The organism is Stutzerimonas stutzeri, from assembly GCF_024448935.1.
In the GTDB taxonomy this organism is placed as follows: Bacteria; Pseudomonadota; Gammaproteobacteria; order Pseudomonadales; family Pseudomonadaceae; genus Stutzerimonas; species Stutzerimonas stutzeri_AO.
This window is the reverse complement of the sequence record NZ_JAMOIE010000003.1, coordinates 1-56,315: the sequence shown is the minus strand read 5'-3', so window position 1 is coordinate 56,315 and position 56,315 is coordinate 1. Positions and strand designations below refer to the sequence as shown.

General features: G+C 61.7%; 54 protein-coding genes, 5 pseudogenes and 2 riboswitches (1 of these 61 running past the window's edge). Of the genes and pseudogenes, 34 read left to right on the top strand and 25 right to left on the bottom strand.

Annotated features, from left to right (window positions below):
• The 3 genes from NA637_RS01475 to hppD form a co-directional block, all read right to left on the bottom strand.
• Positions 1–793: the 5' portion of a TolC family protein gene (locus NA637_RS01475; RefSeq protein ID WP_256070657.1), read on the bottom strand. The gene continues 461 nt to the left of window position 1, outside the view; the window shows 793 of its 1,254 coding nt (coding positions 1–793); its start codon is at positions 791–793; its stop codon lies beyond the left edge, outside the window.
• 93 nt (positions 794–886) lie between these two features.
• Positions 887–1,243 (bottom strand): hypothetical protein, encoded by a 357-nt coding sequence (locus tag NA637_RS01470; protein ID WP_256070656.1) that lies wholly within the window; start codon positions 1,241–1,243, stop codon positions 887–889.
• A 341-nt stretch (positions 1,244–1,584) separates the two neighbouring features.
• Complete coding sequence (gene hppD, locus NA637_RS01465) at positions 1,585–2,664, bottom strand: 4-hydroxyphenylpyruvate dioxygenase (RefSeq protein WP_256070654.1); 1,080 nt, start codon at positions 2,662–2,664, stop codon at positions 1,585–1,587.
• A 221-nt stretch (positions 2,665–2,885) separates the two neighbouring features.
• Here hppD and NA637_RS01460 point away from each other — a divergent pair, with 221 nt between their 5' ends.
• From NA637_RS01460 to NA637_RS01450, 3 genes are all read left to right on the top strand, one after another.
• Positions 2,886–3,014: a hypothetical protein gene (locus NA637_RS01460; RefSeq protein WP_256070653.1), complete on the top strand. Its 129-nt coding sequence runs from the start codon at positions 2,886–2,888 to the stop codon at positions 3,012–3,014.
• A gap of 282 nt (positions 3,015–3,296) precedes the next feature.
• Entirely contained in the window at positions 3,297–3,662 is a 366-nt protein-coding gene (locus NA637_RS01455; protein ID WP_256070652.1) for a YgaP-like transmembrane domain, read from the top strand.
• A 209-nt stretch (positions 3,663–3,871) separates the two neighbouring features.
• Positions 3,872–4,087 carry a hypothetical protein gene (locus NA637_RS01450; RefSeq protein WP_256070651.1) on the top strand — a complete coding sequence of 72 codons (216 nt, stop codon included), beginning with the start codon at positions 3,872–3,874 and terminating at the stop codon, positions 4,085–4,087.
• 13 nt (positions 4,088–4,100) lie between these two features.
• Here NA637_RS01450 and NA637_RS01445 read toward each other — a convergent pair whose 3' ends face one another.
• The 3 genes from NA637_RS01445 to rfbD form a co-directional block, all read right to left on the bottom strand.
• On the bottom strand, positions 4,101–4,295 hold the full coding sequence (locus NA637_RS01445; protein WP_256070650.1) for a hypothetical protein: 195 nt from the start codon (positions 4,293–4,295) through the stop codon (positions 4,101–4,103).
• Complete coding sequence (locus tag NA637_RS01440) at positions 4,292–5,455, bottom strand: NAD(P)-dependent oxidoreductase (protein ID WP_256070709.1); 1,164 nt, start codon at positions 5,453–5,455, stop codon at positions 4,292–4,294. The genes NA637_RS01445 and NA637_RS01440 overlap by 4 nt, the downstream gene beginning before the upstream one ends.
• A 120-nt stretch (positions 5,456–5,575) precedes the next feature.
• The gene (rfbD, locus tag NA637_RS01435; RefSeq protein ID WP_256070649.1) at positions 5,576–7,639 is read right to left on the bottom strand and encodes a dTDP-4-dehydrorhamnose reductase; all 2,064 of its coding nucleotides are present in this window, start codon (positions 7,637–7,639) and stop codon (positions 5,576–5,578) included.
• A gap of 374 nt (positions 7,640–8,013) precedes the next feature.
• Here rfbD and NA637_RS01430 point away from each other — a divergent pair, with 374 nt between their 5' ends.
• Positions 8,014–9,048: an NADP-dependent oxidoreductase gene (locus NA637_RS01430; RefSeq protein ID WP_256070648.1), complete on the top strand. Its 1,035-nt coding sequence runs from the start codon at positions 8,014–8,016 to the stop codon at positions 9,046–9,048.
• A gap of 270 nt (positions 9,049–9,318) precedes the next feature.
• On the opposite strand, the gene NA637_RS01425 is transcribed toward NA637_RS01430, so the two are convergent.
• Positions 9,319–10,143, bottom strand: a complete 825-nt coding sequence (locus tag NA637_RS01425; RefSeq protein ID WP_256070708.1) for an aldo/keto reductase — start codon at positions 10,141–10,143, stop codon at positions 9,319–9,321.
• A gap of 560 nt (positions 10,144–10,703) precedes the next feature.
• Between NA637_RS01425 and nirB the strand changes: the two genes are divergently transcribed.
• The 4 genes from nirB to NA637_RS01405 all read left to right on the top strand — a co-directional run bounded on the left by nirB (position 10,704) and on the right by NA637_RS01405 (position 16,609).
• Entirely contained in the window at positions 10,704–13,262 is a 2,559-nt protein-coding gene (gene nirB, locus NA637_RS01420) for a nitrite reductase large subunit NirB (RefSeq protein WP_256070647.1), read from the top strand.
• On the top strand, positions 13,262–13,648 hold the full coding sequence (nirD, locus tag NA637_RS01415; RefSeq protein ID WP_256070645.1) for a nitrite reductase small subunit NirD: 387 nt from the start codon (positions 13,262–13,264) through the stop codon (positions 13,646–13,648). The genes nirB and nirD overlap by 1 nt, the downstream gene beginning before the upstream one ends.
• 126 nt (positions 13,649–13,774) lie before the next feature.
• Complete coding sequence (locus NA637_RS01410) at positions 13,775–14,590, top strand: formate/nitrite transporter family protein (RefSeq protein ID WP_256070643.1); 816 nt, start codon at positions 13,775–13,777, stop codon at positions 14,588–14,590.
• A 297-nt stretch (positions 14,591–14,887) separates the two neighbouring features.
• Positions 14,888–16,609, top strand: coding sequence for a bifunctional protein-serine/threonine kinase/phosphatase (locus tag NA637_RS01405; protein WP_256070642.1), 1,722 nt, complete (start codon positions 14,888–14,890; stop codon positions 16,607–16,609).
• 9 nt (positions 16,610–16,618) lie between these two features.
• Here NA637_RS01405 and NA637_RS01400 read toward each other — a convergent pair whose 3' ends face one another.
• Entirely contained in the window at positions 16,619–16,945 is a 327-nt protein-coding gene (locus NA637_RS01400) for a hypothetical protein (RefSeq protein WP_256070641.1), read from the bottom strand.
• Positions 16,946–17,443: 498 nt separating this feature from the next.
• Between NA637_RS01400 and NA637_RS01395 the strand changes: the two genes are divergently transcribed.
• The 7 genes from NA637_RS01395 to NA637_RS01365 all read left to right on the top strand — a co-directional run bounded on the left by NA637_RS01395 (position 17,444) and on the right by NA637_RS01365 (position 23,893).
• A complete protein-coding gene (locus NA637_RS01395; protein ID WP_256070640.1) occupies positions 17,444–18,121 on the top strand; it encodes a TIGR04211 family SH3 domain-containing protein in 678 nt (225 codons plus the stop codon).
• Between the two features lie 349 nt (positions 18,122–18,470).
• Positions 18,471–19,322: an STAS domain-containing protein gene (locus NA637_RS01390; protein ID WP_256070639.1), complete on the top strand. Its 852-nt coding sequence runs from the start codon at positions 18,471–18,473 to the stop codon at positions 19,320–19,322.
• Positions 19,322–19,684, top strand: coding sequence for an STAS domain-containing protein (locus NA637_RS01385; protein ID WP_046163671.1), 363 nt, complete (start codon positions 19,322–19,324; stop codon positions 19,682–19,684). The genes NA637_RS01390 and NA637_RS01385 overlap by 1 nt, the downstream gene beginning before the upstream one ends.
• Complete coding sequence (locus NA637_RS01380) at positions 19,681–20,085, top strand: anti-sigma regulatory factor (RefSeq protein WP_256070638.1); 405 nt, start codon at positions 19,681–19,683, stop codon at positions 20,083–20,085. The genes NA637_RS01385 and NA637_RS01380 overlap by 4 nt, the downstream gene beginning before the upstream one ends.
• Positions 20,082–21,086: an ATP-binding protein gene (locus NA637_RS01375; RefSeq protein WP_256070707.1), complete on the top strand. Its 1,005-nt coding sequence runs from the start codon at positions 20,082–20,084 to the stop codon at positions 21,084–21,086. Before NA637_RS01380 ends, NA637_RS01375 begins: the two co-directional genes overlap by 4 nt.
• On the top strand, positions 21,079–21,936 hold the full coding sequence (locus tag NA637_RS01370; protein ID WP_256070637.1) for a sensor histidine kinase: 858 nt from the start codon (positions 21,079–21,081) through the stop codon (positions 21,934–21,936). Before NA637_RS01375 ends, NA637_RS01370 begins: the two co-directional genes overlap by 8 nt.
• Entirely contained in the window at positions 21,926–23,893 is a 1,968-nt protein-coding gene (locus NA637_RS01365; protein WP_256070636.1) for a response regulator, read from the top strand. The genes NA637_RS01370 and NA637_RS01365 overlap by 11 nt, the downstream gene beginning before the upstream one ends.
• A 13-nt stretch (positions 23,894–23,906) precedes the next feature.
• On the opposite strand, the gene NA637_RS01360 is transcribed toward NA637_RS01365, so the two are convergent.
• The gene (locus NA637_RS01360; protein WP_045426672.1) at positions 23,907–24,113 is read right to left on the bottom strand and encodes a DUF3079 domain-containing protein; all 207 of its coding nucleotides are present in this window, start codon (positions 24,111–24,113) and stop codon (positions 23,907–23,909) included.
• A 261-nt stretch (positions 24,114–24,374) separates the two neighbouring features.
• Here NA637_RS01360 and NA637_RS01355 point away from each other — a divergent pair, with 261 nt between their 5' ends.
• On the top strand, positions 24,375–24,515 hold the full coding sequence (locus NA637_RS01355) for a hypothetical protein (protein WP_256070635.1): 141 nt from the start codon (positions 24,375–24,377) through the stop codon (positions 24,513–24,515).
• 6 nt (positions 24,516–24,521) lie between these two features.
• Here NA637_RS01355 and NA637_RS01350 read toward each other — a convergent pair whose 3' ends face one another.
• From NA637_RS01350 to NA637_RS01330, 5 genes and pseudogenes are all read right to left on the bottom strand, one after another.
• The gene (locus NA637_RS01350) at positions 24,522–26,885 is read right to left on the bottom strand and encodes a DNA polymerase II (RefSeq protein ID WP_256070634.1); all 2,364 of its coding nucleotides are present in this window, start codon (positions 26,883–26,885) and stop codon (positions 24,522–24,524) included.
• A 306-nt stretch (positions 26,886–27,191) separates the two neighbouring features.
• Positions 27,192–28,100, bottom strand: coding sequence for a chemotaxis protein CheV (locus NA637_RS01345; RefSeq protein ID WP_256070633.1), 909 nt, complete (start codon positions 28,098–28,100; stop codon positions 27,192–27,194).
• 125 nt (positions 28,101–28,225) lie between these two features.
• Positions 28,226–28,450: pseudogene (locus NA637_RS01340) on the bottom strand (acetyl-CoA C-acyltransferase); the annotation flags it as partial.
• A gap of 64 nt (positions 28,451–28,514) precedes the next feature.
• Positions 28,515–28,679: pseudogene (locus tag NA637_RS01335) on the bottom strand (acetyl-CoA C-acyltransferase); the annotation flags it as partial.
• 195 nt (positions 28,680–28,874) lie between these two features.
• Positions 28,875–31,004 (bottom strand): NosR/NirI family protein, encoded by a 2,130-nt coding sequence (locus NA637_RS01330; RefSeq protein ID WP_256070631.1) that lies wholly within the window; start codon positions 31,002–31,004, stop codon positions 28,875–28,877.
• Between the two features lie 226 nt (positions 31,005–31,230).
• Here NA637_RS01330 and NA637_RS01325 point away from each other — a divergent pair, with 226 nt between their 5' ends.
• The 4 genes from NA637_RS01325 (at position 31,231) to NA637_RS01310 (ending at position 32,711) form a co-directional block, all read left to right on the top strand.
• Positions 31,231–31,542: a hypothetical protein gene (locus NA637_RS01325; protein WP_256070630.1), complete on the top strand. Its 312-nt coding sequence runs from the start codon at positions 31,231–31,233 to the stop codon at positions 31,540–31,542.
• A 76-nt stretch (positions 31,543–31,618) separates the two neighbouring features.
• Positions 31,619–31,912 carry a GNAT family N-acetyltransferase gene (locus NA637_RS01320; protein WP_256070628.1) on the top strand — a complete coding sequence of 98 codons (294 nt, stop codon included), beginning with the start codon at positions 31,619–31,621 and terminating at the stop codon, positions 31,910–31,912.
• Positions 31,913–31,982: 70 nt separating this feature from the next.
• On the top strand, positions 31,983–32,336 hold the full coding sequence (locus NA637_RS01315) for a YkgJ family cysteine cluster protein (RefSeq protein ID WP_256070626.1): 354 nt from the start codon (positions 31,983–31,985) through the stop codon (positions 32,334–32,336).
• Between the two features lie 33 nt (positions 32,337–32,369).
• Positions 32,370–32,711 (top strand): FKBP-type peptidyl-prolyl cis-trans isomerase, encoded by a 342-nt coding sequence (locus NA637_RS01310; protein ID WP_256070624.1) that lies wholly within the window; start codon positions 32,370–32,372, stop codon positions 32,709–32,711.
• Between the two features lie 151 nt (positions 32,712–32,862).
• Here the strand turns inward: NA637_RS01310 and NA637_RS01305 are convergent, their stop codons facing one another.
• Positions 32,863–34,131 (bottom strand): D-amino acid dehydrogenase, encoded by a 1,269-nt coding sequence (locus tag NA637_RS01305; protein WP_256070622.1) that lies wholly within the window; start codon positions 34,129–34,131, stop codon positions 32,863–32,865.
• A gap of 61 nt (positions 34,132–34,192) precedes the next feature.
• A riboswitch (glycine riboswitch) is annotated at positions 34,193–34,280 on the bottom strand.
• Between the two features lie 4 nt (positions 34,281–34,284).
• A riboswitch (glycine riboswitch) is annotated at positions 34,285–34,382 on the bottom strand.
• 230 nt (positions 34,383–34,612) lie between these two features.
• Positions 34,613–34,780, bottom strand: a complete 168-nt coding sequence (locus NA637_RS01300; protein WP_256070620.1) for a hypothetical protein — start codon at positions 34,778–34,780, stop codon at positions 34,613–34,615.
• 213 nt (positions 34,781–34,993) lie between these two features.
• Between NA637_RS01300 and NA637_RS01295 the strand changes: the two genes are divergently transcribed.
• Positions 34,994–35,242: a DUF1272 domain-containing protein gene (locus NA637_RS01295; RefSeq protein ID WP_256070618.1), complete on the top strand. Its 249-nt coding sequence runs from the start codon at positions 34,994–34,996 to the stop codon at positions 35,240–35,242.
• Between the two features lie 76 nt (positions 35,243–35,318).
• On the opposite strand, the gene NA637_RS01290 is transcribed toward NA637_RS01295, so the two are convergent.
• Complete coding sequence (locus NA637_RS01290) at positions 35,319–36,728, bottom strand: DegQ family serine endoprotease (RefSeq protein ID WP_256070616.1); 1,410 nt, start codon at positions 36,726–36,728, stop codon at positions 35,319–35,321.
• A gap of 454 nt (positions 36,729–37,182) precedes the next feature.
• A complete protein-coding gene (locus NA637_RS01285; protein ID WP_256070615.1) occupies positions 37,183–37,851 on the bottom strand; it encodes an HAD family hydrolase in 669 nt (222 codons plus the stop codon).
• Between the two features lie 197 nt (positions 37,852–38,048).
• Between NA637_RS01285 and NA637_RS01280 the strand changes: the two genes are divergently transcribed.
• Positions 38,049–38,636, top strand: a complete 588-nt coding sequence (locus NA637_RS01280; RefSeq protein WP_256070614.1) for a LysE family translocator — start codon at positions 38,049–38,051, stop codon at positions 38,634–38,636.
• Here NA637_RS01280 and NA637_RS01275 read toward each other — a convergent pair.
• From NA637_RS01275 to NA637_RS01265, 3 genes are all read right to left on the bottom strand, one after another.
• A complete protein-coding gene (locus NA637_RS01275) occupies positions 38,618–39,496 on the bottom strand; it encodes an AraC family transcriptional regulator (RefSeq protein WP_256070613.1) in 879 nt (292 codons plus the stop codon). The genes NA637_RS01280 and NA637_RS01275 overlap by 19 nt on opposite strands.
• A 118-nt stretch (positions 39,497–39,614) precedes the next feature.
• Positions 39,615–40,289 carry a hypothetical protein gene (locus NA637_RS01270; protein WP_336605490.1) on the bottom strand — a complete coding sequence of 225 codons (675 nt, stop codon included), beginning with the start codon at positions 40,287–40,289 and terminating at the stop codon, positions 39,615–39,617.
• 35 nt (positions 40,290–40,324) lie between these two features.
• Positions 40,325–40,576, bottom strand: coding sequence for a hypothetical protein (locus tag NA637_RS01265; RefSeq protein WP_256070609.1), 252 nt, complete (start codon positions 40,574–40,576; stop codon positions 40,325–40,327).
• Positions 40,577–40,747: 171 nt separating this feature from the next.
• On the opposite strand from NA637_RS01265, the gene NA637_RS01260 reads away from it, so the two are divergent.
• A complete protein-coding gene (locus tag NA637_RS01260) occupies positions 40,748–41,917 on the top strand; it encodes a DUF1615 domain-containing protein (protein WP_256070607.1) in 1,170 nt (389 codons plus the stop codon).
• 58 nt (positions 41,918–41,975) lie between these two features.
• The gene (locus NA637_RS01255; RefSeq protein WP_256070605.1) at positions 41,976–42,806 is read left to right on the top strand and encodes a cation:proton antiporter; all 831 of its coding nucleotides are present in this window, start codon (positions 41,976–41,978) and stop codon (positions 42,804–42,806) included.
• 52 nt (positions 42,807–42,858) lie between these two features.
• Here NA637_RS01255 and NA637_RS01250 read toward each other — a convergent pair whose 3' ends face one another.
• Positions 42,859–43,464 (bottom strand): exopolysaccharide biosynthesis protein, encoded by a 606-nt coding sequence (locus NA637_RS01250; RefSeq protein WP_256070603.1) that lies wholly within the window; start codon positions 43,462–43,464, stop codon positions 42,859–42,861.
• A gap of 413 nt (positions 43,465–43,877) precedes the next feature.
• On the opposite strand from NA637_RS01250, the gene NA637_RS01245 reads away from it, so the two are divergent.
• Positions 43,878–44,048, top strand: coding sequence for a hypothetical protein (locus NA637_RS01245; RefSeq protein WP_256070601.1), 171 nt, complete (start codon positions 43,878–43,880; stop codon positions 44,046–44,048).
• 237 nt (positions 44,049–44,285) lie between these two features.
• On the opposite strand, the gene NA637_RS01240 is transcribed toward NA637_RS01245, so the two are convergent.
• From NA637_RS01240 to NA637_RS01230, 3 genes and pseudogenes are all read right to left on the bottom strand, one after another.
• Positions 44,286–45,470, bottom strand: a complete 1,185-nt coding sequence (locus NA637_RS01240; protein WP_256070599.1) for an MFS transporter — start codon at positions 45,468–45,470, stop codon at positions 44,286–44,288.
• Positions 45,471–45,651: 181 nt separating this feature from the next.
• Positions 45,652–46,020: pseudogene (locus tag NA637_RS01235) on the bottom strand (hypothetical protein); the annotation flags it as partial.
• A gap of 9 nt (positions 46,021–46,029) precedes the next feature.
• Positions 46,030–46,327, bottom strand: a pseudogene (locus tag NA637_RS01230) (aminopeptidase P family N-terminal domain-containing protein); the annotation flags it as partial.
• 162 nt (positions 46,328–46,489) lie between these two features.
• Here NA637_RS01230 and NA637_RS01225 point away from each other — a divergent pair.
• From NA637_RS01225 to codA, 9 genes and pseudogenes are all read left to right on the top strand, one after another.
• A complete protein-coding gene (locus tag NA637_RS01225) occupies positions 46,490–47,053 on the top strand; it encodes a helix-turn-helix domain-containing protein (RefSeq protein WP_256070597.1) in 564 nt (187 codons plus the stop codon).
• A gap of 151 nt (positions 47,054–47,204) precedes the next feature.
• The gene (locus tag NA637_RS01220; protein WP_256070595.1) at positions 47,205–48,806 is read left to right on the top strand and encodes an ABC transporter substrate-binding protein; all 1,602 of its coding nucleotides are present in this window, start codon (positions 47,205–47,207) and stop codon (positions 48,804–48,806) included.
• Positions 48,807–48,965: 159 nt separating this feature from the next.
• The gene (locus NA637_RS01215) at positions 48,966–49,976 is read left to right on the top strand and encodes an ABC transporter permease subunit (RefSeq protein WP_256070593.1); all 1,011 of its coding nucleotides are present in this window, start codon (positions 48,966–48,968) and stop codon (positions 49,974–49,976) included.
• A gap of 12 nt (positions 49,977–49,988) precedes the next feature.
• Entirely contained in the window at positions 49,989–50,900 is a 912-nt protein-coding gene (locus NA637_RS01210) for an ABC transporter permease subunit (RefSeq protein ID WP_256070591.1), read from the top strand.
• Positions 50,901–50,952: 52 nt separating this feature from the next.
• A complete protein-coding gene (locus tag NA637_RS01205; RefSeq protein ID WP_256070589.1) occupies positions 50,953–51,981 on the top strand; it encodes an ABC transporter ATP-binding protein in 1,029 nt (342 codons plus the stop codon).
• Complete coding sequence (locus tag NA637_RS01200; protein ID WP_256070587.1) at positions 51,971–52,996, top strand: peptide ABC transporter ATP-binding protein; 1,026 nt, start codon at positions 51,971–51,973, stop codon at positions 52,994–52,996. Before NA637_RS01205 ends, NA637_RS01200 begins: the two co-directional genes overlap by 11 nt.
• Before the next feature lie 299 nt (positions 52,997–53,295).
• Positions 53,296–54,576: a cytosine permease gene (codB, locus tag NA637_RS01195; RefSeq protein WP_256070585.1), complete on the top strand. Its 1,281-nt coding sequence runs from the start codon at positions 53,296–53,298 to the stop codon at positions 54,574–54,576.
• Positions 54,573–54,788: pseudogene (locus NA637_RS01190) on the top strand (PucR family transcriptional regulator ligand-binding domain-containing protein); the annotation flags it as partial. The gene codB and the pseudogene NA637_RS01190, both read left to right, overlap by 4 nt.
• A 77-nt stretch (positions 54,789–54,865) precedes the next feature.
• The gene (gene codA / locus NA637_RS01185; RefSeq protein ID WP_256070584.1) at positions 54,866–56,101 is read left to right on the top strand and encodes a cytosine deaminase; all 1,236 of its coding nucleotides are present in this window, start codon (positions 54,866–54,868) and stop codon (positions 56,099–56,101) included.
• The last annotated feature ends 214 nt before the right edge of the window (positions 56,102–56,315 follow it).

The window sequence follows — 56,315 nt, the reverse complement described above, 5'->3', positions numbered from 1 at the left end:
TGGCCTGGCTGACGTTTGCCTCGGCCTCGCGCGTCATCGGACCGAATGCCAGCAGTGCCGGGTGGCGGTCGAGGTTGTGCTGATAGTGAACAGCGTCGGCAGGCCACTGCGGCCAGACGCCTGTCAGCGGCTGGTCAGCCGGCTCGCCTATCCAGCGGCGTAATTCGGCCCGTGCAACCGCCTGGTTGCGCACCAGCTCATCTTCCTGGTCTGCCAGCAAGGCGGCCTCCTGCCTGGGAAGCACGCTGTCGGCGGTCTGGCCGCGCCCGCCGGCAATGCGCGCCTGAACAGCCTGGAAAAACAGCTTGTTCTCGCCGTAGAACTGTTTGAAAAGACTCAGCTTCTGCTCGACCGCAAAGCTGGCGATCCAGGCCTCGGCGGTCGCTTGACGAAGGCTGAGACGTTCCATGGACTGTTGCACGCCTGCAAGCGCGACACCTGCCTGCGCAGCCTCGATCCGGGCGCGCCGTTTCGCCCGATTCGGTACCTCTTGCATGACGCCGACCATTTGCATGGTCATGGCCTCTTCATCGAGCCGCCAGCGTGTGTCGCCTTCGATGGGCACGCTTTGCAGCCCAAGCCTGAGCTTCGGATCGGGGAGCTCGCCTGCCGGAATCGCAGCACTACGAGCAGCGTGGAGGTTGGCAGTTTGCGCGGCCAACGAAGGTGCCTGCTGCTCGGCCAGGCTCAAGGCCTGTTCCAACGTCAGCGCTGACACGAGCCCGGGAAACGAGAGCGCGCCCATGATCAAGGCGGCCACGTGATGGGGCACCCAGCGAATAAGGGGTTTCATTTAAAAGGATTCCTGATCTTCCATGCGGGCCAAAGGGCGCGCGGTAACCGACCCGAATGCTCACATTCGGGCGGTTCTAGAATTCGATCGGAATCAGACGCGGGGTGGGCGCCAGACGGCATCCAGAAGACGGGAAGGGATCTGGTCGTTATAGAGCGTAGTCACGGGATTGGCTGCAGGAATCACGTCCGCCTTCGCCGCCGCAATCTGAACGAGGCTGGAGGTTTTGCACTCCTGCCCGCTCTTGCAGACGGTCGTTGGGCCTTGATCCTGTCCTTCACGACAATCTTGATCAGCGTCGTCCATGCCGTTGATGCCGCTCATGCCTTCCATATCAGCCATCGGGTGATGCACCGACGACGTTGCCGGCATGAGCAGTTGCGCCATCCCATTGATCGGGAGCGTAAGTACCAGCAGCAGGATAAGGAAGGAACGCATGTTGACGGTCATGGGCCAAGCCTAAGCGGCAACACAGAAGCAATCAATAAGACAATTGGTCGCGCCGCAAGCTGCGTTGTCACTTGCGCCCTGTTCTTGTAGACGCAGGCATTGACCGCGACGGCTATTCATCACAGCCCCGTTCGGCGATCAGGTGGCGGCCTTGGCGTCTTCGCTCGCTTCGGCCGGACCGCGGACAGGCTCATCTGGCCTGATCGTTTCGCTAATCGAGCCCACATGGCGAAGCCGCACCGGCAGCGGCCTTGTGCCGCCGCACTGGTGCGCTTGAAAGCGCGGTGAAACAACTGGATCGATTGGAACGGCAACCGCAGTCGCTTGCCGTCTCGGTGGCGTTACTCAGCGGTGCTTAACACGCCACGCTGAATCTGATCGCGCTCGATGGATTCGAACAGCGCTTTGAAGTTGCCTTCGCCGAAGCCACTGTCACCCTTGCGCTGGATGAACTCAAAGAACACCGGGCCCAGCAGCGTGCCGGAGAAGATCTGCAACAGCAGGCGCTGCTCGCCATCTTCAACCGCACCGTCCAGCAGAATGCCCCGGGATTTCAGTTCTTCTACCGGCTCGCCATGGTTGGGCAGTCGCCCCTCGAGCATTTCGTAGTAGGTTTCCGGCGGCGCGGTCATGAAGACGGTGCCGCTGGCCTTCAGCTTGTCCCAGGTCTCGATCAGGTTGTCGGTGAGGAAGGCGACGTGCTGGATACCCTCGCCGTTGAACTGCATGAGGAATTCCTCGATCTGTCCGGCGCCCTTCGACGACTCTTCGTTGAGCGGGATGCGGATCATGCCGTCCGGCGCGGTCATGGCCTTGGAGGTCAGGCCGGTGTACTCACCCTTGATGTCGAAGTAACGGATCTCACGGAAGTTGAACAGCTTCTCGTAGAAGTCCGCCCAATAAGCCATGCGGCCGCGGTACACGTTGTGGGTCAGATGGTCGATGAGCTTCAGGCCAGCGCCGACCGGATGGCGCTCGACGCCCTCCAGGAAGACGAAATCGATGTCATAAATCGAGTTGCCCTCACCGAAACGGTCGATCAGATACAACGGCGCTCCGCCGATACCCTTGATTGCCGGCAGGCGCAGCTCCATCGGACCGGTAGGCAGCTCGACAGCCTGAGCACCCAGCTCCAGCGCGCGGGTATAGGCCCTCTGCGCGTCCTTTACACGGAACGCCATGCCACAGACTGAAGGCCCATGCTCAGCCGCGAAATAAGCTGGCAGGCCTTTCGCCTCGCGATTGACGATGGCGTTGATCTCACCCTGGCGGTACAGCGCCACATCTTTGGATCGGTGGTTGGCGACATGGGTAAAGCCCATGCTTTCCAGTACCGGCTCGATGACGTTCGCGGTGGGCGAGGCAAATTCGATGAACTCGAAGCCCATAAGGCCCATGGGATTTTCAAACAGGTCGGCCATGATTGGCTCCTTGGAATAACGGTACGTTAGCGAAATTGACGTTATGCAGGTCAACTCGGCGGCGCACAGGAAATCCCACGGACGCTGCGGCCCAGATGGTCGCCCAGGGTCAATCGAAAGCCCAGGATCTTCATTTCAGCAACTCATCGGCACGTTCAGGCCCGGCCATTGACCTGCCTTCCAGGCTGCGCTTCAGCCTGCGGCACAGACTGGCCGCGCCAGTGCGCAACGGTTTCACCGGACCGGTCAAGCTCAACGACCTGGCGGCCACCTGGACGTTCCGAAGTCGAGCGGACGCGATGGACTGGAAAAAAGCGGATGAAGCCATATTCGCTGCCTGGCTGCACTGAAGGCGCGCCGCGTCTGCGCGGCGCTCTGTTATTCTTTTGCGTAATCCAGTTACGTTTAGCGCAATCTGCGGGACGCATGTCCACCTGTCAAGCATGTCGTGTGCCGCTTATCTCCCGCCTCGAACGAATACCGCTGCGACGCTGCCGAATATAGGGCTGAACAAAACGAGCCAAACAGCATCTGCTGTGGCCAGACCCCTGCGTTTGTTCAACGAGCATCACCTGTCCTGCCCGCTACGCCCTTGAGCGGGCTTATTCAACGGCTGAACAAAAGGAACGACCATGAACCGACTTTTCGACAAGAGCGCCCCGCAAAACGTGCATGGCTGGGAACGCAGCGCCTCCGTTGCCGGCGGGCTGGTTTTGCTGGGCAGAGGTTTGCGTCGCGGCGGGCTGAGCGGCCTGTTGCAGTTGGCCATGGGTGGCATGGCGCTAGCTCGAGGCATCAGCGGGCGGTGCGAGGCCAAGCGCATCCTGACCGCTACCGAGCCGCAGCCACGCCACGTGCGCGCCGACAAACAGCGCTACAGTCACATGCCATTGGACTCTGAAGTACACAGCCCCGACTTCGCCGAGCCAGACGTGAACCTGCCTGACGCCACGCCAATGGGACATGAAACGCACCCGGGGGAGCGCCGTGGTACCTAGGGGAATGCCGCGACGGCCGAACGCCCCCGATCAGTTGTGCTGTTCCGATGCACCTGGGCGATGGGGCTGTAACGCATAGAAAACAGCACGGCCGGCCCTTTAGGCGAGAGTGAATGGAGTCCCGCCGAACGGCAATTGTCGACTTTATGACGACGTGGTATCTATGCGCCGTATTTTTGTCACACCCCGTGACATTTCGGGAGGCGTTCGTGGATATCATCAAGGCAGATAACGGAAATCCGGATCGCTGGGGCGTCGTTTATTCCTACGGTAGCGTGCTGGCGGTTTTTGACAACGAGTTGGATGCTCAAACAGAAGCCAGCGGCTTCGGTGGCGCCGTGGTGCGCCTTGCTTGCAGCCTCTGGAACACTCTTGATATGGCCGCTGAAGGCAGCATGACCGGGGACCAGTCTCAGCTCGCGTGAACCGGCAAGTCGATCATGCCAGCAGGGTGAAGGCAGTGCCGTCACCCGCTGAACCTTCTTCGGTCGAAAGCATGGGCGCTGCGATTGGCAGCGTCTCTTGCACAGTATGAGATTCCTGGTGATATGGGACGAGGCCGATCCCGGTCCGCTGAAATTCCACGAAACCGTATCCGTCGGCCCAGACCTCCACCTCGTCCTGGGCTTTCATTGCAGAGCCTGGCGCAACAGCGTCGGCTGCGCGTCTGTTTCGATCCGCTGCAGCATTTTTTGTTGTTGCTGAAAGACGATATCCAGCACGCGGCTGGGCTGAACCTCGATGTCGTCGAACGTGATCAGCTGCCCTGGCTCGACAGCCCTCTTGAGAATCGTGTTGCGCAGCAGCCCGATGGGTACGTGATCGAGCTGGTCGGCAAGTTTGACCGCTTCACCGCGAACGTCGAACCCACCTATGCCACGGCCGATCATCTCTCCAGCCTGCATTTCACGTTTGGCGATCGCTGCGACACCCAAGGTGGGCGAAACAGAATTGTTCAGCAGCACGCCGCCACCGGCAAGTACCCGCCGTACGGTCTTGCCGACTTCGAGCGAGCAGAGGTGAAAGGGTCGTGTCAGCACGTAATATGGACCAGGCCCGAGCTTGAAGTATTCGATTGCCCGCGCCTGCATTTCATCGTGTCGGCACACCAGAAACACGCCGCCTGCCGAATAACCGTTGGGCAACACGTAGTCGACGATTGGCTGTCCGACGCCGTCTGCGATCAGCCCGAGAACGTTGCCGCTGACGTTGAGATCGGTCGACGCCAGTCCTTCCAGACCGCGCCTGGTGATAGTCGCGCCAAACCCGTTGCCTACCACGACCTGCTCGATCTGCACCTTGGTGCCATCGGTGAAGGATGTGGTCTGCTCGATGCTGATGCCCTGGCGCTTGGACCAGTAAGCCATGTCTTCTCTGCTGGGGTTGTGGTTCAGATAGCCCTTCATGTTGCCGTAGACCAGCGGCCGAAAGCCCATCTGCACGGCTTCTTCGCGCAGTGCGGCGAGCGATCCGGGCTGATCCCCTTCGGCTTCGGTCAGGAACCCCTTGCCGGAAAGGTAGGATCCAGTGGTGACCTGAAGTTCGGCATTGATGGTGACCACCGGCACCCCGGCTTCGAAGGCGCGCTCGATCACTTCGGTACCGAAAAAGACATCACCTGTGCACTCGACGATCACATCCGAGTTGGCAATGAGATCGTCAATGGAATTGGTCAGCGTGTCGGCCAGCGGGAAGCTGCTCAGCGTTGCGATGCTTCTACGGGTCAAGACCCGGCTGATTCTCAGATCCTGATAGTGCTGCATGATCAGACGAACGAAACAGTGCGAGATCATCCCTGTACCCGAAACACCTACTCTCTTGATCGTTGCATCTGTCATGGTGAAATCCCTGCGGGAAGGTCCTGAGCCTCGGACCGTAATATTCAGAAAAAGTTTTTGATTTGGCCGAGTGGTTTATTCGCCTGTAGCGGACCGGCCGGACGCCGACAGCTGCGCGGGCGGCTCTTGGACACAAAACGGATACGCCTTGAACGGGACGCGGCTGGGCGAAGGCCCGAACGGCACGACCGGCATGTCGCTGATTCGCCGAATCACATGCCGCAATTCATCTCGCCAATGCTTGGGACGGATACCGAATGTCTCCTCGATGAGCGAACAATCGAGCACGGACCAGGCTGGCCGCAACGCAGCCCGAGGCAGGCTCGAGCTAGGCACCGGCAGCACACGGGGGGCTGTATCGATCAACCCTGCCGATTCGGCTTCCTCAAACACCTGGGTGGCAAACTCGGCCCAGCTGCATGGTGACGCGCCGCTGTAGTGATACAGCCCCCACTGCAGATCGCCGTCACGGCAATAGCGCAGGGCCAGTTCGATCAGTACGCGTGCAACGCTGCGGGCTCGGGTCGGACAACCGATCTGATCGCTGACGACGGAGATTTCTTCCGTCTTGTTGCCCAGGTTGAGCATCGTTTTGACGAAGTTGTTTCCGCGCTCACCGTAGATCCAGCCGGTCCGCAGAATGAGGTAGCGGTCAAGCGTCTGGCTGATGACCTGCTCGCCCGCGAGACGAGTGGAGCCGTACACGCTGTTGGGCATCGCCTGGTCGGTTTCACGGTAGGGTTCGTCAGCGTCACCGGCAAATACGTATTCGCTCGACAGGTGGAACAAGGGAATACCGAACTGTCGGGCGGCTGCAGCCAGGTTGGCAGCGCCGTCGCGGTTGACCGCCTGAGCCTGCGCCACTTCCGCTTCGGCGTGATCCAGGTTGGTGTACGCCGCAGCATTGATGATAAGGGCAGGCTTATGAAGCTCGAGGGCCTCGCGAATGTGCTCCGCGCGGGTAATGTCCAATGCCTGGCGAGACAAGCCGATGGCATCCAACCCGAAGCTGGCAGCCTGATTGGTCAGGCAATAGCCGACCTGCCCTTCGGCGCCACAGACGAGAACCCGCCTGTTGGTGTGCCCCGTACGGATAGGCGTATCGGCCAACGCATCGGTGCGGGTAACCGTTACCGGGGCGGTATCCGGCTGCTGTTGGGTGGGCTGCTCAGCTGTCTCGCCTGACCGCTTTGGGACTAGCTCACGCACGCTCACACCCAGCGCCTCAACTGGCGCGTCGGCGGCCTCCGGTACCGGTGCGAAGCTGAAGCTCTCCATCAGACCGGTGAGGATGATGCGTGCCTTGGCAAACTGACCTCGCATCAGCATCGCAGCAACCAGGCCCAGCCGTGATGTGAACAGGCCTAACACCCGTCGCTTGCGGAAATACCGGCGCGCCACGAAAAGTTCGTTGCGTACCAGGTGCCGATGCAGCGCGATCCGACTGGGGTCAGGCTCGCGCAGAATGTCGATGACTCCGCTGACACGCCGCAGGTGCAGGACCTTGCTAGCAACCACGAGGTAACCCGGCGTGTCCTGGCTGATACGCAACGTGAACTCGGTGTCGTCTCCCCACATGAACATCGGGGCCAACGGCACGCCGTACCGGGTCAATGTTTCTCGTGGTACCAGGATCGATACGTAGGTGGCCGGTCGCACCGGCACTATACCGAGGTGCAGCAACGCGGGCCAGTTTTCGTAGTCGATGGCGTTGGTGCGCTCATCGATTCGCGGCACGTTGGTGAGCAAACCCGTCTCGGTAAAGGCCCTCGACAGCAAGAATGAGCGTGGCTGGTTGTTCTCGGCGAGCCGCTGATCCGCTTCGAGCAGTTTTTCCAGGGCATCCGGTTCCGGGATGACATCGTCGTCCATCATCCAGACAAAGTCAGCGCCCTGCTGATAGCCCATACGAAACCCGGCACTGAAACCACCCGAGGCGCCGGTATTTCGGGACAGCACGTACACCTTGAGATTGGCGACTTCCGAGTCGAGCAACACCTCCTCGGTCCCATCGTTGCTGGCATTGTCGACCACGATGATGGCGTCACAGGGGCGGCTCTGGGCACTGATCCCTTCCAGACAACGTTTAAGCAAATCCTTGCGTTTATAAGACAGTACGACAGCGTATATCTGATCCATTGGCGCGCTCGGCATCTGAAGAAGGTGGTGAATTCCAACCCGACGGTCGACCTGACTTACCTGGCGGCAGGATGCGCTGCGGTGCGTCATAGGCGTGAGCCATGACGCTCAGCTCAGACCGAGGAAGATCAACGGGGTTCAGTGAATTGCAACCAAATGTGGCGGACCAGGTCGCACCGACGCCGAGCCTGGTGAAAAAGCCGAATGGCCGCTGGTGCACGATTTCCTATCACCTGGAATATCCATGAAGGCCGGCTCGGCGTTTAACGTCGCGGTGCAAGTGCTTTGGGCAGTGAGGCCGCCATGTGACGGAACGCTCGGCGCTCTCCGTGCTCTCACCTTGATCTGTCCTGATCGAGCCATGGGAGACCGCAATGACACAACAATCGCAACACAACCGCAGCATCCATCTCGCCTCGCGCCCGCACGGTGCACCCACCGCAGATAACTTTCGGTTGGAAACCGGTCCGGTGCCGAGCCCCAACGACGGACAGTTGTTGCTGCGTACCGTTTATCTCTCGCTGGACCCCTACATGCGCGGCCGCATGAGTGCCGGGCCGTCCTATGCGCCACCCTTGGAAGTGGGCGATGTGATGGTGGGCGGTACGGTTTGCCGGGTCGTAGAGTCCCGTCATGCCGACTACAAGGAAGGCGACTGGGTGCTCAGTGGCAACGGTTGGCAGGATTATGCTGTTTCCGATGGAACCGGCCTGCTCAAGCTTAGCCAGGATATGCAGCACCCTTCCCATGCCCTCGGTGTGCTGGGCATGCCCGGTTTCACCGCCTACATGGGTTTGCTCGATATCGGCCAGCCCAAGGCCGGCGAAACGCTGGTGGTGGCCGCAGCCACCGGCCCCGTTGGCGCGACTGTCGGGCAGATCGGTAAGCTGAAAGGCTGCCGGGTTGTCGGCGTCGCCGGTGGTGCTGATAAATGCCGGCATGCCGTCGAAACGCTTGGGTTCGACGCCTGTATCGATCATCGCGCCGAAGATTTTGCGCAGCAATTGGCGGACAACTGCCCAGACGGGATCGATGTGTATTTCGAGAACGTCGGCGGCAAGGTATTCGATGCCGTGCTGCCACTCCTCAATACCAGCGCACGGGTGCCGGTCTGTGGCGTCGTCGCGCAGTACAACAGCACCGACCTGCCAGACGGCCCGGACCGTTTGCCATTGCTGCTCGATACCATTCTCAAGAAGCGCATGCGCATGCAGGGCTTCATCATCTTCAACGACTACGGGCACCGCTACGACGAATTCGCCCGTGACATGAGCGCGTGGTACGCCGAGGGCAAGATCAAGTATCGCGAGCAGATCGTCGAGGGTCTGGAAAATACGCCCGAGGCCTTTATCGGCCTGTTCGAAGGCAAGAATTTTGGCAAGTTGGTCGTTCAGGTTGGCGAGGCCTGAACCGCTCTAGCCGTTCGGCACGGGTCAGCACGGCTCGTTTGGTGGATTGAAGCGGAACGTCGCCCGCCCCGCTCAACGGCCGAAACAGGGGTCGGCGGCGCCCAACTATCCGTGGACAGCCGCCGCCTCATTTTCGCGAGCAGGGACTCGGCGTTCCCCTCGCGCCGACAGCTGCATCAGCGAAACCGTATGTATTTCGGAGCGAGCGTGCTCGCGATTACGCCGGTACCATTCGGCAAAAAGCACCGTACGGCTAGGCCGAAAAGCGTGTCAGGCGACCTCCTGCCCTCGCGCCGCCTGGGCGAGATAGAACCAGGTCTGGGTATCAAGCTGCAGCTCGACGCCCAGCAGCGCTTCCTCGATTCGCTCCCAGCGCAGGCTACCGAGGATCGGGACCGGCTTGCCGGGCAGCTTGCGCAGCCAGGCCAGGGCGACCTGATTGGCTGTGGCATTCAACGCCGTGCCAACTTCATCGAGCGCACGCTGCAATTCAGGGCCGAAACGTCCACCGCCCATCGGCGACCACGCCAGCACATGCAGTCCTTCGCTCTCCATGGCGTGCAACCGACCATCCCACGCGGCGTCCTGCGCCTGCAGTGATAGCTCGATCTGGTTGCAACGCAGCGGCAGCTCCCGCGCCAGCGTCTGGCAGTGCAGCAACTCCGCATTGGAAACCCCGAGCCAGCCGATCTTGCCGCTGCCGACCAGATCATCCAGCGCCCGCGCGACTTCATCGACCCGCAGCAAGGGATCGGGGCGGTGCAGCAGAAAGCCGTCGAGGCGCTCCACGCCCAACCGCCTCAACGAGCCCTCCACCGCCTGGGTGAGGTAGTCCGCCCGGGTGTCGTAGTGCTTGACCTGCCAGCGCGAGCCGTCCTGCGCGGCGGGCACGATGTCGGCCTTGCCGATCAGCTGGACCTGCTGGCGCAACGCCGGGCGCAGTCGCAGTGCTGCGCCAAAATGCGCCTCGCACTCACCAGCACCATAGATATCGGCGTGATCGAAACCGCTCAGGCCGCGCTCCACACAGCGTTCGAGGAAGCCCAGCAGCGCCTGCGGCTGCGCCAGTTCGGGATAGTGCATCAGGCGCATCATGCCCAACAAAAGAGGTTGTTCGACGACCTTGTTCAAGTGATCTCCAGATTCGTCAGCGGGTGAGGCCAGCCGCAAGAATAACGATGCCGCGACCGGAAGGTCGTGTACTGACCGGTCCCAGGACGCAAGGTTCGGCTCCCTGATCGCAACGTTTGGCGAATCGCCCCAAAAAAGGGAGCCGGCGGCGAATATCGCACCCTTGTGGTTCAGCTTTGACTGTGGGCTGAAGCCCACCCTACAAAAGCCTTGTCCCGTAGGGTGGGCTTCAGCCCACCAACCCCGTGCAGCTCCGCCCTCACGCCCTGCTTTAAGGTCGCTGGCACGCAACCTGCTATGGCCTATGCAAAGCCTGCCGTCCGATTCGGCAGCGTCTCCCGCGGTCAACGAAGACCATCAGCCACGCATGGCACGGGACGGATGCATCGGGCAACGTCGCTCGCACAGCACCCCCACAGATCCTGATACCAGGCAAAGGCGCCTGGAGCTGCCCGCCAGCTCCAGGCGCCTTTTTTGTTTTTTTGTACGACGACGCCGCAAACGGCTTCGACGGAGGACCAGGCATGAACGCAATCGTTACCCCGCTCAAGAGCGAAACGCTGATCGTCGTTGGCAATGGGATGGTGGGGCATCACTGCGTCGAGCAGCTGATCGAGCGCGGCGCACTGGGCCATTACCAGTTGCACGTGTACGGCGAAGAGCCTCAGCGCGCCTATGACCGCGTACACCTGTCCGAATACTTCGGCGGCCGTGATGCCGACTCACTGGCCATCTGCGATGCCGACTATTACGCCGCCCACGGCGTGCACATGCACCTTGGCGTGCAGGTGTTGCAAATCGACCGTGAACGCAAGGAAGTGGTTACCCGCGAGGGCCGTCAGGCGTACGACAAGCTGATCCTGGCCACCGGTTCCTACCCCTTCGTACCGCCGATTCCCGGCGCCGAAGGCAACTCACGCCTGGTCTACCGCACCCTGGATGATCTCGATGCCATCCGCGCCGCCGCCAGTAACGCCAAGCGCGGCGTGGTGGTCGGTGGCGGACTGCTCGGCCTGGAAGCGGCCAATGCACTCAAATCGCTCGGCCTCGAAGCCCATGTGGTCGAGTTCGCCCCACGCCTGATGCCGGTGCAGTTGGACGAGGAAGGCGGCAAGGCGCTCAAGGCCCGCATCGAAGCGCTGGGCGTCGGCGTGCATCTGTCCCGCGCCACGCAGGAAATCGTCATCGGTGAGGAATACGCCTACCGGATGAACTTCAACGATGGCGACCATCTGGAAACCGATCTGATCGTATTTTCTGCCGGTATCCGCCCGCAGGATGCGCTGGCCCGCAGCGCCGAACTGAACATCGCACCGCGCGGGGGCATCGTGATCGATGCCGACTACCGCACCAGCGACCCGGCAATCTTCGCCATCGGCGAGTGCGCCTCCTGGAACGGCATGGTTTTCGGCCTGGTCGCGCCCGGCTACAGCATGGCGCGCAACCTGGCCGCCCTGCTCTGCGGCGAGCCGCACCAGCCCTTCAGCGGCGCTGACATGTCGACCAAGCTCAAGCTGCTCGGCGTCGACGTCGGCTCCATCGGCGATGCCCACGCCGCCACACCCGGCGCCAAGAGTTATCGCTTCATCGACGAAGCCAACGCCAGTTACCGCCGCCTGGTGCTGTCCGAAGATGGCAAGCGCGTCATCGGCGCGGTGCTGATCGGCGATAACAGCTATTACGACACCCTGCTGCAATACGCGCAGAACGGCATCAAGCTGCCGGCCGACCCGTCCTCTCTGATCCTGCCGCTGGCCGATGGCACACCGACGCTGGGCGCCGATGCACTGCCTGACACCGCGACCATTTGCTCCTGCCACAACGTCACCAAGGGCGCAGTGTGCTGCCAGATCGATGCCGGCATCACCGACCTCGGTGAACTCAAGGCCGCAACCAAGGCCGGGACCGGCTGCGGCGGGTGCAGCGCGCTGCTCAAGCAGGTGTTCGAGCACGAGCTGACCGCCCGTGGCGTGGCAGTCGACAAGAGCCTGTGCGAACACTTCGCTCACACCCGCCAGGAGCTCTACGGCATCGTCCGCGTCGAGGGCATCATCAGTTTCAACGAGCTGCTGGCCAAGCACGGCCGCGGGCACACCGGTTGCGACATCTGCAAGCCGGCGGTGGGCTCGATCCTCGCCTCCTGCTGGAACCAGGCGATCACTGATCCGGGGCTGATCCCGCTGCAGGACACCAACGACACCTTCATGGCGAACATGCAGAAGAACGGCACCTATTCGGTGGTGCCGCGCATCGCCGGCGGTGAGATCACCCCGGACAAGCTGATCGCCCTGGGTGCCGTCGCGAAGAAATATGACCTCTACACCAAGATCACCGGCGGCCAGCGCATCGACCTGTTCGGTGCCCAGCTGCACGAGCTGCCAGACATCTGGGGCGAGCTGATCGAGGCCGGTTTCGAAACCGGACATGCTTACGGCAAATCCCTGCGCACGGTGAAATCCTGTGTCGGCAGCACCTGGTGCCGCTACGGCGTGCAGGACAGTGTCGGCATGGCGCTGCGCCTGGAGGATCGCTACAAGGGCCTGCGCTCGCCACACAAGATCAAGTTCGGCGTCTCCGGCTGTACCCGCGAATGCGCTGAGGCGCAAAGCAAGGACATCGGCGTGATCGCCACCGAGAACGGCTGGAACCTCTATGTCGCCGGCAACGGCGGCATGCGCCCACGTCACGCCGAGCTGTTCGCCACCGACCTCGATGACGAAACGCTGATCCGCACCATCGACCGCTTCCTGATGTTCTACATCCGCACCGCGGACAAGCTGCAACGCACCTCGGTGTGGCGCGAATCCCTCGAAGGCGGCCTCGACTACCTCAAGGAAGTGATCATCGACGACAGCCTGAACCTCGCCGCCGAGCTGGAAGCGCAGATGCAGCTGGTGGTCGATCGCTACCAATGCGAGTGGGCCAACGCCATCAAGGACCCGGAAAAACTCAAGCGCTTCCGCACCTTCGTCAACGACCAGCGCGGCGACCCGGACATTCACTTCGTCAGGGAACGCGGCCAGCGCCGTCCAGCACATGCACACGAACTTCACCTGATTCCCGTCACCGAGGAGGTGCTCTGATGAGCCAGCCCAACGCCGTACGCGTGCAACCCAGTGAGACCGTCAGCTGGCGGGCGCTGTGCAGCCGTCGCGATCTGGTGGCCAACTCAGGCGTGGTCGCCTGGTTCGAGGGTGAGCAGGTCGCACTGTTTCACCTGCAGGAAACCGAGACCGGCGAGCAGGTCTTCGCCATCGCCAACAAGGACCCTAAATCCGGCGCCAACGTCATCGGCCGCGGCATCCTGGGGCAGTTCAAGGGCGACCTGGTGATCGCCTCACCGCTGTACAAGCAGCACTTCCGCCTGGCTGACGGCAGCTGCCTGGAATACCCGGAACAGCAATTGCAGGTCTGGCCCGTGCGCCTCAAGGGCGACGCGGTGGAAATCGCGCCAACCGGCGGGGCATGAATTTGTAGGGCCGAATTCATTCGACCAACAGCGCGGCAGACGGCCGAACAAGACCGGCCCTGCGCAAGCGCTCATTCGGATCTGTAAGGCCGAAATCATCGGCCAACACACACTGAGAATCGAAAAATGTCCTATCTCGTTCCTTCGGAATTCGTCACCAAGATGGTCGACTCGGGTGAGTCCAAGGTTTTCATGTCCACTCGCGACACATTGATCCGCGCCTTCATGGCCGGTGCGATCCTGGCCCTGGCCGCCGTCTTTGCCGTCACCGTCACCGTGCAGACGGGCTCGCCGCTGGTGGGCGCCATGCTGTTTCCGGTCGGCTTTATCATGCTCTATTTGATGGGGTTCGACCTGCTTACCGGCGTCTTTGTCCTGACCCCGTTGGCGCTGCTGGACAAGCGGCCGGGCGTGACCACGGGCGGCGTGTTGCGCAACTGGGGGCTGGTATTTCTAGGTAATTTCGGCGGCGCGCTGCTGGTCGCCTTCATGATGGCCTTCGTTTTCACCATGGGCTTCTCCACCGATCCGGGCCCGGTCGGTGTCAAGATCTCCAGCATTGGTGAAGCACGCACCCTGGGTTATGCCGAGTTCGGTGCGGCCGGCTGGGCCACCATCTTCCTGCGCGGCATGCTGTGCAACTGGATGGTCTCGATGGGCGTGGTCGGCGCGATGATCTCCACAACGGTCAGCGGCAAGGCCATCGCCATGTGGATGCCGATCATGCTGTTCTTCTTCATGGGCTTCGAGCACTCGGTGGTGAACATGTTTCTGTTCCCCTCGGCGATGATCATGGGCGGCGACTTTTCGATCCTGGATTACATGATCTGGAACGAAATCCCCACGGCGCTGGGCAACCTGGTCGGTGGCCTGGCCTTCACCGGCCTGACGCTCTACACCACCCACGTCCGGACCGCACCGAAGCGCGCGTTGGTACGCTGAGACGACAATCGAGCGACATCCAACAGCATCGCCAGCAAGCTGGCTCCTACGCTCCTGCGAGAGCTAGCCAGCGGTAACGCAACCCGGAACAGAGACGAGGGCCGGAGCGAGTGCGCTGGATACCCGCTGCTTGGTGCAGTCGGGAGCGCGAGGCGTTGCTGTGACAAATTGTAGGAGCCAGCTTGCTGGCGATCAGGGGCTATGCGGAACGGGTTAAGCAACGCCAGCAAAAACACAACGACCCTTCGCGCCTCGCCGCAAACGGAACTCTTCAGGCGCTACCGATCTCATGAGCAAATGACCAGCCATCTGAAGGTCTCGGTGGGCCAACACACCGACAAGGGCGTAAAGAAAACCAACCAGGATTTCCACGGCGTCTACATTCCCAAGGAGCCGCAACTGAGCAGCAAGGGCATCGCCATTGCCCTGGCGGATGGCATCAGCAGCAGCGCCGTCAGCCATATCGCCAGCGAATCCGCGGTTACCGGTTTCTTCGCCGACTACTATTGCACCTCCGATGCCTGGTCGGTGAAGACCTCGGCGCAGCGGGTGCTGATGGCAACCAATTCCTGGCTGCATGCGCAAGGCCAGCAGAGCCCCTATCGCTTCGACCCGGATCGTGGCTACGTCTGCACCTTCAGCGCGATGGTCATCAAATCGACCACGGCGCACCTCTTTCATGCGGGCGATTCGCGCATCTACCGCGTCCAGGGCACTGCGCTTGAGCAACTGACCAAGGACCACCGCCTATGGATCTCGGAAGACAAGAGCTACCTGAGCCGGGCGCTGGGCATCCACCCGCAGCTGGATATGGACTACCGCGCCGAGCCTGTCGATGTCGGCGATATCTTCATTCTCGCCACCGATGGCGTCTACGAGTACATCAGCGCGGCGTCGATGCTCGGCGCCATCGCGCACCATCCTGACGACCTGGACTCCGCCGCACGAGCCATCATCGAACAGGCCCTGGAACAGGGCAGCGACGACAACCTCACGGTACAGATCCTGCGCATCGACGCGCTTCCATTGCAGGAGGCCGACGAGCTTTACCAGCAGCTGACCGAGCTGCCCTTGCCGCCCATGCTCGAGGCACGCGCGGCATTCGACGGCTACACCATCGTGCGCGAGGTACACGCCAGCAGCCGCAGCCATGTGTATCTCGCCACTGATGATGAAACCCAAGCGCCGGTGATCATCAAGACGCCGTCGATGGACCTGCAACGAGACGTGCAGTACCTGGAGCGGTTTCTCACGGAAGACTGGGTGGCGCGACGCATCAACAGCGCGCATGTGGCCAAGCCCTGCTTGCAGACCCGCAAGCGCAACTACCTGTACAGCGTCAGCGAATACATCGAAGGCCAGACGCTGGCGCAATGGATGATCGACAATCCCCGCCCGGATCTGGAAACCGTGCGGGGCATCGTCGAGCAAATCGCCAAGGGCGTTCGCGCCTTTCACCGGCTGGAAATGCTGCATCAGGATCTGCGCCCGGCCAACATCATGATCGACGCCACCGGCACGGTGAAAATCATCGACTTCGGCTCCACTCGCGTTGCCGGCATCATGGAAGTGGCTTCGCCGATCGAGCGCAACGAGCTGTTGGGCACTGCCCAGTACACGGCGCCGGAATACTTTTTGGGCGAAGGTGGCAGCACCCGATCCGACCTGTTTTCGCTGGCGGTGATCACTTACCAGATGCTGACCGGTGCCCTGCCCTACGGTACTCAAGTTGCCAGTTGCCGCACCCGTGCGGCGCAGAACAAGCTCAGCTATCAACCGATCCGCGAACGCGATCGCGGCGTGCCGGCGTGGATTGATGACGTACTGCGCAAGGCGCTGCATCCGGACCCTTACAAACGCTATGAAGACCTGTCGGAGTTCGTCTTCGAGCTGCGCCAGCCGAACCAGGCTTTTCTGAACAAGGCGCGCCCGCCCCTTCTGGAGCGCAACCCGGTGCTGTTCTGGAAAGGCGTGTCTTTGGCGCTGGCCATTACCCTGATCGTGCTGCTGGTTCGTTAAGCAACCGCCTCACTCGGAGCGATGTGGCGCGTACACGTTAAGCGCGGGATCGGTGACGCCGTCCTTCGACGGATCGAGAATCCAGCGCAGTTGGGTCACCAGCTCCTCGCAATTCTCGCCACGCTGTTGCCAGTCCTGAAAGGCGATACGCGCCGCCGCCAGCGAGGCTTGCGCAATCTGCTCGATCTCGGTCGTGGCATCAGCGGGCTGCCAGTGATCGAAGACCGATTTGAGCGCATGCTGCGCTTCGTCGGCGCCCAGCTCGCCGTCGGCCCAGCGCGACGTGATGTCCTGCGCTTGCTGCAGCGCGGTCACCGAGGGGTTGGACGATTCCATTGTCGGGTCACCTCCAGCTAATGCTTGTATTGCTTGGAGTCCGGGCGCGTTCGCAAATTCGCCCCGCCGATCAGCCGACGCGCGATCGCTGCAGCGTTGCCCACGGAAAAAACCTCGCCAACAGCAGTGATTGTACTGCTGTAGAGCGGCGCTCCTTTCTTTTATGATCCGCTCAGTGAGAAGCACGGCGGCCCGTCCGCAGCTACCTTCGCAGCGGGAGCTCGGATTCGATCCTCGTTCCACACCACCCAGCCCTGCCACAGAATCATGAAAATTTAATGAACCCTGATGGCTGCGCGCAGTCAGTGCAGTCTGCAGGACTACGGGGTCACTGGCCCAACCCAGGGAGAAAGCATCCTCCCGCTTACGATCGGCACATCCGGCGCCTACTGTTCGACTTGTCGAAACGCGCTGCTGGCGCACCTCGCCAGCCCGGAACTCCGCTTATGTTCGGCCCGTTCATCAGGGCCTCCATTTTTGCCAGCGCGAACATTACTCATGCCCCTATCACGTCATCTCGTTGCACTTTTATCCCGTATTTGCTGGTCCGCTACTCAACGCCGCGCCTTTAGCGCCGGCCTGGTGGGTACGCTGCTGGCGGTCATCACGCCAGCCCACGCTCAAGAGGCGGGCAACGACCGCTGGGTCAGCGACACCTTGAGCACCTATGTCCGCAGCGGGCCCACCGACGGCTATCGCATCGTTGGCAGCCTCACCTCCGGTCAGAAGGTCGAGCTGCTGGATACCAGCGGAGACTACAGCCAGGTTCGCGGTGAGAACGGCGATCGTGTCTGGATCCGCAGCAGCGACCTGCAGGAAGTCCCTGGCCAGGCCGAGCGCCTGCCGCAACTCGAGCAACGGGTTACCGAGCTCAGCGAAGAACTGAAAACCATCGATGACTCCTGGAAGACGCGCGTGCAGGGCATGCAAGAGACCCTGGATTCACGCAAGGCGCTGATCGATGAACTGGAAGCACGCCGCCTGGCCCTGGATGAAGCCCTCACCGCTACCGAATCGGAATTGCGTGACGCCCAGGCGCGGTTAGGCGACGAAAACAATCAGGTGTTGATGCGCTACATGGTCTACGGCGGCAGTATCGCCGGCGCAGGGCTGCTGGTCGGGCTGATCCTTCCAGCCATGACCCGTGGCCGCAAGCGCAACGATCGCTGGTTCTGATGCTATGATCCGGGCTCAGCTCGGTTCCGTAACCCGCTCAGACTCAGACCGGCCCAGTGACTGAAGCCTGCTGGGCCATACGCGCGCTACCGGCACGCTTCGTTCGGCACCCACTTGCCCGTCGGAATGACCAGCACTGCGGGGCGGCCACGCGCAATGCGGCAGGTCCCCGCCGCGCTTCACTGCCAAGTTGGGTGTGGTTGGTTACTCGACTCGTTCCGTTCTGCAGCTTGCTAAAGAATTCGTGCTGTCTGGCTGCGTATCGGATAGAAGTAGTTCCCTACCGGAACGCCCGTCAGCAATTCGGATCCAACTCGACAATCGCTGCACCTCCCTCAAGGACCCGCCCATGGCCTCATTGCTACAACGCACATTCAACGTAATCGCCAGGAAAGAGCACGAGCTGCTCGACAGCTGGACCCGCGAACTCGAAGGCAGCGGCCTGTACCGCAACGTCAAGATCGAAGAGTTTCGCCAGCAGACTGCCGACTTCATCCGTTTGCTGATCGAAGGCGCTGGCCAGGCTGAATCCACTGATCTGCGGGCGGGAAACTGGCAAGAGATGCGCCTGTTCCTCGAGCAGCTGTCCCACAGCCGCGTCCTGCTGGGGTTCGATTCGCAGCAAACCGCTGGCTTCATCTTCTCCTTCAAGCGTCCGTTGCTGCCGCTGTTGCAGACCGAATACGCCGATGAGCCAGGGATGCTGGCCGAGCAACTTTGGGCGCTGTCCGAGCTGATCGACCAACTCGGCCTGCACACGGTGCGCACCTTCCAGAAATCCCGGGAAGCGGTCATCAAGCGCCAGCAGGAAGAGCTGCTCGAGCTGTCCACGCCTGTGGTCAAGCTGTGGGATGGCGTCCTTGCGCTGCCAATGATCGGCACCCTCGACTCGCAACGCACCCAGGTGGTGATGGAGTCGCTGCTGCAGCGCATCGTCGATACCGGTTCCGAAATTGCCATCATCGACATCACCGGCGTGCCAACCGTGGACACACTGGTGGCGCAGCACCTCCTGAAAACCGTTACTGCGATCCGCCTGATGGGCGCTGACTGCATCATCAGCGGAGTACGTCCGCAGATCGCGCAGACTATCGTGCACCTGGGCCTCGACCTTCAGGGCATCGTCACCAAGGCTTCTCTTGCCGACGCGCTGGCGCTGGCGCTGCGTCGCTCCGGGCTGACCGTAACCAAGGCGGTGTAATGGAGCGCATCCCGATACTCCGCATGGGCGAGTTCCTGCTCGTCACCATTCAGGTCGACATGCACGATCAACTGGCAATGACCTTGCAGGACGACCTGGCCGAACGCATCAGCGCAACATCCGCCAAAGCGGTGCTGATCGACATCTCCGCGCTGGACATGGTCGACTCGTTCATTGGCCGCATGATCAGTTCGATCTCCGGTCTGTCGAGCATCATGGACGCGGAGACAGTCGTCGTCGGCATGCAACCCGCCGTTGCGATTACCCTGGTCGAACTGGGCCTGACATTGCAGGGCGTCAGCACGGCGCTCAATGTCGAGAGAGGCATGCAGTTGCTGCATAAGCGGATGGCCGATAAATGACCGTGCGCCGCAGCGGCAGCACTCCGGTACGGATCGAACAGGACGTGGTACTGGCACGGCAGGCGGTCCGCAAGCTGGCTCAGGATTGCGGCATGCGCCTGATCGATCAGACCAAGCTGGTCACCGCGGTCAGCGAGTTGGCCCGTAACACCGTCGTTTACGGCGGCGGCGGCGATATGGACTGGGAAGTCCTGGACGAAGGCCCACGAACCGGCATCCGGCTGACCTTTCGTGACCAGGGTCCAGGCATAGCTGACATCAAACTGGCCTTGACCGATGGCTGGACCTCTGGCGGCGGCCTGGGGCTTGGGCTGACCGGTGCCAAGCGCCTGGTGGACGACTTCGAGCTCGACAGCACGCCCGGCGTCGGCACCCGCATCAGCATCACTAAATGGTCATGAACATTCAGGGGTCAATGACCACCGTCCTGCCGATCGAAGACGAAAGCCAGGTCGGCCATGCGCGACGCGTCGCGCAATCGCTGGCCGTTGGGTGTGCATTCGATGAGACCGATGCCGGACGCGTCGCTCTGGTGGCTACGGAGCTGGCAACCAACTTGCTCAAACATGCACAGCATGGAGCTTTGCACCTGCGCAGAATCCCGGCGCAGAGCGGACAGGGCATTGAGCTGATCGCGGTCGACCGTGGGCCCGGCTTCAACCCCAACCAATGCCTGGCCGATGGTTTTTCCACCGGCGGCACTCAGGGGACCGGGCTCGGTGCGTTGATGCGTCAGGCACAGCTGTTCGATATCCATTCCGACAGCAGAGGCTCGGTGGTACTGGCGCAGTTGTACCGCCGCCACGTTTCGGCCCTGCCCCTTCGATTCGGGGTCAGTCAGCATTCCCTGAAGAACGATCCGGCCTGCGGCGACGTCTGGCACCTGGCTGTGGATGGCCCACGCCTCAGTGCGCTGGTCATCGACGGCATCGGGCATGGCGAAGACGCTGAGGAAGCCGGTCTGGCCGGGGCCGCCGCGTTCGCCGAGGACCCGTTTGCCGACCCCACGATCAGCATGCTCGACATGCACCGGGCGATGACCGGCTCGCGGGGCGGCGCAGCGGCTATCGCCCTGTATGACCTGGGCAAGGTGTGTTTCGCCGGAATCGGGAACATCGGGGCGTGTCTGCTGACCCCTGAAAAAAGCCGCGGCCTGGCCTCGCACCCCGGTATCGTCGGCTCGCAGTTCCGCAAGGCTGTAGCGTTCGATTATCCGGTCGACGCTCAACAATTATTGATCATCTACAGCGACGGCTTGCAGTCGCGTTGGGACCTGCGCGACTACCCCGGCCTGGTGCACCGCCACCCGGCGATTATTGCAGCGCTGTTGCACCGCGACTTCTGCCGTGGTCGAGATGACGTGACGGTCATGGTGATTGCGCTGGAGGAGCTCGGTGACTGACTCGAACAGGAACGACCTCATCGAACAGCTGCGCAGCGAGAACGATCTGCTACGCGCCGAACTGGAGGAAACCAACCAGGGCGTCCTCGCGCTCTATGCCGAACTCGACACCCAGGCCGAGCAGCTCAGACAGGCGTCGGACCTGAAAAGCCGCTTTCTGTCCTACATGAGCCACGAGTTCCGTACACCCTTGGGTTCCATTCGCAGCATTACCCGTCTGCTCAGCGATGAGCTGGACGGCCCGCTCAGCCCGGAACAGCACACGCAGGTGTCGTTCATCAATGGCGCTGCTGGCGAGCTCAGCGACATGGTCGACGACCTGCTCGATCTCGCCAAGATCGAAGCCGGCCGCATCACCATATCGCCCGCCTGGTTCGACATGCTGGATCTGTTCGCCGCCTTGCGCGGGATGTTTCGCCCGATCGTCGATGCCAGCGCGGTGGACCTGATTTTCGAGGAGCCACACGACATGCCGCGGCTCTACACGGATGACAAGAAGCTCGCCCAGATTCTTCGCAACTTCATCTCCAATGCGCTCAAGTTCACCCAGAATGGCGAGGTGCGCATTTCTGCCTGTGCCGAGGGTGAAGGCGAGGTTCGCTTCGCCGTGACGGACACCGGCATCGGCATCCCGGAAGACTTGCACGGCAATCTGTTCGAAGACTTCGTGCAGATCGACACGCCGTTGCAGAAGCGTCTGCGCGGCACCGGCCTGGGACTGTCGCTGTGCAAACGCTTCGCCGAACTGCTGGGTGGCCGCGTTGGCGTCGACAGCCAGCCGGGGGTGGGATCGACGTTCTACATAATCATTCCCGTGGCGATCTCCACGGAGCGCGCTGATGGAGCATAAGAGCCGGCTGCTGATCGTCGACGACAACGCGGCCACACGCTACGCAATACGCCGGGTGCTCGAGCGCCACGGTTATGCCGTGCTCGAAGCCGGAACGGGCACCGAAGGACTGGGCCTGATCGCCACCGAAGCGATCGACGCGCTGATCCTCGATGTGAATCTGCCGGACATGAGCGGCTTCGACATCGTACGGCAGCTGCGAACCGATGACCGCACGCGGCTGCTGCCGGTCATTCACGTTTCCGCAGCCTCGATCCAGACCGGCGATATCATCACCGGCCTGGATGCGGGGGCCGACGCCTACCTCATTCACCCCGTCGATCCCGACGTGCTCCTGGCTACGCTGCGCACACTGTTGCGGGTGCGGGACACCGAGCATGCGCTGCGTGAAAGCGAGGCACGCTTTCGTGAAATCTTTTCCCAGGTCGCGGCGCCCATCGCGGTGATCGACCCGCAACTGCAAATCCACGAAAGCAACCGTGCGCTGGCCCTGCTGCTGGGCAATCAGCCGGAACCCTCTGCGCTTACGGCAAGCCTTGCCGAGGGGCAGCAAACCAAGCTGCTGACACTGCGGGCGAGCCTCGCGAGGGGGGCTCGCTGGCATGACACCTTGTTCATTCAGGTGGCTGGGGAGCGTCGCGAGACCGAATGGCAGGTTTCGCCATACCGGGCCTCTGAACTCGGGTTGGTCGTTATCGAAGACATTACCGAGCAGCGTCAACGCGAGCGTTCGCAACGGCAGCAACTCGACAACGCCACCAACGAGCTTGCCCGGGAAGTTGCCGAGCGCGTCCGCACCGAAGGGCAGCTGATGCAGGCGCAGAAAATGGAAGCGCTGGGCAAGCTGACCGGCGGCATCGCGCATGATTTCAATAATCTGCTGACCGGGATCATCACCGGCATCGAGCTGCTGAAGAAACGCTTGCACGAAGGCCGCACCGATGCGGTCCTGCGCTTTGCCGACACCGCGCTGAATTCGGCACGCAGCGCCGCCTCGATGACCAATCGTCTGTTGGCCTTTGCCCGCCAGCAACCCCTGGATGCGCGGCCAGCCGACCTCAACGACCAGATCCGCTCGCTCGAAGAGCTGTTGCAGCGAACCATCGGCGAGCATATATCGCTGAATCTGGAGCTGTCCGAGCAAGGCGCGGTGGCACAGGTTGATGCCAACCAGCTCGAAAGCGCCATCCTCAATCTGGTTATCAACGCACGCGATGCCTTGCCCCGTGGCGGCAACATCAGCATCCGCACCGCGAGCGTGCGGTCAGAGGGCGATGCGGACCTGGCTGATGGAAACTATGTCGTGCTGACAGTGGAGGATGACGGCACCGGTATCGCACCGGAAGTGCTTGGCAAGGTGTTTGACCCCTTCTTCACCACCAAGCCGCTTGGCCAGGGCACAGGCCTGGGATTGTCTTCGATCTACGGGTTCGCCCGACAGTCCGGTGGCGAAGCCAGGCTTAGCAGTGTTGTCGGCGAAGGCACGGAAGTCTCGCTGGTGCTACCCGCCGCCACTGCCACCCAACCGACCGCCGCCTCGGTCAGCGAGACGCCGCTGGGCAACGGCGAGCACGTACTGATCGTCGAGGACATGCCGGCAGTCCGCATGTTGGTAGCCGAGATGCTGAGCGAGGCTGGCTATCGGTGCAGCCAAGCCGCCGATGCCGCCACTGCGTTGTCGGTGCTGCAGGACGACACCAGCGTCGATCTGCTTTTGACGGACGTGGGCCTTCCACAGCTTTCCGGACGGGACCTGGCTGATGCAGCGCGAACTCATCGCCCGGCTCTACCGGTACTGTTCATGACGGGTTACGCCGAGAACGCGGTGCGCCGAGATCGCTTTCTCGCTGCCGGAATGGACATGGTGGTCAAGCCATTCCAGATCGGCGAGCTGCTCGGCAAAGTGCGACAGCTGCTCGATCAGTCAGCAACGCTCGCTGCTGGCTCATCGGGCTGAAGCACCAGCGCCGCTATTTCTGGTTCTTGCCAGCCTTGTCAGCCGCGATCAGGTCTCCCCAGTCGCCGAACTCATACCAGTCGTCGCCCATCATTTCAGCCGGATGCTGAGTCCTACCGGCACCATTGCCGCAGGCCAGCGAGTCGGCGGGGCAATAGCGATCGCAACCCCAGCAGATGCGCTCGGGATGCGGCGGGTTGAGTGGGAATTTCTTGGCCATGCAGGCCTCGGGATTCGCTTGAAGGAAGCCCTCAGGCTAAACAGGCCTCCGCTGGCTGAACTTGACCAGGCTCAAGATCGGCCATTCCCGACCAGTTCGTAGCGGCTTGGCTGCGCGCCCAAGCGCATCCCTTGGCCATCCGAGTTGCCCTTCTTCGCACGTCGCGAGCTGAACCCAGGCCAATCGAGCCGCTCTGCTTAGTCATTGCCGCAATCAAGCGGCCGCACCAAAGGGCCCGTTTTTGCCACGACTTCAGGCTCGTTGCTGCCTCGAATATCGCCTATCGCGACGGTTCGCCGAGAGAAGCACGGGCTGGGCAAGATCGGCTTCGAAAGCGTCACCTTGATCGGCTTGTGTTTCGCCGGCGTGGCCATGGTGCTCGGCAAAAGCCAGCTCGGCTGAGCGCGGTCAAAACAACCCGAGTTGTTCGTCGACCAACGCGCTGAAACTGTCGTTGACGAACGGCAGGATGGCATCGGCGATGGGGTGCAGCTGGCGGCTGACGTAATGGTCATAGTCGATCGGTGCGCGCCGCACTTCCAGTGGTTCGGGGCCGGCCACGGTGATCACGTAGCTGATCCAGCCGCCATTCTGGTACTGCCGCTGGCGACCCTGCCGCAGGTTGTATTCATCGGCGATACGGGCGGCGCGCACATGCGGCGGGATGTTGCGCTCATAGTCGTCCAGGCGCCGACGCAGGCGCTTGCGGAAGATCAGCAGCTCGTCCAGCTCGCCGGCCAGCGTGCGCTGGACGTAGCTGCGCACGTAGTCCTGGTAGGGCTGGCGATTGAAGATCAGTCGATACAGTTCCTGCTGAAACTGCTGGGCCAATGGCGACCAGTCGGTGCGCACCGTTTCCAGCCCTTTGAAGACCAGGCCATCACTGCCATCGGCGCGGGTGACCAGCCCGGCATAGCGCTTCTTGCTGCCCTCCTCCGCGCCGCGAATGGTCGGCATCAGAAAGCGCTTGAAGTGGCTCTCCAACTGCAACTCCAGGGCGCTATGCAGACCGAACTCGCGCTGCAGCTGCTCGCGCCACCACCGGTTGATCTGCTGCACCAACCCCTTGCCGATGCGCGCCGCGTCCTCGTCGCTGTGGGCGCGCTTTAGCCAGACGAAGGTGGAATCGGTATCGCCGTAGATTACGCTGTAGCCCTCGGCTTCGATCAGCTCGCGGGTGCGCCGCATGATCTCGTGGCCGCGCAGGGTAATCGACGAGGCCAGCCGCGGATCGAAGAATCGGCAGCCGCTGGAACCGAGCACGCCGTAGAAGGCGTTCATGATGATTTTCAGCGCCTGGGACAGCGGCTTGTTGCCTTCGCGCTTGGCCGACTCGCGGCCTTCCCAGACGCGCTCGACGATGGCCGGCAGGCAATGCCGCGTACGCGAGAAGCGCGCACCACGGAAGCCCGGCACCGAGTCGCCGTCTTGCGGTTGGCGCATGCCTTCGACCAGCCCCACCGGATCGATGAGAAAGGTACGGATGATCGAGGGGTAGAGGCTCTTGTAGTCCAACACCAGCACCGATTCGTACAGACCCGGTTGAGAATTCATGACGAAGCCGCCAGGGCTGGCCTCGGGCGGCCGCTCGCCGAGGTTCGGCGCGACGAAGCCCTGGCGGTGCATCAGCGGGATGTAGAGGTGCTCGAAAGCAGCCACCGACCCGCCGCTACGGTCGGCTGGCAACCCGGTGACGGTGGCTCGTTCGAGCAAAAACGTCAGCAGTTCGGTCTTGGCGAAGATGCGCGTGACCAGTTCGCAGTCCTTGAGGTTGTAGCGCGCCAAGGCCGGCTTGTCCTCGGCGAACATGCGATTGATTTCGTCCATGCGCTGATACGGCGTGTCGATCGCCTTGCCCTCACCGAGCAAGGTCTGGGCGACATTTTCCAGGCTGAACGAGGGGAAGCTCCAGGTGGCCGAACGCAGGGCCTCGATGCCATCGATGATCAGCCGGCCCGCCGCCGCGGCGAAGAAATGGTTGCCTCGGCTACCGTGCTCACGCCAGGCCATTTCTTCCCCGCCACGGCCCAGGCGTAGCGGCACCTGATAGCGCTGAGCCTGATCACGCAGCACCCGCAGATCGAACTGCACCAGGTTCCAGCCGATGATGCCGTCTGGGTCATGCCGTGCCATCCAGCCGTTCAATCGTTCGATCAGCTGTTTGCGGCTGTCGCAATATTCCAGTTCGAAATCCACGCCGGAGCCATCGCCGTTGGCCGGGCCGAGCATGTAGACCTGCCGCTGGCCGCAGCCCTCCAACGCAATGGAATACAGCTCGCCGCGCATGGTGGTTTCGATATCCAGCGAGACGAGCCGGAGCTGCGGACGATAGCCCGGTGCCGGTTTGATCTGCGCCTCCAGCAGCACACCGTCGGCATCCGGCTGGCCGGTAAAGCTCACCGGTGCGGTGATGAAGCGCTCCATCAGGTAGCGCTCCGGCGGGCGGATGTCGCCCTCGTACACATCCAGTCCTGCATCGCGCAGGCGCTTCTCGAGATTCATCAACTGACGGTGCTGCTTGCAATACAGGCCGACCACCGGGCGATGGCGGAAATCGATCAGGTTCAGCGGCCGCAGTTCGACGTCGCGCTCGCCTTTGAGCAGCAATTCGACCTTGCGCTGCTGCGTCGCCGGAATGAAGGCAACCGAAGGCTGGTATGGCACGCGCAAGCGGCGTGGGCCGGTATCAGTCGCCAGCCAGAACTCCACTTCGGTGCCGGCCGCCGTATCTCGCCAATGCCGGGTCAGCACGAAACCCTGCTGCAGATCCACCGTTCGCGTACCTCACCCATTCGAAGCCGCCCATTCTACGTGGCATCAGCGCCTCGAGGGCGGCAGCGCGACGGGACAACTCATAGGATGTCTTTTCTGGTAAATCCGCTGGGATGAGAACACGGGCTCGTTTGCTCTCTGGCTGCTGGCGTGCGAACGCTCAACCACCAGGGACATCGGTCGCCGTGTGCTGCGCTCTACGTCAATACGCGCGACCGAGCTTCGGCAAGTGAGGTAGCTGAGCGCCGTTCCTTTCTACCGAGCTCGCTCTTACCGGCTGGCGTGCGGCCCGTACGTTCTACTCGCTCAGGCGCCCGACGCATCCTCGCCCAAATGGATCACTCGCGCCGCGCGCAGCATGCACTTGGTCATTTCGGGCGGTGAAAACTTGGTCAGAATGTCATTGGCACCGGCGGCCTTGGCCTTGTCGGTGCTGATGGTGCTGTCCAGCGAGGTGTGCAGCAGCACGTAAATCGAGGCATAGTCGGGATGCTTGCGCAGTGCCTGGGTGAAGGAATAGCCGTCCATTTCTGGCATCTCGATATCCGAAACCACGCAGTTGATCGCCTCGTAGCCATCCTTGAGGCTGTCGAGTTTCTCGAAGGCTTCGCGGGCGCTGCGCACCGCATGGCAAGTGATGCCCATCGTGGTCAGCGCCGATACCGACATGTGAATGGCCACCTGGCTGTCATCGACGATCAGCGCGCGGGTTTCGGTGAGCAACTGCGCGTCCTGGTCATCCAGCTGAGAAATGTCGGCCTCGCCCGGGACCGGGGCGATGTTGTGAATGACCTTTTCCACGTCGAGGATCTGGATCAGTTCGCCATCCACTTCCGCCGTCCCGGTAATGAACGAGCTGGCGCGCGCGCCGTAAGGCGGCGGCAGGACCTTCGACGTCTGGACATGCACGATCTTGACCACTGCCTGGACGTGCAAGCCCTGTTTGGAACGGCTGATCTCGGTGACGATCAGGCAGCCGCCTTTGGGGTCCTGCAACGGCGCCATGCCGATAGCCAGGCTGAGGTCGATCACCGACAACGGCTGGCCCCGCAGCGTGGCGACGCCCCGTACATGGGGATGCGATTCGGGCAGCCGGGTCAGCGACGGCGTCGGAATGATTTCGCTGACCTTCAACAGGTTGATCGCCATTTGCTTGCCGCTGCGCAGCGTGAACAGCAAAAGCGATAAGGCGTCGCTAGCGGATGCGTTGTTCATGAAGGGTCCTGTGGAAAGCCGGTCTCGTGCCGAGATGTAACCTCGCTACAGCCTTGTCGGCTGCCGCGCGCAAATCTTCAGTGGAATCGCCGCAGGCCCGACGAATTGCCACCGCTCCCCTTGATTCAACAGCGCTCGAACACCGCCGCGATACCCTGCCCGCCGCCGATGCACATGGTCACCAACGCGTAGCGGCCCTGAATGCGCTGCAGTTCATGGATCGCCTTGACCGCAATGATTGCGCCGGTCGCGCCCACCGGATGACCGAGGGAGATACCCGAACCGTTGGGATTGACCCGCGCCGGGTCCATGCCCAGCTCCTGCATCACCGCGCAGGCCTGGGCGGCGAAGGGCATCCACCGTTGCCACGCGCGCCAGGTAACCATCGCGCGGTTCGGTGGGGATCACGTTGCCCATCACCACGTGGCCCACAGCGTCAGCGGGCGTACCGGAGCGTTCCAGCACGCCGCGGCAGGCGGTAGTGGCGAGGGCGATCAGGTCGACATCTTTCAGCGCACCGCCAAAGGAGCCGACCGGGGTGCGCACGGCACCGACAACGACGATTTCACGTTCAGCCATGGGGACCTCTTCGAAGCAGGGAATCAGGCGCGCCGCCAGGAACCGGCGCAGGGAATCGCCCGACCCTAGCGAAGTCCGGCTACGCAACAATAGCCATCGGCGCAGAACCGCTGTGCAGCATTGCAGAACCGGGCGGTCAGCCCGCGTCGCCAACCTGAAAAGTCAGGCGACCATGGCGTGGCTGGGTGACCCGCCTTATGGCGCCGGATGCGGTTGCGGGGCCATGGCGTCGGAGGCGATCAGCTCGCCATGGGCGTGGCGCCCGGCCTTATCTGCCCGTTTGCGCGCACTGATGGTGGCCACGCACTGGTCATCATTGTTGAGAATGACGATGCACTCCAGACACTGAATACACTCGTCATAATCGATGCGCCCGTCACGCTTGATCGCGCCGATCTCGCAGTGATTCTTGCAGTGCTGGCAGGGTTGGCCGCACGCATCGATGCGCTTGAGCCAGGAGAACAGGTGGAACTTGCCGAGCATCGCCAACCCCGCGCCCAGCGGGCAGACATAGCGGCAATAGAACTTGTGCACGAACAGACCCAGCCCGAGCAGAACCACGGCATAGAGCACGAACGGCCAGGAGCGCACGAAGAACAGGGTGATGCTGGTCTTGAACGGCTCCACTTCGGCGAGCCGCTCGGCCAGCGTCAGCGAATAGAAGGCGGTCGGGACCAGACCGATGAGAATCAGGTACTTCAACCACTGCAAGCGCTGATGGCGCCGATCAGAGATTTTCCACTGGCGGATGCGCAGGCGCTTGGCCAGCCAGCCGAGCATTTCCTGCAGCGCACCAAACGGACAGAGCCAGCCACAGAACACGCCACGACCCCAGATGAACAGGCTGACAAAGGTGAAGCTCCAGAGGATGAATATCACCGGGTCCATCAGGAATACCCGGATATCGAAGTTCTCCCCCAGCGCCAATAACAGGGTGAAGATGTTCACTACCGAGAGTTGGCCCTGGGCATACAGGCCGATGAACACCAGCGTGAACAACAAAAAACCGGCACGGAACAGATGGAAACCACGGCTGTGCCGGCTGATGCGATGTTGCCAGATGAATACTGCGCTCAGCAGGATCAGCGATACGGCAAGCACGCCGATCGGCCACCTGCGCTCCTGCCACATGCGCAGCCAGATGGGCGCCGGCTCGGCAGCAACCTGTGCCTCTTCAATGTTGAATAGCTGCTGGTCGAGCTGAAAGTCACGGGTGAACTGCGTGCTGCTTTGCATCAGATGGTTGCGCTGCAGGTTCACGTTCAATCGCAATCCAGCAGGCTCGGCAGGGTTGAACGCACTGTGCGTCTTGATGCGGAAGATCTGCACCTCGACCTCTTCGAGCGGCGTGTCGAGCAGGTCCGTCACCGCGCCGTTGTTGAAATTCATGTCATACAGGTCAATGGTGTGGTCGTTCTGCATCAGTACCAACCGGCTGGGCGATGTGGCTGGCACGAAGTCGTCCGGCACATGGCGATACATACCCGAGGAGAGCACCAGCACCGCTTGCTCGCCGGCTTTCAATTCCTCGTTGAGCTTGGCGAAGCCGGCGTCGCCCAACAGATTGCGGCCAATGCTCGGCGCGTTCAGGTAGGCAAAGTAGAGGTCGGTGAAGGGCTGCGTATCGCTCTCCGGCTCGATACCCAGGTATCCCTCAATGGAATGGCCCAAGGCACGTTCGACCTCCTCGCGGCTGATCGTCCAGTGCTGGAGATAGCCACGCTGCAGCAGCTGTGACCAGTCGAGCGGTTCATAGAGGTCGGGCTTGGCCGTGGCCAAGGGTCCGCTGGCATATCCTTCGAGCAGCTTGCGGGCCACGCTCAGGGCCGACAGCAAAACGGTTTCATTGAGGATCACTACCGACACCGTGGCCTTGCTCACTCCATCGATGCGGGCAATCGACTCACTTTCGCTCGCCCCACCGCCCACCACAATGGGTATGCCAATCGATTTCTGTTGGTACTGGTCGACGAAGTCGAACAGCGGCTGTTCCCCAAGCCCGTGCAGGAAAACCGGCTCGTGATGCTCCAGAACCTTCACCCCGGCCAGCACACCCTGGGTGTCCATGCCGATCAGCAGACGGATCGGTTTGCCGGAAAAGCCCTGCAGGTTTGAGTAATCGGTGGACTCGAAGGCATAGCCGAGCAATTCGTCCAGCTGATAGACGCTGTACACCGGCGGATTGTCCTGCTTCGGCTCGATGCGCGTGGATTTAGGAAAAAGCTGCTGGATCTGCCCGTCCAGCTCCTGTGCGAACAGCGTCGGGCTGACCAGCACGCTCAGCAGTACAAGCATGCGGAAAAGAAGGCTGGCGCGGCGAGTCATGGATGCCTCTTGGCTGTTGTTATACAGCCATGCTACCCACCGCTCGCGCCCCTGCCATGCGACTTGCTGACTGGAACCCCAGTACTTCAGTCTTAGATTCTGATCGTCAGCCGTGAACGATCGTTTTCACCCGGTTCGATATGCGCCCGTCGCCCAACGCCTTGGGCACGGAACGATGCACGCCGTCAGCGGGCCCAAGCTAGACAACCCAAACGGAGGCCCAGCGATGACCAAGGCAGTCAAACCGGACGCCGAACAACCCTACTTCGACGCCCCTGCCCATATTCCTGACGGTAGCGATCACCAGATTCCGCACAGCCACCGGCTGGTCTACCGCGACCACGAGGTGATCGTCCACCTCACCGGCTATGAGTACGAGACCTTTGGCGAGACCCTCTGGGCCGTGGGTGCCGAGGTGGTCAAGGAATCGGAAATCGTCGTCCCGGTGAGCGTCGATCAGACGCAGCATTACCGCAGCTATGACGAAGCTCTGGCGCAGGGCACGGCGCTGGGCAAGCGGCTGGTCGACGGGCTCTGACCGGCGTCCGCCAAACCTCTGAACAGTAGGCCGCAGCATGCGGCCAGACCAACCAGCCAACGGGAGAATCCATTCCATGAACGACAACAACGCGGTGGTGCGACACGACGAGTCCCAGCAGCGCTATGTCCTTGTAGTCGACGGCAAGGAACTGGGCGTCGCCCGTTATCAGGACGAGAGTGACCGTCAGGTCTTCACCCACACGGAGGTCGATGCGAGCCTGGAAGGCCAGGGCATGGGCAGCCAACTGGTTCGCGAAGCACTCGACGACGCCCGTCGTCGCGGCAAGCGCATCGTGCCGATGTGTGAATTCGTTGCGGCCTATGTGAAGAGGCATCACGCTTGGGACGACATCATCGCCGCGCAATAAATCCACGCGGACGGGCAAGCATTTACCGCTCAGGCGAGTACCATGCCGGCCCCGAACCGAAGCGCTTCGCATGACCTGTACCAACCGCAAGATCGATCACCTTCGCCGGCAAATACCGGGTTTCGCCTGCGAACCCGGCTGCCACGATTGCTGTGGCCCGGTCACCGCCTCCTCGGAAGAAATGGCCCGCTTGCCGCACAGGAGCGTTGCCGAGCATGACGCGGCGATGGCGCACTGGAACTGCGTACACCTCGGCCCGAACGGCTGCGAGGCTTACGAACAGCGCCCGTTGATCTGTCGGCTGTTCGGCACCACGGCCAGCCTGCCCTGCCCGCGCGGCCGCGGTCCGGAAATCCCCACGACACCCGGGGTGGAAAAGCAGGTGCACCAACTCATCGCCAGCACCCGTCAATTGCTGGTTTAAAGGCGTAGTCCGAACGACATCACGAGAGACACGATGAAAAACGAACTGCGGATCGAAGACATCCGGCTCGGCGACGGCAAGGCCGTGGCCAAAGGCGCCCTGATCAGCACGCAATACCGTGGCCAACTCGAAGACGGCCGTACCTTCGACTCGTCCTCTGATCGCGGCAAGCGGTTTCAGTGCGTGATCGGCACCGGTCGCGTTATCCAGGGTTGGGACCTGGGGCTCATGGGCATGAAGGTTGGCGGCAAGCGCAAGCTTTTCGTCCCCGCCCACCTCGCCTATGGCGACCGGCAGGTAGGTCAGCACATCGCACCGAACTCGAACCTGCTGTTCGAGATCGAGCTGTTGGAAGTGCTGACCCGTGACGACTGAACATGAGAGTGATGTCTGAGCAGGCATACCAAACGCGGCATCCGCCCGCTTGCGGGATTGAATTGAGAGAGCAGCCAATCCCGCGGCCGCTCCCAACAGGCGCGATTCATACCGATGACGGCTGCAGCCCGAGCGGCAGCCGTCAAGCAGGTCAGGCGTGGGCCGGTTGACCGCTCGCGGCAGTAGTCGACGACCGGGCGCTGCCCATGGACTCGCTCACCACGTCACCCAGCATGTCGGCAGTAATGGCGCAGAGCGTCCAGCCGAGATGGCCGTGGCCGGTGTTGTAGAACACACAGGGTGAGCTGCCGCGTCCGACCTTGGGCATCATGTTCGGCATCATCGGCCGCAGGCCAGCCCAAGGCACCACGCTCTGAGTACTGACGCCGGGGAAACATTCGGCCACCCAGTCCACCAGCGGACGGATCCGATCGGCGCGGATGTCGCGGTTATAGCCGTTGAACTCGGCGGTGCCGGCTACCCGAAGGCGGCTGTCACCCAGCCGGCTGGTGACCAGCTTGGTTTCATCGTCCAGCAAGCTGACGGTAGGCGCTGCTGCGCGACTGGTCTCGTCGTTGAGGTTGACCGTGATCGAATAGCCCTTCACCGGATAGATGTTCACCCGATCGCCCAGTTGGGCGGCCAACGCGCGGCTGGCGGTTCCGGCGCATACGACGATCCCGTCGAACTGCAGATTTTGTTCTCCGCCAGGCGCTGCGATCGTCACACTCGCGCCCTTGCCGTCAGTCGCAACCCGACCAACATCCTGTCCGTAGCGGCAATCGACGCCAAGGCGAATGGCCGCCTCGGCCAGCCCGTGGGTGAACTTGTGAATGTCACCGGTGGAATCGCATTCGGTGTAGTAGCCGCCGTAATACTGCCCGGCCAGGGTTGGTTCTATCACGCGCATCTCATCGGGGGTCACGCTACGCCGGGGCAAGCCACCCTGTGCCAGCAATGTCGAGACTTTGCCGGCATGCTCGAAACCGGCCTTGTCGCGGTAGATGTGCAAGATGCCGGCCTTTTTCAGGTCGAAATCGATGCCCTCTTCCTCGGCCCAGGCGAACAGGTGCTCCCGAGCGGCAATAGCCATGCGGGCCGTTTCGATGGTGTTTTGGCGGTACTGCGGGATGGAGCCGATGAACTCGGCGAACCAGGACAGCTTGTGCCAGCTGGGCTTGGGATTGACCAGCAGCGGTGCATCGCTTTTGAGCATCCACTTGATGCCCTTGAGGATGGTCGACCAGTGATTCCAAACTTCGGCGTTGGAGGCGGACAACTGACCGCCATTGGCAAACGAGGTTTCCATCGCTGCATAGCGATGCTTCTCCAAAAGAGTGACAGCGAAACCACGCTTGGCCAGCGCGTAGGCAGTGGTGATGCCGGTGATACCGCCACCAATGACAGCTATCTTTTTCATGCGTGCAGCTCCAGAACGTCAAGGGTCAGAGCCCGTCCGCGACATGCGGATCAGGCGCCCCCTCTGTTCTGGACCTGAGAGTTTCACGAGCGCCGCTCGCTTGCTCCTTCGGTGCGACGGGCGACGACGGGCCCGGCGGCTCTTCAGAGTTCACCTGTGATAACGGTCCTTTTGCCTGAGAGTTTCCGGGGCGGTTGCTCCTTCGGCGCTGCACACGACCAAGCCGCTGCAGTCTCTCCCGATATCACTTCTTTGCCATGAGCGGCTGCTCACGGCAGTTCTTCCCTTACAGCTGTTGCACAGTGCGCGCCAAGCGACACTCGCTCGCCGCGGCTGACTGCAGCCACTCTACCGGATCTGAAATTGCACAGCTACGGTGCAACAATCAGCGCGCGTTGCAGCTACATGCGCGTTTCTACCGCAGTTTCGGGACAGAAGATAGCCCCGCCCCATCGCTGCTTGGCCTCAGCCGCCGACCACCTCAATCAGCTGGCTCAGGTCGACCGGCTTGGTCATATGAATATCGAAGCCTGCAGCCAAGGCTGGCCGCCTCGATGACGGTTCGCAGATCCACCTGCTCCTTGCGCAGAACCCGCTTGCCAAGCGAGATGTGGGAGATGTCGAACAGATCGTCGAGCAGCAGCGCCATATGCCGCACCTGCCGTGCCGCTCGATGATTTGCTGACTGCGGAGTTTTTGCGCATCGCTTGCCGCCGCAGAACCGGAAATCAAGCGATCATTTGACGGCTACATTGTACTTGGAAACCCGGGTGGCAAACCGGTTCCATTTGCACCTTGGGCGGTGCCGTGCCATACCCGAGCAGGAATGCATCAATACTAAGATCACGCAGGAACCAGCCCAATGCTTGAACTTCGCCCGAGCTGTGAATGTTGCGACGCTGATCTACCGCCCGGATCGCGGCAGGCGCTTATTTGCTCTTTCGAATGCACCTTTTGCGTGAACTGCGCCGCTTCGAAGCTGGCCTTCATCTGCCCCAACTGCGGAGGGGAACTGGTTGCCCGGCCGCGCCGCCCCGTCGCCAAACTCGCCACCCACCCGCCCACGGATCAACGCGTATACAAGCCGCTGGGCTGCGATCCGGCGGGTTGAAAACCGCTCGAGCCGCACACTCTATAGCGCAAGAAGGCCCGCACATGGCGGGCCTCCCGGTCTTGCTGGCGACTGCTTACTTCGGCAGCTTGAAGGTGATGAAGCTGGCGCGGCCGTCGCGCAGTACCCGCATCGATACTGAACGATTCTTCGGCAGGTCCTTGACCACCTGGCTGAACTTCTTGACGGAATCTATCGCTTCGTTGTTCAGGTGCGTGATGACATCACCCGGACGCAGGCCGATCATCGCTGCCGGGCCCGGCCTGATGTCGTTGATCACTACGCCACCGGAAATCTCCAGCGCCTTACGTTGCGCGTCGGAGAGTTCGGTCACCGATACACCCAGGCGGTTATCGCTCTGGCTGTTGATGCTCGAACCCTCTGCAGAGGCCAGCACGTCGCCATCCTCGGGCAGCGCACCGATGTCAATGTTCAGGGTCTTGCGCTGGCCATCTCGCACCACTTCCAGCTTAGCCTTGCTGCCTGGCTTCATCGCGCCAACCAGATGCGGCAAATCACCGGACATATCGATCGATTTATCATTAACGCTCAAGATCACGTCGCCAACTTTCAGGCCGCCCTTGGCAGCCGGACCGCCATCCATCACCTGGGCGACGAGCGCACCAGCAGGACGCTCCAGGCCGAAGGATTCGGCGAGGTCCTTGTTCACTTCCTGAATGACGACACCAAGCCAACCGCGGCTGACCTTGCCGTCTTCACGCAGCTGGTTGGCCACGTCCATGGCGACGTCGATCGGGATCGCGAACGACAGGCCCATGAACCCGCCGGAACGGGTGAAGATCTGCGAGTTGATGCCTACCACCTCGCCGTCGAGATTGAACAGCGGGCCTCCCGAATTACCCGGATTGATCGCCACGTCGGTCTGAATGAACGGAACATAGCTTTCGTTCGGCAAGCTGCGACCTTTGGCGCTGACCACGCCTGCTGTCACCGTGTGATCGAAACCGAACGGAGAACCGATCGCGACCACCCACTCCCCTGCTTTCAACTCTTCGGAGCTGCCAATCTTCACGGTCGGCAGGCCGTCCCCTTCGATTTTCAGCAAGGCCACGTCGCTGCGCGGATCGGCCCCTACGAGCTTGGCCTGCATCTCGCTACGATCCGGCAAGCGCACCATGATCTCATCAGCGTCGGCCACGACGTGGTTATTGGTCAGGATGTAGCCGTCCTCGGAAATGATGAAACCCGAACCGAGCGACTGAGCTTCGCGTCGACGCTCGGGTAACTGAGGTATCCCGCGCTCGAAAAACTCGCGGAACATGGGCGGAATGCCCTCAAGATCGGGTATTTGTGCCTGCGCTTGGCCTCGCACCGGCTGCTTCTGCTTGGTGCTGATGTTCACCACTGCGGGCGAAGCATCCTCCACCAGAGGCGTGAAGTCCGGCAGGTCGGCGTGGGCAATGAGCGTCTGTCCAAACAGCGCTACACCGGCCACGGCAGCCAGGAAGTTTCTACGAAGAATCATAGGGACTGGTCTCTCCACGATGAAAAAATGGGTTAAACACGACCGGTCTCGCGCCACAGCCGATTCCTGGTCAAAAAAAAACAGCGGGTTGCCGCATGCACAATGGCTAACTCTAAGCTGACAGCCGGTTTGCGGCAAACCCACCCAAGGGAGCTGGCTGTTCCGTCAGCCTGAACCAGACTTTACGCCGAAGACAGTCAGCTGGGTGTGTAGCGGGCGTAAAGGAAAAGTAAGGTTTCAACCGCAGCGCCCTCGCATTCAACGTCCCAAAGCTCTATTTTCCCTGCTGGTTTGAGGTGTCCAACAGTCCGGCGGCGTCTGCAGCCTGACACACCCGCTGATAGTCGTCCGGCATTGTCAGCGCCGCCTCTGCACGTCTGAGTGCCATCGCGGCATGTCGGTTCGCTGCAAGAGCAACCGCCGCGTCGCCGAGTCGACCCAATGACGCCAACGCTTAGCGGGCCAGCGCCTCGACCGTTGCGGGCAGGTCACGCATGTCATTGATCACGGCGGCCACGCCCAGCTCACGCAACGCTTGGTCATGCCCAGCTGGAATGTGGCTGGCGCCGGTAAAGCCGATCACCTGCATGCCCGCGGTGCGCGCCGCCAGCACGCCGGTCGGGCTGTCTTCGACGACCAGACAATGGCCAGGCGCGACGCCCATGCGCTCGGCAGCCAGCAAGTAGACGTCGGGCGCCGGTTTCGGTGAACGGACCATTTCGGCGCAGAAGATATCGCCGGCCACCCGTTCGGTCAGGCCGGCACGCTGCAGCGATGCTTGAACGTTGTGCAAACGGCTGTTGGATGCCACCGCCAGCGGCAGCTTGATGGCCAGTAGCGCTTCGCGCACGCCTGGGATCGCCTGGACTTGTTCCGCCACGATCCTCTCGCCCTGCCGGCGTAGATCGGCGTCGAAAGTCTCCGGCATGGTCAGGTCGAAGCGTTTTTCGATCAGATCGATAATGCTCGGGACGGTCAGGCCGAAGGTCCCTTGCAGCGCGGCATGCAGCTGCTCGGCGGGCACATGCAGGCTCAGGGCCTCGAACAGGACGCGGTGGCTGATGACTTCACTGTCGACGATCACACCGTCGCAGTCACTGATCAGCAGGTCGATAGAGGCCATCGGCTCTCCTGAAGGTTGATGCGCAGTTGCGCGCGGCGACTCTTGGCTGGAGACAGCGGTTGGACTGCGCTGCGGACACCAAGTTTTGTTAGCCGCTTACTAATCGAACCGAGCACAACGCGCATTTTCTTCAATACCGCGGCAGTTCCCGCTCCTATCGTCGCGCTGATGTTCATGCGTACTTTCAGGAGCTTTCGATGAGTCTTTTGCTGTCCATGGCCGCCTTCGCGCTGGCTTCTTCCATATCGCCCGGCCCGGTCAACATCGTCGCGCTCAGCGCTGGCGCGCAGTTCGGTTTGCGGCCAGCCATGCGCCACGTCAGCGGCGCAACCATTGGTTTCACGCTGCTACTGTTGTTGATCGGGCTGGGCCTGAACGAACTACTCGATCATTGGCCCTGGCTGACCGAATCGATCAAGCTGGCTGGCGTGGCATTTCTGCTGTACATGGCGTTTCGGCTGGCCGCAGACAACGGTCGCCTGAATGCAGACAAGCCTGCGATGCGGCCGACGCTGCTGTATGGCGCAGCGATGCAGTGGCTCAACCCCAAGGCCTGGCTGGCCTCGGTAGCGGGCATGGGCTTGTTCGCTGCCGCAGGCGACGCTTCCTCAGTCTGGCGCTTCGCAGCGATCTACTTCGTGATCTGCTATGCCTCACTGGCGTGTTGGGCGTATGCGGGCACCTTCCTGCGGCAACATCTCGACAAGCCCGCACGGGTACGGCTGTTCAATCGATTGATGGCATCGCTGCTGGTCGCCAGCGCGGCTTACCTGCTGCTGACCTGACGGGTGTCGTGGCGCACGTTTCGGCTTCCTGTTCGATAGTGCCCGGGCGTGGCAGCCAGCAGTTGCTTGAAGGCGCGCTGCAGGTGCGCCTGGTCAGCAAACCCCGCATCCAGCGCCACATCTGCAATAGGCCGGCCACGCCGCAGCTCGGCTCGCGCAAACTGCACGCGCCGATTGGTCAGATAGGCATGTGGGGTCATCCCGAACCGTTTTTTGAAGGCGCGGATGAGGCTCGACGGCGAGACGCCTGCCATGAGGCTGATCTCGCCCAGTTTGAGGGAGCGCTGATAATTGTCGGCGATGAACTCGGCGGCACGCTGCAGTTTCAGGTCACTCTCCGGGACGCCGACTTCGAGCCCCAGTCGCTCGTGCGACAGAGAGAAGAAAGATAGGGCGGCGGTTTCCTTTTGCAGCAAATCGGCGTTGTCGTCGATGAGCACTGTATGAAAGCGGCTAAAGGCCGACTGTAGCAGCGGATCGAGGGTCATTATTGGGGCGAAGCAGCGAAAGCCTGCTCCACCCATGCCTAAGTGGTCTTGCAGCTGACTCAACCAGCCAACATCGACATAAAGCATGCGATACGCCCAAGGCTGGTTCTGGATCGGATTGCAGGCATGTACGTCGCCGGGGTTCATTAGCACCAGGGTGCCGGCTTCGACGCGGCACTGATGTTCACCGTTGATGTAAGTACTGGCGCCGCTGTCGATCAACCCGATGGAGAAGGTTTCGTGGCTGTGCCGCGCATAACAGACGCGGCGGCCATCTTCCACAGTGCGCGACTCGATGAACGGCAGCGCCTCGTCGCGCCAGAAGCTGGAGCCAGAAGCTGAACGAGACTGGGCGAAGATTTGCTGATGCATGGTCGAATCTGTAACGGCAGTTGGGAACCTCAGCGTAGCCGAAAACGGGGCGATTGATTGGCAACCTGCTGTGTTTCGGCAAGGCGAGCGATGGCCTTCGGGGCAACGGGAACGGCCATCAGAGAATTTCCAGACCCTCGCACTTGTAATTACCGATGAAGATATCGTCCTGCAGCACCTCGCCGTCGAGGTTGAAGCAGAACAGGTAGCTCTCGGTTCGATCACCGATCTCGACGCTTTTCAGGCCAACGCACTCGTTGGGATGGCCCGGCAGGATCTTGAACGATGAAATGCCCCGCTCAGGAACACGCTGACCGACCTCAAGGGTCCGGATCTGGCTGAAGTCTTCGCTGGCCATAATCAAGGTGTTGGCGCCACGCTCCCGCTCATCGATCGCCTCGTCGAATGGCTCGGTCGAGATCTTGCGCGGAAAGAAAAGCCATTCCCGGCGATACGGGTGCCACTCGGCCGCCTCGTGGATCACATAGCCGTCCGGCCCGACGCCCAGCGCGTCGCGGATGCGTTGATAGCGCTCCGACCAGTCCACGCTCTGTACGGCGTAGTGGCGGTCGAGCAACTTCACCCACTCCTCAGAGGCCTTCTTGCCGTGGCTGCCGACGACCAATTGGTCGTTGTAGAGCGTTGCCCACTCCGCTTTGAAACCCTTGAAGGCTTCGTCGCCGCTGCCGGTCATGAGAATGTTTCGAGGCACCAGCTGGTTCTGGTCGCGGATTTCACAGACCAATCCAGTGCGGTCATCGAAGGTCACCAAGCGCTTGCCGAACATGGCCAGCTCGGAGAATTCAGCGCCGCGCCCGCCCTCGGCGATCAGGCTGACCAGCTGAACTCGCCGCCCTCATGCTCAGGGATGTCCTCGAAACGGTAGTTTGGCTTGCCCGTTTGCAGGTCGACGTCACGGTGCAGTCGATCATGCCGCAGGGTCGATTGCCAGGCGATTTGGCCGCTGTCCAGTTCAACCTGGGACGCGTGGTCTTCATCTGTGATGATCGCCAGCAAGTATTCACGGGTGGTGCTGTCGTAGCGTTCGAGTCGCCGAACGTCGAAGTGCGATTCGCTCATGAGGTCAGGTGCTCGTCGCTGTTTGGCGCCACCGGCACGCCCGGTGGCTCGTCAGGTTTCGGACAGCGGCAACCTCGCAAGTTCACCGGCAGTCATCAGCACCTCAGCGGCTGCAGAACGGCTGCGTCTGTTTTACTGTCGGACCTGAAGCACGTATCCAGATGGGACCGCATGATCTTTCAGCTCTCAAATCGACAGGATTCGACTGTCGACTCGCACGCGCCAACGCCGACTCCCTCCAGCCGGGCTGCGCGCCGACTCGCCGTTACGTTCACCAGCGCCTTGCTGCTTGGCCTGGCCGGCTGCGGCACGCAAAAACCGGAGGTGCCTGCGCCCCGGCCGGACGAAGTACGCGCCAAGATCGTCCGGCTGATCCCCAGCAACATCCCGAATCGACAGGGCTGGGCCACCGACATCTACGCCGCCTTCGATGCGCTGGCGATCCCGCCGACTAACGAGAACCTCTGCGCCGTCCTGGCCGTCACGGTGCAGGAATCCACTTTCCAGGCGACCCCACCGGTCCCAGACCTGGCGAAAATCGCCCGCGATGAGATCTACCGGCGCGCGTCCCGACTGCATGTCCCACGCTTCATCGTAGATGCGGCCCTGGACGTTCAATCACCCAACGGCAAGACTTACAGCCAGCGCCTCGCGGCGGTGCGCACGGAAGAACAGCTGAGCGCAATCTTCGACGACTTCCTCGGCATCATGCCGCTCGGCAAACAGCTGTTCGGCACGCTCAACCCAGTCAAGACCGGTGGCCCCATGCAAGTCAGTATCGCCTTCGCCGAAGACCGCGCACGCGACTATCCCTACCGCCGTGAAGGCTCCATCCGGGATGAGGTGTTCACTCGCCGCGGCGGTATGTACTTCGGCATCGCGCATCTGCTGGACTACCCCGCCAGTTACACCCAGCCGCTGTACCGCTTCGCAGATTTCAATGCCGGCTGGTATGCCAGCCGCAACGCCGCGTTTCAGGCCGCGGTCAGCCGTGCGAGCGGAATCAAGCTGACCCTCGATGGCGACCTGATCATCCATGGCAGCCGCAAAGCCGGCCAGACCGAGCGTGCGGTGCGCTCGCTGGCGGCCAAGCTCGACATGAGCGAGACAGCGATTCGCAACGCCCTGGAGCGCGGCGATACGCACGGATTCGAGAAAACCAGCTTGTATGAGCGCGTGTTCGCTTTGGCTGAAAAGCGCGCCGGAAAGCCCCTGCCCCGCGCGGTGCTGCCGGGCATTCGCCTGGAAAGTCCGAAGATCACACGCAACCTGACGACCGCCTGGTTTGCCAATCGGGTCAACGATCGCCATCTGGCGTGCATGAAACGTGCAGGCCGCTAGCGGGAACATTTGTTACCGGCACCCCTCGCAGTAGAGGTACTGCGAACTCGGAGCCGTCATGTCCCAGCTGAACATTGCACTTGCCATCATGGGCGGCGTTGCTGTCTGTATTGCCTTGCTGTCGGCGCTGATCAAGCGTAGCCCTGTATCCGAGCCGGCGCTCGCCGTGCTGGTCGGGCTTGCGGTCGGTCCATATGGCTTGAGTTGGCTCGATCTCGCGCGCTGGGGCGACACCTTCAGCGTTCTCGAGCAAGCGGCGCGGCTGACGCTGGCAATCGGGCTGATGGGTGTTGCCCTGCGCCTGCAGCGTGCAGCGCTCAAGGCCATGCTCAAGCCCGTCATGCTCTTGCTGATCTTCGTCATGCTCGGTATGTGGCTGGTGTCATCCTTGTTGGCCGGTTGGCTGCTGGGGCTGTCGCTATCTATGGACAGCCCTGCTGCTGGGTGCAGTGGTCACGCCCACCGACCCGGTAGTCGCCAGCTCGATCGTGACCGGCAAGTTCGCGAAACAGCACCTCCCCTTGCGGCTGCGCGACACCGCTGTCGGCGGAATCCGGAGCCAACGACGGCCTGGCCTACGCCTTCGTCATGCTGCCAATTCTCATGCTCAGCCATTCACCTGTTCAGGCCTGGTCGCGCCGGCTCATCGAGTCGATACTGGATACTGATCGGCATCGGTGGCGCCGCGCTGATGGGCGCAATCGTGGGTTTCGCAGCAGCCAAACTGCTGGCCCTTTCCGAGCACAAGAAGCTGGTAGCCAGTTCCTCCCTGCTGGGCTACACCGTGGCATCGATCATGATGCATGGCGTGTCCGCGGCCCCGCTGTCGCGTCTGTATGCACACCATGCCGGCGCGGCGCCGCGAGGCAGCGCTCACCTGGACGAGTAGTCTGGCTGAGCCAGTAGGACGGAAACGGGCGAACCGCGTTGGGACGAGCCAATCAGCCCATCAGCCCCATGCCCGCCAGCACGAAGGCGCCAACCGCCACAATCAGCCCGAGAACGATGGCTGCTCCGTCTCGGGTGGTGATACCCAGACCGAACAGGCAGATGGCCGAGAACGGCGCGGTGCTGGCGAAGGGCAACAGTTCGAGCGGAGGCACCGAGGTCGCAAGCACGACGCAGAGCGCCGCAATCACCCGTAGAAAGCTGCTGCGGGTGGCCCAGACCAAACGCTTGTTGCTCACCTTGTCCAACCAGCGCACAACCGGACGGATCTTGTTCAGGCCTTTCTCAAGCTTCTGGCCGCTGACCGAGCGATGTGCGAGAAATCCGGGCATCCAGAAATGATGCCGACCAAACAACAGCTGGATGGCGAACAATGCGACGATCAATGCAAGCATGCTCGGCACGCCGGGAATACCGCCGATCGGGCTGATCTCGATGATAGCGGGAACGAACAGGAACGGCCCGAAGCTGCGCTGACCGATTTTGTTCTGAATGTCACCAACCGATACCTTAGGTTGGTTATCACCTGACTCGACCACGCCGTCGATCACCTGTGCAAGACAATCATGTGCGTGTTCGCGCTTGTTGGTCTCAGTCATGCGGTCCTCCTCGTCGCAGTATGGCTGTGGATACGGCAGGATGCCGCTGCGACACTTAAAGCACTGTTCCGCTGACATAATTCTCTGATGAGCTACAGCCAGTTCGAACGGCCGGTTACAAGCGCAACACATGGACAATAAATGATTGCATTTGGATGGCAACGAAACGCTAATGCCCCACCCGCGCCAGTCACACCACCATATATATTTTTCCACTCTTAGCGATCGCCAATAATCAAGGCATGCGACCCGAAAACGCCGTTCATCGGCGCGGCGAAACGAGCTCGGTTTGTCAACAACCTGTAACCCAATCCGGGCACTCTCGGAGCCATGGAAAGCCGCGACGGCTGGCGCAAGGAAGCGACTATTTTCAGGACCACCAACCACTCGACCGAGACGACATTGGAGGCCACATGAGTAGCAAAACGCTGGAAACCCTGGTCAAGCGATCCGACCTCAACCCCAATCATCCGCTTGAGTTGTGGAAGCAGCTGCGGCGTTGTAAGACGGACAATCGTCCGAGCGCGGCGGCACTGGCGAGGCGTGCGTCAATGGACCTCGAGTTCTGCGCGGCCGGACGATAGGCATCATCTAGCCGGCATGCCCGTACATCGCCCCTTGCGTCGCAAAACAACAAGCCGAACCGGGCTCGGCGTTGAGCCCGTCAGGCCCGCAGGTTTAACAGTACGCCTGCCCTCCGAGATCACGGGCTGAGGTCGAAAGCTATTCGCTCCCTCGTTCAGATACGACGCGACCAGAACCCTGATTGACTCTGTACCGCCGAAGTGAACAGAAGGCTTCTGCAGCGGTCTGGTCATCGCTCACGACTGAGTGGCACGCTCCTGACGGAGCAAAAGCCAGACGATCCCGAAAGCCCCTACTGCCACCACCGCAGCGCCGAGAAAGATGCTCTGCATGCCAATGTAAGCCGCCAGCACGCCCATGATCGCGCCAGACAGCCCCAGCGACAGGTCGAAGAACATGGCGAACACGCTGAGGCCCGAGCTGCGGTTTGCCGTTCCCACGCGTGACACTACGCCAACCCCCAGCGCGGGATAGAGCAAGGACAGCCCGCAGCCCGTCAGCGCGGAGCCTGCCAGGGCAAAGCTGGGCGCCTCCGCAAGCCAGAGCAACAAGAGCCCGAAAATCTCCACCACCAGGCACACCATCGCCACCGAATAACCGCCGACGCGGTTGATGAGGTTCGGCCCCAACAAGCGCGTCCCGATAAACGCAAACGCAAAGGCAGTGAGGCACCAGGCCGCGCCATCCCAACCGCGGGCGTTGTAATACAGCGCGATAAAAGCAGTCAGCGTGCCGTAGCCAATGGTGGCCAACGCCAGACTGATACCAGGCGGTGCGACCTTCCACAGCACTTTGCCGAACGGCAAGCGCTTGCCGGGATTCAGCGGTGCATCACCGCGCCGCCAAGCCAATGCGAGGCCCGTCGAGGCAAGCGCCATCGTCACGACACCCAGGCTCCACAGGCCCAAGGATTGAGTGAGAAAGACACCAAGCGGTGCGCCGATCCCGACGCCGCCGAAAGCCGCCACGCCATTCCAGGAGATCATTCGCGCTGTGCTTTCCGCGCCCAGTCGGCTGATGCCCCAGGTGATCGCCGATATGCCGATCAGGCTTTGTGCAAAACCGAGCATCAATCGGCTGCCGACCATCACGGCGATGCTTGCCATCGGCCAGGATTCCAGCAATGCCGAGGCGAGCAGCAACAGGCCACTCAGCAACCCCGACGCCATGCCGACCAACACGGTCTTCTTCGCCCCGCGCTCGTCCGCCAACCGGCCGGCAAGCGGGCGGCAGAGCAAGGTAGTCAGATACTGCGCACCGATCACGATGCCGGCAATAGCAGTGCTGAAGCCGAGATTTTCATGAATGTAGCCCGGCAGCGATGCCAACGGAATGCCGATGGAAATGAACGAGATGAAGTTGAAGACCACCAGTGACAGGATGAAGAAGGTATCGTTGGCAGGAGGTTTCGCAGCGGGCATCGGATCGCCTGTTGAGATGAGCGGAAGGAAGATGACACGGCGGGCCAAACCGACCCCGGCGCCTATGGAACGCCGGGGTGGCGCGCAGGTCGTCCGGGGTTAGGACCGCTAAGGGGTTGGTCCGATCTTGCCCAAGCGGAAATCATCCTACAACCACTGTCAGGCCGACGGCGCGCTCGATTCAGGTCTCGCTCGCCACAGCTGCGACCTTCGGCCGGCACCATTGGGGCAAACCGATCAGGATTACCGCGCTGACGATAACCGTCATCGCCAACCAATCCTCAGGCCCGATGCGCTCACCGGCAAACGGGATACCCAGCAGCACCGCCACCAGCGGATTTACATAGGCGTAACCAGGTTGTGCCCGAGATTGAGCAAGCCGATGCCGATCAGCCCCAGCAGGATCCCGCCCCACTCCAGCCCGGTGGTTCGCTGCCCCCGGGTCAAACCGAACAGCAAGGCAAACAGCGGCACGCTGGCAATCGCCAGCGCCGCAACCGCCGACGGCAACCCCAAGGTGCTCGGCAATGGTGACGCCGCCATTGCCGCAGCCGCAACTGAAGTCGCGAATCGTGCCCTCTTCGAAGGCCGGCGCCAGGTACTCCAGCGCACCATCCGCGGGCAGGATTGCACCAACCATGCGCTCGCTCGGGCTCCAGCGCACGCCGGTGAAGTAACTCGAGGTTCGCGCCGGCGCTGAGAAAAACAGCGTCGAGGCCAAGCTGCCCCATGCGGCGCTGTGCCTTGCCGATACGGTTCCGGTACTCGTCTTGCGCTATCGGCTCGACGCCATCCAGCATGTTGCGCAAGCGCCCAAGCACTTCTTCCTGCGTGCTGCCGCCGATACCGCTGGTCATGCCTGTTGTTCGAAACCAGCCAAAAAAATGTTCGCCGAATTTAAGTACAACTTATTTTTCTGGCAAAGCTTTTTTCTGCCGTGCCGTGAAAAAGCCAAAATCAAGGCTGGCGCGGGCTTGTCCCGCCGGCCGTATACTGGCGACTTTCACAAGGCGAATTTCATGACAGTCGACCGTATCGGCGAGCGATTGCGTCGTCACAGGCGTGCCGCGAACAAGACCCTGAACCAGGTAGCCAAGGAGTCGGGGCTGACGGCGAGCTTCCTGTCCCAGGCCGAACGCAACCTTACGGGTGTCTCGATTTCGTCGCTGGCGAACATCGCAAAATCGCTCGGCGTCCCGCTCAATTCGCTGTTTGATCAGCCCAGCCAAGCGCAGCCCGATTCCCACCAGGGCGAACGAGTTCGTTACACCATCGAAGGCCAGCCGCTGGCGTACGAGCGCCTGTCTACAAGCTTTCCAGGCAATCTGCTGAACGCCGTCAAAGTCAGCATGCCAGTGGGTTACCAGTCCGAACTCATTGCCCACGTAGGCGCCGAATTCGCCTACGTCCTTTCCGGACGGATCAGCTACAGAGTCGATGGCCGCGACTATCCGTTGGCCAGCGGTGACTCCATACATTTCGATGCGGGAAAGCCTCACCACCTGGCCAACGTGGGCGATCAACCGGCCGAAGTGCTCACCGTAACGACGATGGGCCTGTTCGACGATTTGACCACCCGCTAGCTGGCACCGCTATTGCTTGATCTCGACGCCTGGAGCTCGATACCTGAAGCTCGCCAACGAAATTCAGCAGCGCTTAATTTTTGTTGACCAGGTTTTCAGCAGGACCTAATTTCGAGGCAACCCTCGATGAACATGAAAAGATGAGGTTTGCATGCGAAACACTATCGCCATCCGAGCATTGCTCGCCGCGGGATTGATCCTCGGCTCGCCCCTCAGCTTCGCCGCCAGCAATCTGGTGTACTGCTCCGAGGGCAGCCCCGCCGGTTTCGATCCCGGTCAGTACACCACCGGTACTGACTTCGACGCCGCCTCGGAAACCGTATTCAACCGTCTCGCGCAGTTCGAACGAGGCGGCACTCGCGCCCTCCCCGCGCTGGCGAGCAAATGGGAGGTCAGCGATGACGGCCTCACCTATACCTTCCATCTGCGTCCCGGGGTCAAGTTTCATACCACTGACTACTTCAAGCCCAGCCGTGAGTTCAATGCCGACGACGTCCTCTTCACCTTCCAGCGCATGCTCGACAAGGAGCACCCGTTCCGCAAGGCATACGCCAGCGAGTTCCCCTATTTCGTCGACATGGGCATGGACAAGAACATCCTCAAGGTCGAGAAGCTCGACGACATGACGGTCCGCTTTACCCTCGACACAGTAGATGCCGCCTTCATACAGAACCTCGCGATGAGCTTCGCCGCGATCCATTCAGCTGAATATGCCGATCAGTTGCTCAACGCAGGCAATAGCGAGCAGATCAACCAGAAGCCGATTGGCACCGGGCCGTTCGTGTTCAGCCGCTACCAGAAAGACGCCCAGATCCGCTTCAAGGGCAACAAGGAATACTGGAAACCCGAAGACGTGAAGATCGATAACTTGATTTTCGCCATCACTACCGACGCCTCGGTCCGTGCGCAGAAGCTTCGTGCCGGGGAATGCCAGATCACGCTCAACCCTCGCCCGGCGGACATCGAAGCGTTGCAGAAAGATCCCGACATCGAGGTACCGAGCCAACCCGGCTTTAACCTCGGTTACATCGCCTACAACGTTGAGCACGAGCCACTCGGCAAGCTTGAGGTGCGCAAGGCGTTGGACATGGCGGTCGACAAGAAATCCATCATCGAGGCCGTCTATCAGGGCGCCGGCCAATTGGCTGTGAACGCGCTTCCGCCCACGCAGTGGTCCTACGACGAGAGCATCAAGGGCACCGAATACGACCCGGAAAAAGCGCGCGAATTGCTTAAACAGGCAGGCGTCAAGGAAGGCACCGAAATCACCCTGTGGGCAATGCCCGTGCAGCGCCCCTACAACCCCAACGCCAAGCTGATGGCGCAAATGATCCAGGCTGACTGGGCCAAGATCGGGATCAAGGCTCGCATCGTGAGCTACGAGTGGGGCGAATACATCAAGCGCGGCCATGCGGGGGAGCATGACGCCGTGCTGATAGGCTGGACTGGGGACAATGGTGACCCGGACAACTGGATGAACACCCTGTATGGCTGCGATGCGGTAAACGGCAACAACTGGTCCAGATGGTGCGACGCGGCATACGACAAAGTGGTCAAGGATGCCAAGCGCATTACGGATCAGGCTGAACGCACAAAGCTGTACGAACAGGCGCAGCAGATCATTCAGGAGCAGGTGCCCATCACGCCTATCGCCCACTCCACTGTCTACCAACCGATGCGCAACAGCGTGGAGGGCTTCGAAATCAGCCCCTTCGGGCGCAACTCCTTCTATGGCGTAGAAAACAAGCGTTGACAGTAGCGAAGCCAGGCCTGCCTGGCTGACCGCCTTTGCATGTTTTTGGACTGCCGGTCCGCGCAGCCAAGCGTCATCAGCCCAACGATAGCCGCGAATGTGAGTACGGCGATCGAGGCGGTGCTGTCGCGTAGCCATAGCTTTATCAGGAGTTCTGCGATGTTCAGCTTCATAGCCCGCCGCGTGGGCCTGCTGATACCCACCTTTTTCGGCATCACGCTACTCACCTTTGCCCTGATTCGCATGATCCCCGGGGATCCGGTGGAAGTGATGATGGGAGAGCGAAAAGTCGATCCACAGATGCATGCCCAGGCGATGGAGCGGCTGGGTCTGAACAAGCCACTCTACCTGCAGTATTTCGATTACATCGGCGATCTGGCGCAAGGCGATCTCGGCGAGTCGCTGCGCACACGCACCAGCGTCTGGAAAGAGTTCACCACCCTGTTTCCCGCCACCCTCGAGCTTGCCTTCGCGGCACTGATCATCGCCGCCACCCTGGGCCTGCTGGCTGGCGTGGTCGCCGCACTTAAACGCGGCTCGCTGTTCGACCACGGCGTCATGGGCGTTTCGCTGGTGGGTTACTCGATGCCGATCTTCTGGTGGGGGCTGATCCTCATCATGTTTTTCTCCGTCGGCCTTGGCTGGACGCCTGTTTCGGGGCGTATCGATCTGCTTTACGACGTACCGCCCGTCACCGGCTTCATGCTCATCGACACCCTGCTCAGCGAAGAACAAGGCGCGTTTCTGGACGCGCTTCACCACATGATTCTCCCGGCCGTGGTGCTGGCGACGATTCCCCTGGCGGTCATCGCACGAATGACGCGCTCGGCGATGCTCGAAGTGCTACGCGAAGACTATGTCCGCACGGCTCGGGCGAAAGGTTTATCGCCGAACCGGGTGGTGTTCGTTCACGGGCTGCGCAACGCGCTGATCCCCGTCCTGACCGTGTTCGGCCTGCAGATCGGCACCCTGCTGGCCGGAGCCGTACTGACCGAGACCATCTTCTCCTGGCCGGGCATCGGCAAGTGGCTGATCGAATCCATCGGCGCACGCGACTACCCGGTCGTGCAGAACGGCATCTTGCTGGTCGCCTGCCTCGTCATCCTGGTCAATTTCACCGTGGACATCCTCTACGGCCTGGCCAACCCCCGTATTCGCCACCAGCGCTAAGGAGGCCAAAGCATGAACAGCATCGAGACCCTGCCGGCCGCCGAACCGACTGCTTGTTACCCGTCACCCCTTCGGGAGTTCTGGAGTGCCTTTCGCCGCAACAAGGGCGCATTCGGCGGCCTGATCTATATGGTGCTGCTGGTTGCCTGCGCCCTGTTCGCACCGGCTTTGGCACCCTATAACCCCAGCGAACAGTTCCGCGATTTTTTGCTCGCCCCGCCGGCCTGGCAGGAAGGCGGGACGGCGCAGTTCATGCTTGGCACCGACGAGCTCGGGCGGGACATGCTTTCGCGGCTGATCCACGGGGCGCGGCTGTCCCTGCTGATCGGCCTCGCTTCGGTCGTCTTTTCGCTGCTGCCCGGCGTCCTGCTCGGCCTGCTCGCAGGCTTTTCCCCTGCTCGGCTGGGGCCGTTCATCATGCGCCTGATGGACATCATGCTGGCCCTGCCCTCGCTGCTGCTGGCGATGGCGATCGTGGCGATCCTCGGCCCTGGTCTGATCAATACCATCTTCGCCATCGCCATCGTCTCGCTGCCCTCTTACGTGCGCCTGACCCGGGCGGCGGTGATGACCGAGCTCAACCGCGACTACGTGACGGCCTCGAAACTCGCTGGCGCCGGAACCCTTAGGCTGATGTTCATCAGCGTGCTGCCTAACTGCATGGCGCCGCTGATCGTACAGGCCACCCTGAGCTTTTCCTCGGCGATTCTCGATGCCGCTGCACTGGGCTTTCTCGGCCTTGGCGTGCAGCCGCCGACGCCTGAATGGGGAACCATGCTGGCCTCGGCACGCGATTACATCGAGCGTGCCTGGTGGGTGGTGTCGCTGCCCGGCCTGGCGATCCTGCTCAGCGTGCTGGCGATCAACCTGCTCGGTGACGGGCTTCGCGATGCGCTTGATCCCAAGCTCAAGAATGCCGCGTGATGAATCCACAGATGCTTCGTTCAGACCTTACGGACACAAGGGACAACCGCCCATGAGCCTCCTCGAGATTCAAAACCTGTCGGTGCGCTTTGGAGACGACGGCGCGCCACCTGTGGTGGATGGGCTAGACCTCAGCGTCGACAAAGGTGAAGTGCTGGCCATCGTCGGTGAGTCCGGCTCTGGCAAGTCAGTCACGATGATGGCCTTGATGGGACTGGTCGATGCGCCGGGCAAAGTGGCGGCTGATCGCCTCCAATTCGCCGGCCAGGACTTGCTGACGCTCAAGGGGCGCCAGCGCCGTCGAGTGATCGGCAAGGACTTGGCCATGGTCTTTCAGGACCCGATGACCGCGCTCAATCCCAGCTACACCGTGGGTTTCCAGATTGAAGAGGTGCTGCGACAGCATCTGGGCCTCAAGGGCAAAGCCGCTCGGCAGCGCGCACTCGAGCTGCTCGAGCGGGTCGAGATCCCCGCCGCCGCCAGTCGTCTGGACGCCTACCCTCATCAGCTGTCCGGCGGCATGAGCCAACGCGTGGCCATCGCCATGGCCATCGCAGGCGAGCCGCAGCTGTTGATCGCCGACGAGCCGACCACGGCCCTCGATGTCACCATTCAGGCACAAATCATGGACCTGGTGCTGAGTCTGCAGCGCGACCGGAACATGGCACTCATCCTGATCACTCACGACCTGGCCGTGGTGGCCGAAACCGCTCAACGCGTCTGTGTGATGTATGCCGGCCAGGCGGTCGAGACCGGGCGCGTACCAGCGCTGTTCGACGCACCCGCTCACCCGTACACCGAAGCGCTGCTCGCCTCCATCCCGGAACATTCGACCAGCCGGCGTCTTGCGACCTTGCCGGGCATCGTCCCGGGTCGATACGACCGCCCGGCAGGCTGCCTGCTCTCGCCACGTTGCCCTTACGCTCAACCACGCTGCGGAGAACGACCGGCACTGGAACCCTACGACCGCGGCGCGGTGCGCTGCTTTTACCCGCGCAACACGACACCTGGCGAAGCACCTGAAGTGCTGCCGGAGTCGCAACGTCCTGGCCAGCCACCCGGGGAACACCATGTCTACTGAGCCGTCGACAGGCAGCGTGCTGACCGCACGCGAGCTGACCCGCCACTACCAGATCTCACGGGGGCTGTTCAAACCACACGCCACCGTACGCGCGCTCAACGGTGTGTCGTTCGAACTGGCGCCCGGCGAAACACTGGCCGTGGTCGGCGAATCCGGTTGCGGCAAGTCCACGCTTGCACGAGCACTGACGCTCATCGAGGAGCCGACGTCCGGATCGTTGCAGATTGCCGGACAGGAAGTGGCAGGCGCAGACAAGGCTCAACGCAAACAGCTACGCCGCGACGTGCAGATGGTGTTCCAGAATCCCTACGCCTCGTTGAACCCAAGGCAGAAGATCGGCGACCAGTTGGCTGAGCCGCTTGTTATCAATACCGGGCTGTCACGCAGCGAACGCCGGGAGCGCGTGCAGGCGATGATGCAGCAGGTCGGGCTGCGTCCCGAGCACTACCAGCGCTATCCGCACATGTTCTCCGGCGGCCAGCGCCAGCGCATCGCCCTTGCGCGGGCCATGATGCTCAATCCGAAGGTGCTGATTGCCGACGAGCCGACTTCGGCGCTGGATGTGTCGATTCAGGCGCAGGTGCTGAACCTCTTCATGGATCTGCAGGAGCGGTTCAACGCCGGCTACGTCTTCATCTCCCATGACCTGGCTGTTGTCCGTCACGTGGCCGACAAGGTACTGGTGATGTATTTCGGCAGCCCGATGGAAATGGGCCCAGCCGAGCTGATCTACAGCCGCCCCCTACACCCCTACACTCAGGTACTGCTGGCCGCGACGCCAAGCATCCGGCCTGACTCGACGAAGCCGAAAATCAAGGTCAGTGGCGAACTGCCCAACCCGCTCGACCCACCTACCGGCTGCGTTTTCCACACCCGCTGCCCTCACGCCACCCAACGCTGCAGTTCAGAAGTCCCGGCATTCCGCCCTTTGGACGACAGGCTGGTGGCCTGCCACTATGCCGAGGAGGTGGGCTCGCCACCCCAGACCGCAAGTACGGTGTCAGCCTTGTGCTGATAAGCCAGCGTCCGTCCGAACTGAACAAGACGATGCTTGATCCATGCAGCAACTTCGTATCCATGAGGCTTGCCAACGCAGAGGATCAGGCTGTCATCAAGCGACTGTTGCCTGGTAGCCTCGGCGGATTTAGTGACATCCTGCCGACCCCGCGCAGGCGAGGCCCTGATTGTCGGCGATGCCAGCTTGCTGCCAAGCATGCACAGCAATTACTGAATCCCCCGTGACCAAGCGCTGATCACAAAGTGGCACGACGGCTGCAAGAAGCATGACCTCACCCACCTGTGGAGTTAAGAGACATGCCTCAAGCCCACCAAGACGACGACTTTCCCTTGAGCGAAGTGCCAACAGGAGCCCGCAAAGGACTGTTTTCCACCTCGATCATGCTGTTCGGTTTTACCTTCTTCACCGCAACCATGTTCGCCGGCGGCCGCATCGGCATGGCATTCGACTTCACCACGCTGCTATGGGCTGCGGTTATCGGCAACCTGTTGCTGGGCTTGTATGCCGCGGTGCTCGGCCTAATTGCATGCCGTAGCGGTCTCAACTCGGTGCTAATGGGGCGCATCTGCTTTGGTGAGATCGGTAGCAAGCTTTCCGATGTGATCCTCGGGTTCACCCAAGTCGGCTGGTACGCTTGGGGCACTGCAACCATCGCACTGGTACTGCTAAAGATTTTAGAATTACCCGAAAGCCTGACGGTCCCGCTTATGGTGCTGTTCGGCTTCGGCTTCTGCATCACGGCTTTCGTCGGCTACAAGGGGCTGGATTTGCTCTCGCGTTTCGCGGTGCCGGCCATGCTGGCGCTGCTCATCTGCTCTCTGTGGATCGCTACACGCGACGTCGGCGGCCTGAACGCATTGATGGCCGTCGAGCCCAGCGAGAGCATGACCCTGAGCATGGCGATCACCATCGTCTTCGGAACCTTCGTTAGCGGAGCTACACAAGCCACCAACTGGACGCGCTTCGCGCGCAGCGGCCGGGTAGCCGTCCTGGCGAGCCTGATCGGGTTTTTCATCGGTAACGGGTTGATGATCATCGCCGGTGCCTACGGCGCGATTGTCTATCAGCAGCCGGACGTGGTTGAAGTACTGGTCCTGCAGGGCCTTTCCATGGCTGCCGTGGTGATGCTGTTTCTCAACCTGTGGACCACCCAGGACAATACCATCTACAACTTTGCCGCTGCCGGCTGCAACCTGCTGCGCACCGGACGCCGTCGACTGGTCACCTTCGGCGGTGCCGCGATTGGCACGCTACTGGCGATCGGTGGCATGTCCGACATGCTGGTTCCCTTCCTGATCGTGCTCGGCTCAATCATCCCTCCGATTGGCGGCGTGATCATGGCGGACTACTTCTACGCCCATCGCGGCCGCTATCCGCTACTGGCCGATGCTCGACTGCCCGCCTTCAACTGGGTTGGTCTCGCGGCCTACTTTATCGGTGCCCTCAGCGCCTACCTGTCGCCTTGGGTCGCGCCCATCGTCGGGATTGTGGTTGCCGCACTGGCATATGTCGGACTCTTTGAACTGCAGCGCGCGCTGCTGGGCCGAAACGTAGCGGTGGTACAAACGCGCCCATGAGCCTTACGGTATCGATGGCGCTCAGTCTTCCCGGGCTCGAAAGCCTGCGCCTGCGTGCGGGGGCAGCAGGCCTGGACAACCCGGTTCGCTGGACCTGCGTAGCCGGGAACGAGGGCATCGCGGATCGGGTAACCGGTGGCGAGCCGGTCTTCGTCACCGGAATCAACCATCCACGTGACGGGACCAACCGGTTGCGCTTGCTGAGCGAGGCGCAGCTGATGTGCTGGCGTACCGAGGCTGACCGGGCACAGTTTGCAAGCGTCCTCTCCCAACCGAACAGGAGTACCGCATGAACATCATCAACGCCCGCCTGCGTGGCAAGAAAGGATTGTTTCGCATCGAGCTCGACGGCAAACGCATATCGGCGATCGCCCCGCAACCGAGCCCTCCGAGTCCAGGCATTGGCGATCTGGATGCCGTTGGCAATCTGGTCACCGCGCCCTTCATCGAGCCGCACATTCATCTCGATGCCACCCTCACCGCTGGTGAGCCGAACTGGAACATGAGCGGCACCCTGTTCGAAGGTATCGAGCGCTGGGCCGAACGCAAGGCCACGGTCACCCATGAAGACACCAAGACGCGGGCCAAGAAAACCATCGACATGCTGGTTGACCACGGCATCCAGCATGTGCGCACCCATGTCGATGTGACCGACCCGAGGCTCGCGGCGCTCAAGGCCATGGTCGAAGTGCGTGACGAAACCCGTCACCTGATCAACCTGCAGATCGTCGCCTTTCCGCAAGAGGGCATCGAATCCTTCACTGGCGGTCGTGCCCTGATGGAGGAAGCCGTTGCCATCGGCGCGGACGTGGTCGGTGGAATTCCCCATTTCGAGAACACCCGTGAGCAGGGCGTCAGTTCGATCAAGTTCCTCATGGATCTAGCCGAGCGCAGCGGCCTTCTGGTTGATGTGCACTGCGACGAGACGGACGACCCACAGTCGCGCTTCCTCGAGGTGCTTGCCGAAGAGGCCCGCGTACGCGGGATGGGCGCACGCGTGACCGCCAGCCATACCACGGCCATGGGTTCATACGACAACGCCTATTGCTCCAAGCTGTTCCGGCTGCTGAAGCAGTCGGAGATCAACTTCGTTTCCTGTCCCACCGAAAGCATCCACCTGCAAGGGCGCTTCGACAGTTATCCCAAGCGCCGGGGGCTGACGCGTGTGGCGGAGATCGATCGCGCCGGGATGAATATCTGCTTCGCCCAGGATTCGATCGTCGACCCCTGGTATCCCCTGGGCAACGGCAACATCATGCGTATCCTCGAAGCCGGGCTGCACATATGTCACATGCTTGGTTACGAGGACCTGCAACGCGGCCTCGATCTGATTACCGACAACAGCGCTCGCACTCTCAACCTTGGCGAAGGCTACGGCATCGAAGCCGGCCGGCCGGCGAATCTGCTGATTCTTTCGGCACCGAGCGACTACGAAATGATCCGCACCCAGGGCCACGCCCTAGCCTCGATCCGCAACGGCTCGCTGCTGATGCAACGCACGCCGGCGCGCGTCGAGCGGTGTTGACGTCTCGCCAGAAGCTGCGCTGCCGGACGCTCCAGCCACGTGAGGTAAATCCTCATATCTCCCGATGACTTTCACAGGCACTGGGAAGCCAAGTCACCTGGTGCCTGCGGGCTCTTTACGCTGCGAGGCCTTGGGCGAACAAGTTCGCCCCTACAAGTCGGGCCATTCGCATCGTGGGTGCAGCGTTTCACCCGACGCAGCCTTTCAGATAAGT

Coding starts and splice junctions, on each gene's coding strand:
- NA637_RS01470 (WP_256070656.1), bottom strand. CDS start 1,243: ATGACCGTCAACATGCGTTCCTTCCTTATCCTGCTGCTGGTACTTACG.
- hppD (WP_256070654.1), bottom strand. CDS start 2,664: ATGGCCGACCTGTTTGAAAATCCCATGGGCCTTATGGGCTTCGAGTTC.
- NA637_RS01455 (WP_256070652.1), top strand. CDS start 3,297: ATGAACCGACTTTTCGACAAGAGCGCCCCGCAAAACGTGCATGGCTGG.
- NA637_RS01445 (WP_256070650.1), bottom strand. CDS start 4,295: ATGAAAGCCCAGGACGAGGTGGAGGTCTGGGCCGACGGATACGGTTTC.
- NA637_RS01440 (WP_256070709.1), bottom strand. CDS start 5,455: ATGATCTCGCACTGTTTCGTTCGTCTGATCATGCAGCACTATCAGGAT.
- rfbD (WP_256070649.1), bottom strand. CDS start 7,639: ATGGATCAGATATACGCTGTCGTACTGTCTTATAAACGCAAGGATTTG.
- NA637_RS01430 (WP_256070648.1), top strand. CDS start 8,014: ATGACACAACAATCGCAACACAACCGCAGCATCCATCTCGCCTCGCGC.
- NA637_RS01425 (WP_256070708.1), bottom strand. CDS start 10,143: ATGATGCGCCTGATGCACTATCCCGAACTGGCGCAGCCGCAGGCGCTG.
- nirB (WP_256070647.1), top strand. CDS start 10,704: ATGAACGCAATCGTTACCCCGCTCAAGAGCGAAACGCTGATCGTCGTT.
- nirD (WP_256070645.1), top strand. CDS start 13,262: ATGAGCCAGCCCAACGCCGTACGCGTGCAACCCAGTGAGACCGTCAGC.
- NA637_RS01410 (WP_256070643.1), top strand. CDS start 13,775: ATGTCCTATCTCGTTCCTTCGGAATTCGTCACCAAGATGGTCGACTCG.
- NA637_RS01405 (WP_256070642.1), top strand. CDS start 14,888: ATGACCAGCCATCTGAAGGTCTCGGTGGGCCAACACACCGACAAGGGC.
- NA637_RS01400 (WP_256070641.1), bottom strand. CDS start 16,945: ATGGAATCGTCCAACCCCTCGGTGACCGCGCTGCAGCAAGCGCAGGAC.
- NA637_RS01395 (WP_256070640.1), top strand. CDS start 17,444: ATGCCCCTATCACGTCATCTCGTTGCACTTTTATCCCGTATTTGCTGG.
- NA637_RS01390 (WP_256070639.1), top strand. CDS start 18,471: ATGGCCTCATTGCTACAACGCACATTCAACGTAATCGCCAGGAAAGAG.
- NA637_RS01385 (WP_046163671.1), top strand. CDS start 19,322: ATGGAGCGCATCCCGATACTCCGCATGGGCGAGTTCCTGCTCGTCACC.
- NA637_RS01380 (WP_256070638.1), top strand. CDS start 19,681: ATGACCGTGCGCCGCAGCGGCAGCACTCCGGTACGGATCGAACAGGAC.
- NA637_RS01375 (WP_256070707.1), top strand. CDS start 20,082: ATGAACATTCAGGGGTCAATGACCACCGTCCTGCCGATCGAAGACGAA.
- NA637_RS01365 (WP_256070636.1), top strand. CDS start 21,926: ATGGAGCATAAGAGCCGGCTGCTGATCGTCGACGACAACGCGGCCACA.
- NA637_RS01360 (WP_045426672.1), bottom strand. CDS start 24,113: ATGGCCAAGAAATTCCCACTCAACCCGCCGCATCCCGAGCGCATCTGC.
- NA637_RS01345 (WP_256070633.1), bottom strand. CDS start 28,100: ATGAACAACGCATCCGCTAGCGACGCCTTATCGCTTTTGCTGTTCACG.
- NA637_RS01330 (WP_256070631.1), bottom strand. CDS start 31,004: ATGACTCGCCGCGCCAGCCTTCTTTTCCGCATGCTTGTACTGCTGAGC.
- NA637_RS01325 (WP_256070630.1), top strand. CDS start 31,231: ATGACCAAGGCAGTCAAACCGGACGCCGAACAACCCTACTTCGACGCC.
- NA637_RS01320 (WP_256070628.1), top strand. CDS start 31,619: ATGAACGACAACAACGCGGTGGTGCGACACGACGAGTCCCAGCAGCGC.
- NA637_RS01315 (WP_256070626.1), top strand. CDS start 31,983: ATGACCTGTACCAACCGCAAGATCGATCACCTTCGCCGGCAAATACCG.
- NA637_RS01310 (WP_256070624.1), top strand. CDS start 32,370: ATGAAAAACGAACTGCGGATCGAAGACATCCGGCTCGGCGACGGCAAG.
- NA637_RS01305 (WP_256070622.1), bottom strand. CDS start 34,131: ATGAAAAAGATAGCTGTCATTGGTGGCGGTATCACCGGCATCACCACT.
- NA637_RS01300 (WP_256070620.1), bottom strand. CDS start 34,780: ATGGCGCTGCTGCTCGACGATCTGTTCGACATCTCCCACATCTCGCTT.
- NA637_RS01295 (WP_256070618.1), top strand. CDS start 34,994: ATGCTTGAACTTCGCCCGAGCTGTGAATGTTGCGACGCTGATCTACCG.
- NA637_RS01290 (WP_256070616.1), bottom strand. CDS start 36,728: ATGATTCTTCGTAGAAACTTCCTGGCTGCCGTGGCCGGTGTAGCGCTG.
- NA637_RS01285 (WP_256070615.1), bottom strand. CDS start 37,851: ATGGCCTCTATCGACCTGCTGATCAGTGACTGCGACGGTGTGATCGTC.
- NA637_RS01280 (WP_256070614.1), top strand. CDS start 38,049: ATGAGTCTTTTGCTGTCCATGGCCGCCTTCGCGCTGGCTTCTTCCATA.
- NA637_RS01275 (WP_256070613.1), bottom strand. CDS start 39,496: ATGCATCAGCAAATCTTCGCCCAGTCTCGTTCAGCTTCTGGCTCCAGC.
- NA637_RS01265 (WP_256070609.1), bottom strand. CDS start 40,576: ATGAGCGAATCGCACTTCGACGTTCGGCGACTCGAACGCTACGACAGC.
- NA637_RS01260 (WP_256070607.1), top strand. CDS start 40,748: ATGATCTTTCAGCTCTCAAATCGACAGGATTCGACTGTCGACTCGCAC.
- NA637_RS01255 (WP_256070605.1), top strand. CDS start 41,976: ATGTCCCAGCTGAACATTGCACTTGCCATCATGGGCGGCGTTGCTGTC.
- NA637_RS01250 (WP_256070603.1), bottom strand. CDS start 43,464: ATGACTGAGACCAACAAGCGCGAACACGCACATGATTGTCTTGCACAG.
- NA637_RS01245 (WP_256070601.1), top strand. CDS start 43,878: ATGAGTAGCAAAACGCTGGAAACCCTGGTCAAGCGATCCGACCTCAAC.
- NA637_RS01240 (WP_256070599.1), bottom strand. CDS start 45,470: ATGCCCGCTGCGAAACCTCCTGCCAACGATACCTTCTTCATCCTGTCA.
- NA637_RS01225 (WP_256070597.1), top strand. CDS start 46,490: ATGACAGTCGACCGTATCGGCGAGCGATTGCGTCGTCACAGGCGTGCC.
- NA637_RS01220 (WP_256070595.1), top strand. CDS start 47,205: ATGCGAAACACTATCGCCATCCGAGCATTGCTCGCCGCGGGATTGATC.
- NA637_RS01215 (WP_256070593.1), top strand. CDS start 48,966: ATGTTCAGCTTCATAGCCCGCCGCGTGGGCCTGCTGATACCCACCTTT.
- NA637_RS01210 (WP_256070591.1), top strand. CDS start 49,989: ATGAACAGCATCGAGACCCTGCCGGCCGCCGAACCGACTGCTTGTTAC.
- NA637_RS01205 (WP_256070589.1), top strand. CDS start 50,953: ATGAGCCTCCTCGAGATTCAAAACCTGTCGGTGCGCTTTGGAGACGAC.
- NA637_RS01200 (WP_256070587.1), top strand. CDS start 51,971: ATGTCTACTGAGCCGTCGACAGGCAGCGTGCTGACCGCACGCGAGCTG.
- codB (WP_256070585.1), top strand. CDS start 53,296: ATGCCTCAAGCCCACCAAGACGACGACTTTCCCTTGAGCGAAGTGCCA.
- codA (WP_256070584.1), top strand. CDS start 54,866: ATGAACATCATCAACGCCCGCCTGCGTGGCAAGAAAGGATTGTTTCGC.